General features: G+C 67.2%; 49 protein-coding genes, 1 tRNA gene and 1 pseudogene (2 of these 51 running past the window's edge). 10 read left to right on the forward strand and 41 right to left on the reverse strand.

The window, feature by feature from the left end; genetic code table 11:
- Nucleotides 1–148, forward strand: the 3' end of a protein-coding gene (locus ASC61_RS03965; RefSeq protein WP_056209634.1) for an amidohydrolase family protein. Its footprint begins 704 nt before the window's first position; the window shows 148 of its 852 coding nt (coding positions 705–852); its start codon lies off the left edge, out of view; the stop codon is at nt 146–148.
- On the opposite strand, the gene ASC61_RS03970 is transcribed toward ASC61_RS03965, so the two are convergent.
- The 7 genes from ASC61_RS03970 to ASC61_RS04000 all read right to left on the reverse strand — a co-directional run bounded on the left by ASC61_RS03970 (nt 145) and on the right by ASC61_RS04000 (nt 6,875).
- Nucleotides 145–483 carry an L-rhamnose mutarotase gene (locus ASC61_RS03970; RefSeq protein ID WP_056209637.1) on the reverse strand — a complete coding sequence of 113 codons (339 nt, stop codon included), beginning with the start codon at nt 481–483 and terminating at the stop codon, nt 145–147. The genes ASC61_RS03965 and ASC61_RS03970 overlap by 4 nt on opposite strands.
- Nucleotides 480–1,649 carry a mandelate racemase/muconate lactonizing enzyme family protein gene (locus tag ASC61_RS03975; protein ID WP_056209639.1) on the reverse strand — a complete coding sequence of 390 codons (1,170 nt, stop codon included), beginning with the start codon at nt 1,647–1,649 and terminating at the stop codon, nt 480–482. Before ASC61_RS03975 ends, ASC61_RS03970 begins: the two co-directional genes overlap by 4 nt.
- Complete coding sequence (locus ASC61_RS03980; RefSeq protein WP_056209642.1) at nt 1,646–2,572, reverse strand: carbohydrate ABC transporter permease; 927 nt, start codon at nt 2,570–2,572, stop codon at nt 1,646–1,648. Before ASC61_RS03980 ends, ASC61_RS03975 begins: the two co-directional genes overlap by 4 nt.
- Entirely contained in the window at nt 2,569–3,549 is a 981-nt protein-coding gene (locus ASC61_RS03985) for a carbohydrate ABC transporter permease (protein ID WP_200935387.1), read from the reverse strand. Before ASC61_RS03985 ends, ASC61_RS03980 begins: the two co-directional genes overlap by 4 nt.
- Nucleotides 3,542–4,909, reverse strand: a complete 1,368-nt coding sequence (locus ASC61_RS03990; RefSeq protein WP_056209646.1) for an ABC transporter substrate-binding protein — start codon at nt 4,907–4,909, stop codon at nt 3,542–3,544. The genes ASC61_RS03985 and ASC61_RS03990 overlap by 8 nt, the downstream gene beginning before the upstream one ends.
- A 121-nt stretch (nt 4,910–5,030) precedes the next feature.
- Nucleotides 5,031–5,768 (reverse strand): FadR/GntR family transcriptional regulator, encoded by a 738-nt coding sequence (locus ASC61_RS03995; protein WP_162243637.1) that lies wholly within the window; start codon nt 5,766–5,768, stop codon nt 5,031–5,033.
- Nucleotides 5,769–5,906: 138 nt separating this feature from the next.
- Nucleotides 5,907–6,875 (reverse strand): aldo/keto reductase, encoded by a 969-nt coding sequence (locus tag ASC61_RS04000; RefSeq protein ID WP_056209651.1) that lies wholly within the window; start codon nt 6,873–6,875, stop codon nt 5,907–5,909.
- Nucleotides 6,876–7,025: 150 nt separating this feature from the next.
- Between ASC61_RS04000 and ASC61_RS04005 the strand changes: the two genes are divergently transcribed.
- From ASC61_RS04005 to ASC61_RS04020, 4 genes are read left to right on the forward strand one after another with little or no spacing between them, the layout of a single operon-like run.
- Nucleotides 7,026–8,054, forward strand: a complete 1,029-nt coding sequence (locus tag ASC61_RS04005) for a zinc-dependent alcohol dehydrogenase (protein WP_056209653.1) — start codon at nt 7,026–7,028, stop codon at nt 8,052–8,054.
- Entirely contained in the window at nt 8,051–8,809 is a 759-nt protein-coding gene (locus tag ASC61_RS04010) for an SDR family oxidoreductase (protein WP_056209655.1), read from the forward strand. The genes ASC61_RS04005 and ASC61_RS04010 overlap by 4 nt, the downstream gene beginning before the upstream one ends.
- Nucleotides 8,806–9,435 carry a bifunctional 4-hydroxy-2-oxoglutarate aldolase/2-dehydro-3-deoxy-phosphogluconate aldolase gene (locus tag ASC61_RS04015; RefSeq protein ID WP_056209658.1) on the forward strand — a complete coding sequence of 210 codons (630 nt, stop codon included), beginning with the start codon at nt 8,806–8,808 and terminating at the stop codon, nt 9,433–9,435. The genes ASC61_RS04010 and ASC61_RS04015 overlap by 4 nt, the downstream gene beginning before the upstream one ends.
- On the forward strand, nt 9,432–10,367 hold the full coding sequence (locus tag ASC61_RS04020) for a sugar kinase (protein ID WP_056209661.1): 936 nt from the start codon (nt 9,432–9,434) through the stop codon (nt 10,365–10,367). Before ASC61_RS04015 ends, ASC61_RS04020 begins: the two co-directional genes overlap by 4 nt.
- 69 nt (nt 10,368–10,436) lie before the next feature.
- Here ASC61_RS04020 and ASC61_RS04025 read toward each other — a convergent pair whose 3' ends face one another.
- Both ASC61_RS04025 and ppk2 read right to left on the reverse strand, forming a co-directional pair.
- The gene (locus tag ASC61_RS04025) at nt 10,437–12,494 is read right to left on the reverse strand and encodes a right-handed parallel beta-helix repeat-containing protein (RefSeq protein ID WP_200935388.1); all 2,058 of its coding nucleotides are present in this window, start codon (nt 12,492–12,494) and stop codon (nt 10,437–10,439) included.
- A gap of 149 nt (nt 12,495–12,643) precedes the next feature.
- Nucleotides 12,644–13,549 (reverse strand): polyphosphate kinase 2, encoded by a 906-nt coding sequence (gene ppk2, locus ASC61_RS04030; RefSeq protein WP_056209665.1) that lies wholly within the window; start codon nt 13,547–13,549, stop codon nt 12,644–12,646.
- A 92-nt stretch (nt 13,550–13,641) separates the two neighbouring features.
- Here ppk2 and ASC61_RS04035 point away from each other — a divergent pair, with 92 nt between their 5' ends.
- A complete protein-coding gene (locus ASC61_RS04035; RefSeq protein WP_157439365.1) occupies nt 13,642–14,190 on the forward strand; it encodes a 4'-phosphopantetheinyl transferase family protein in 549 nt (182 codons plus the stop codon).
- Here ASC61_RS04035 and ASC61_RS04040 read toward each other — a convergent pair.
- The 4 genes from ASC61_RS04040 to ASC61_RS04055 all read right to left on the reverse strand — a co-directional run bounded on the left by ASC61_RS04040 (nt 14,162) and on the right by ASC61_RS04055 (nt 27,328).
- On the reverse strand, nt 14,162–15,481 hold the full coding sequence (locus ASC61_RS04040; protein ID WP_056215281.1) for a M1 family metallopeptidase: 1,320 nt from the start codon (nt 15,479–15,481) through the stop codon (nt 14,162–14,164). The two genes, ASC61_RS04035 and ASC61_RS04040, sit on opposite strands and share 29 nt — an antisense overlap.
- On the reverse strand, nt 15,478–19,383 hold the full coding sequence (locus ASC61_RS04045; RefSeq protein ID WP_235503478.1) for a Pls/PosA family non-ribosomal peptide synthetase: 3,906 nt from the start codon (nt 19,381–19,383) through the stop codon (nt 15,478–15,480). Before ASC61_RS04045 ends, ASC61_RS04040 begins: the two co-directional genes overlap by 4 nt.
- Nucleotides 19,384–20,421: 1,038 nt before the next feature.
- Nucleotides 20,422–20,775 (reverse strand): hypothetical protein, encoded by a 354-nt coding sequence (locus ASC61_RS19615; protein WP_157439366.1) that lies wholly within the window; start codon nt 20,773–20,775, stop codon nt 20,422–20,424.
- A gap of 430 nt (nt 20,776–21,205) precedes the next feature.
- Complete coding sequence (locus tag ASC61_RS04055; protein WP_162243638.1) at nt 21,206–27,328, reverse strand: DNRLRE domain-containing protein; 6,123 nt, start codon at nt 27,326–27,328, stop codon at nt 21,206–21,208.
- Nucleotides 27,329–27,713: 385 nt separating this feature from the next.
- On the opposite strand from ASC61_RS04055, the gene ASC61_RS04060 reads away from it, so the two are divergent.
- Complete coding sequence (locus ASC61_RS04060; protein ID WP_056209674.1) at nt 27,714–28,259, forward strand: RNA polymerase sigma factor; 546 nt, start codon at nt 27,714–27,716, stop codon at nt 28,257–28,259.
- Nucleotides 28,256–29,263, forward strand: a complete 1,008-nt coding sequence (locus ASC61_RS19620) for a CU044_5270 family protein (protein WP_157439368.1) — start codon at nt 28,256–28,258, stop codon at nt 29,261–29,263. The genes ASC61_RS04060 and ASC61_RS19620 overlap by 4 nt, the downstream gene beginning before the upstream one ends.
- Nucleotides 29,264–29,695: 432 nt before the next feature.
- Here the strand turns inward: ASC61_RS19620 and ASC61_RS04070 are convergent.
- Nucleotides 29,696–29,777: transfer RNA gene (locus tag ASC61_RS04070), tRNA-Tyr, on the reverse strand.
- Nucleotides 29,778–29,869: 92 nt separating this feature from the next.
- Here ASC61_RS04070 and ASC61_RS04075 point away from each other — a divergent pair.
- Complete coding sequence (locus ASC61_RS04075) at nt 29,870–30,361, forward strand: YajQ family cyclic di-GMP-binding protein (protein WP_056209682.1); 492 nt, start codon at nt 29,870–29,872, stop codon at nt 30,359–30,361.
- 75 nt (nt 30,362–30,436) lie between these two features.
- Here the strand turns inward: ASC61_RS04075 and ASC61_RS04080 are convergent, their stop codons facing one another.
- From ASC61_RS04080 to ASC61_RS04135, 12 genes and pseudogenes are all read right to left on the reverse strand, one after another.
- Nucleotides 30,437–31,843 (reverse strand): NADH-quinone oxidoreductase subunit N, encoded by a 1,407-nt coding sequence (locus ASC61_RS04080; RefSeq protein WP_056209685.1) that lies wholly within the window; start codon nt 31,841–31,843, stop codon nt 30,437–30,439.
- Complete coding sequence (locus ASC61_RS04085) at nt 31,840–33,348, reverse strand: complex I subunit 4 family protein (RefSeq protein ID WP_056209688.1); 1,509 nt, start codon at nt 33,346–33,348, stop codon at nt 31,840–31,842. The genes ASC61_RS04080 and ASC61_RS04085 overlap by 4 nt, the downstream gene beginning before the upstream one ends.
- Nucleotides 33,345–35,027, reverse strand: coding sequence for an NADH-quinone oxidoreductase subunit 5 family protein (locus ASC61_RS04090; protein ID WP_056209690.1), 1,683 nt, complete (start codon nt 35,025–35,027; stop codon nt 33,345–33,347). The genes ASC61_RS04085 and ASC61_RS04090 overlap by 4 nt, the downstream gene beginning before the upstream one ends.
- Nucleotides 35,024–35,323 carry an NADH-quinone oxidoreductase subunit NuoK gene (gene nuoK, locus ASC61_RS04095; protein ID WP_056209700.1) on the reverse strand — a complete coding sequence of 100 codons (300 nt, stop codon included), beginning with the start codon at nt 35,321–35,323 and terminating at the stop codon, nt 35,024–35,026. Before nuoK (ASC61_RS04095) ends, ASC61_RS04090 begins: the two co-directional genes overlap by 4 nt.
- Nucleotides 35,323–35,820, reverse strand: coding sequence for an NADH-quinone oxidoreductase subunit J family protein (locus ASC61_RS04100; protein ID WP_056209703.1), 498 nt, complete (start codon nt 35,818–35,820; stop codon nt 35,323–35,325). Before ASC61_RS04100 ends, nuoK (ASC61_RS04095) begins: the two co-directional genes overlap by 1 nt.
- A 161-nt stretch (nt 35,821–35,981) precedes the next feature.
- Nucleotides 35,982–36,206, reverse strand: a pseudogene (locus ASC61_RS20220) (4Fe-4S binding protein); the annotation flags it as partial.
- A gap of 119 nt (nt 36,207–36,325) precedes the next feature.
- Nucleotides 36,326–37,294 carry a complex I subunit 1/NuoH family protein gene (locus tag ASC61_RS04110; RefSeq protein WP_056209709.1) on the reverse strand — a complete coding sequence of 323 codons (969 nt, stop codon included), beginning with the start codon at nt 37,292–37,294 and terminating at the stop codon, nt 36,326–36,328.
- The gene (locus ASC61_RS04115; RefSeq protein WP_056209712.1) at nt 37,287–37,877 is read right to left on the reverse strand and encodes an NADH-quinone oxidoreductase subunit C; all 591 of its coding nucleotides are present in this window, start codon (nt 37,875–37,877) and stop codon (nt 37,287–37,289) included. The genes ASC61_RS04110 and ASC61_RS04115 overlap by 8 nt, the downstream gene beginning before the upstream one ends.
- Nucleotides 37,874–38,452, reverse strand: a complete 579-nt coding sequence (locus ASC61_RS04120) for an NADH-quinone oxidoreductase subunit B (protein ID WP_327019488.1) — start codon at nt 38,450–38,452, stop codon at nt 37,874–37,876. Before ASC61_RS04120 ends, ASC61_RS04115 begins: the two co-directional genes overlap by 4 nt.
- Nucleotides 38,443–38,808 carry an NADH-quinone oxidoreductase subunit A gene (locus ASC61_RS04125; RefSeq protein WP_056209718.1) on the reverse strand — a complete coding sequence of 122 codons (366 nt, stop codon included), beginning with the start codon at nt 38,806–38,808 and terminating at the stop codon, nt 38,443–38,445. The genes ASC61_RS04120 and ASC61_RS04125 overlap by 10 nt, the downstream gene beginning before the upstream one ends.
- 56 nt (nt 38,809–38,864) lie before the next feature.
- On the reverse strand, nt 38,865–39,572 hold the full coding sequence (locus ASC61_RS04130; RefSeq protein WP_056209721.1) for a YwaF family protein: 708 nt from the start codon (nt 39,570–39,572) through the stop codon (nt 38,865–38,867).
- A gap of 30 nt (nt 39,573–39,602) precedes the next feature.
- Nucleotides 39,603–40,190, reverse strand: a complete 588-nt coding sequence (locus ASC61_RS04135; protein WP_056209724.1) for a class I SAM-dependent methyltransferase — start codon at nt 40,188–40,190, stop codon at nt 39,603–39,605.
- Nucleotides 40,191–40,296: 106 nt separating this feature from the next.
- Between ASC61_RS04135 and rarD the strand changes: the two genes are divergently transcribed.
- Nucleotides 40,297–41,202, forward strand: a complete 906-nt coding sequence (rarD, locus tag ASC61_RS04140) for an EamA family transporter RarD (protein WP_056209727.1) — start codon at nt 40,297–40,299, stop codon at nt 41,200–41,202.
- A gap of 114 nt (nt 41,203–41,316) precedes the next feature.
- Here rarD and ASC61_RS04145 read toward each other — a convergent pair whose 3' ends face one another.
- From ASC61_RS04145 to ASC61_RS04215, 15 genes are all read right to left on the reverse strand, one after another.
- The gene (locus tag ASC61_RS04145; protein WP_056209730.1) at nt 41,317–42,306 is read right to left on the reverse strand and encodes a polyprenyl synthetase family protein; all 990 of its coding nucleotides are present in this window, start codon (nt 42,304–42,306) and stop codon (nt 41,317–41,319) included.
- 21 nt (nt 42,307–42,327) lie between these two features.
- Nucleotides 42,328–43,950, reverse strand: coding sequence for an NADH-quinone oxidoreductase subunit NuoN (nuoN, locus tag ASC61_RS04150; RefSeq protein WP_056209733.1), 1,623 nt, complete (start codon nt 43,948–43,950; stop codon nt 42,328–42,330).
- The gene (locus ASC61_RS04155; protein WP_056209736.1) at nt 43,947–45,494 is read right to left on the reverse strand and encodes an NADH-quinone oxidoreductase subunit M; all 1,548 of its coding nucleotides are present in this window, start codon (nt 45,492–45,494) and stop codon (nt 43,947–43,949) included. The genes nuoN and ASC61_RS04155 overlap by 4 nt, the downstream gene beginning before the upstream one ends.
- Complete coding sequence (gene nuoL / locus ASC61_RS04160; RefSeq protein WP_056209739.1) at nt 45,491–47,368, reverse strand: NADH-quinone oxidoreductase subunit L; 1,878 nt, start codon at nt 47,366–47,368, stop codon at nt 45,491–45,493. The genes ASC61_RS04155 and nuoL overlap by 4 nt, the downstream gene beginning before the upstream one ends.
- A 12-nt stretch (nt 47,369–47,380) precedes the next feature.
- The gene (gene nuoK, locus ASC61_RS04165) at nt 47,381–47,674 is read right to left on the reverse strand and encodes an NADH-quinone oxidoreductase subunit NuoK (protein WP_056209744.1); all 294 of its coding nucleotides are present in this window, start codon (nt 47,672–47,674) and stop codon (nt 47,381–47,383) included.
- Entirely contained in the window at nt 47,671–48,450 is a 780-nt protein-coding gene (locus ASC61_RS04170) for an NADH-quinone oxidoreductase subunit J (RefSeq protein ID WP_082530446.1), read from the reverse strand. The genes nuoK (ASC61_RS04165) and ASC61_RS04170 overlap by 4 nt, the downstream gene beginning before the upstream one ends.
- Nucleotides 48,447–49,043, reverse strand: coding sequence for an NADH-quinone oxidoreductase subunit NuoI (gene nuoI, locus ASC61_RS04175; protein WP_082530447.1), 597 nt, complete (start codon nt 49,041–49,043; stop codon nt 48,447–48,449). Before nuoI ends, ASC61_RS04170 begins: the two co-directional genes overlap by 4 nt.
- The gene (nuoH, locus tag ASC61_RS04180) at nt 49,040–50,269 is read right to left on the reverse strand and encodes an NADH-quinone oxidoreductase subunit NuoH (protein WP_056209747.1); all 1,230 of its coding nucleotides are present in this window, start codon (nt 50,267–50,269) and stop codon (nt 49,040–49,042) included. Before nuoH ends, nuoI begins: the two co-directional genes overlap by 4 nt.
- Nucleotides 50,266–52,683 carry an NADH-quinone oxidoreductase subunit G gene (locus ASC61_RS04185; RefSeq protein ID WP_056209749.1) on the reverse strand — a complete coding sequence of 806 codons (2,418 nt, stop codon included), beginning with the start codon at nt 52,681–52,683 and terminating at the stop codon, nt 50,266–50,268. The genes nuoH and ASC61_RS04185 overlap by 4 nt, the downstream gene beginning before the upstream one ends.
- Nucleotides 52,683–53,999 (reverse strand): NADH-quinone oxidoreductase subunit NuoF, encoded by a 1,317-nt coding sequence (nuoF, locus tag ASC61_RS04190; protein WP_056209752.1) that lies wholly within the window; start codon nt 53,997–53,999, stop codon nt 52,683–52,685. The genes ASC61_RS04185 and nuoF overlap by 1 nt, the downstream gene beginning before the upstream one ends.
- Nucleotides 53,992–54,783 carry an NADH-quinone oxidoreductase subunit NuoE gene (gene nuoE, locus ASC61_RS04195; RefSeq protein ID WP_056209761.1) on the reverse strand — a complete coding sequence of 264 codons (792 nt, stop codon included), beginning with the start codon at nt 54,781–54,783 and terminating at the stop codon, nt 53,992–53,994. Before nuoE ends, nuoF begins: the two co-directional genes overlap by 8 nt.
- On the reverse strand, nt 54,780–56,111 hold the full coding sequence (locus tag ASC61_RS04200) for an NADH-quinone oxidoreductase subunit D (protein WP_056209764.1): 1,332 nt from the start codon (nt 56,109–56,111) through the stop codon (nt 54,780–54,782). The genes nuoE and ASC61_RS04200 overlap by 4 nt, the downstream gene beginning before the upstream one ends.
- Nucleotides 56,108–56,857, reverse strand: coding sequence for an NADH-quinone oxidoreductase subunit C (locus ASC61_RS04205; RefSeq protein WP_056209767.1), 750 nt, complete (start codon nt 56,855–56,857; stop codon nt 56,108–56,110). Before ASC61_RS04205 ends, ASC61_RS04200 begins: the two co-directional genes overlap by 4 nt.
- An 82-nt stretch (nt 56,858–56,939) precedes the next feature.
- Nucleotides 56,940–57,494, reverse strand: coding sequence for a NuoB/complex I 20 kDa subunit family protein (locus ASC61_RS04210; RefSeq protein ID WP_056209769.1), 555 nt, complete (start codon nt 57,492–57,494; stop codon nt 56,940–56,942).
- A gap of 102 nt (nt 57,495–57,596) precedes the next feature.
- Nucleotides 57,597–57,671, reverse strand: partial view of an NADH-quinone oxidoreductase subunit A gene (locus ASC61_RS04215; RefSeq protein ID WP_056209772.1) — the end only. The gene runs 285 nt beyond the window's last position; 75 of the gene's 360 nt are visible here — the last part of the coding sequence; the start codon falls outside the window, past its right edge; its stop codon occupies nt 57,597–57,599.

Genomic DNA, 57,671 nt, shown 5'->3' on the forward strand with positions numbered 1-57,671 from the left:
CAGCGACTGGCCGGTGTCACGGCGCGACGGCGAGCCGTACGAAGCGTGGTTCGACCACGTCGCCACCTCGTACGGGCTGTCGGAGACCGAGCTGGCGCTCGTGCTCCGGGACAACGCCGCCACGACGTACGGCATCGAGCTCGGCTAGCCCTCCGAGAGGCGCCAGGCCAGGGTGAGGTCGCGCCACGGTCCACCGGGTTGCCCCGGCTCGGGGTCCAGCTGGCACGGGTCGGTCAGCCCGAGCCATCGCTGCATGTCGGGGTCGTCGTCCAGCACCCCGAGGTCGGCGGCCAGGTCGTCGCCGACGTACTCGAAGTAGGCGACGAGCGTGTCACCGCGCACGAAGATCGAGTAGTTCTCGATGTGCGCAGCGCGGATCCCGGCCTCCACGCTGTCCCAGACGGCGGAGTGCAGCTCGAGGTAGCGCTCGCGCATGCCGGGTCGCAGCTGCGTCGTCTGGCAGACCCGCAACGGCTCCCTCATGCTCCGAGCCGGCCCGGGTCGCCGGGATCTCCTGGCACCATCCGCAGCCCGGCGCGTTCGGGGCGTACGTGCGGCCCGGCGGGCGTGGCCCAGCCCTGCCCGACCGGCAGCTGCTCGATCATCGCCTCGTCGAGCGTGATGCCCGCGCCGGGCGAGCTGCCCAGCACGATGCCGCCGTCGCCGATCTCCTGGTCGATGTGCACCCCGATGGGCTGCCCGAGGTCCTGGACCTCGGTCGTCAGGTGGTTCGGCATCGTGCTCGCAGCGTGGGCGATGATCGAGGTGAACCCGATCGGGCTGACCGGCAGGTCGTGCGCATGCGCCACCGCCGCGACTCGCAGCGCGTTCGTGATCCCCCATCCGCTGTTGAACTGCACGACGTCGACAGCATCGGCGTCGAACAGCGGGCGGTACTGCTCGAGCCCGGTCAGGTTCTCACCGGTTGCGACCCCCGTCTTGACGCTGCGACGCACCTCCGCCAGCCCGTGGGCGTCCCAGCGACGTACGGGCTCCTCGATCCAGGTCAGGTCGACCTCGGCCTCGATCCGCTGGATGTGGCGCACGGCCTGAGACCGGTGCCACGACTCGTTGGCGTCGAACATCATGGCCGGCTGCGTGGAGTTGCGGGTCAGCACGTCGCGCACGAGACGCAGGCGGCGGATGTCGTCATCGGCGTTGCGGCCACCCTTGAGCTTGGCCTGGGCGAAGCCGGCGTCGGCGAACTGCTGATAGAGCGTGTGCACCTCGTCGTCGGAGAGACCGAACTCGAGGCCGGAGGCATATCCGGGCACGAACCGCGTGCGTCCTCCGAGCATCCTCCACAGGGGCTCGCCCGCCATCTTGGCCTTGAGGTCCCAGAGCGCATCGTCGATCGCGCCGATCGACGCGAAGACACTGCCGGTGTGTCCGGTCTTGAAGACGTAGGACAGCATGCGGTCGTACAGCGCCGTGACGCTGCGCGGGTCCTCGCCCTCGATCGCGGGGAAGACCCGAGCGAGGTCACCACGGCTCGACGGACCGACACTGATGCCTTCGTAGCCCTCGTCGGTCGTGATGATCAGGACGTGCACGTCGGTGCGGGTCCCCACGCTCACGCCGTTGACGTCGCCCACCGGGCGGTGCCACTCGTGCTGGGTGAAGAGCTCGCGGTAGCCGGTGATCTTCATTCCTTGACTCCCCCGGCCGTCATGCCCGCCACGAGGAAGCGCTGCGAGAACAGGAACAGGATCAGGACCGGCAGCATCGACACGATCGTCGCGAGCGCGAGCGTCGGCAGGTGCATCGACTCCGACCCGGCCGCACTCGGGTTGAACGCCGGCGTCGACGACAGCAGCGTCGAGAGCCCGACCTGCATGGGATAGCTGTCGCTCGACGGCAACATGACGAAGGGCAGGAAGTAGTTGTTCCAGTTCTGCACGAAGCTGAAGAACGCCACGAGGGCCACGACCGGCGAGGCCAGCGGCAGCGCGATGCGGATGAAGACCTGCACCTCGCTGCAGCCGTCGAGACGTGCAGCAGCCAGCAGGTTCCGCGGGATGCTCGTCGAGAAGTAGATGTAGGTCAGGTAGACGCCGAAGGGATAGAACGAGAACGGCAGGATCACCGACAGCGGCTGGCCGACCAGGCCGACCTTGTTCATCTCGAGGAACACCGGCAGCACGAGTGCCGTGTTGGGCATCAGCATGACGACGAGCGTGGTCACCATCAAGATCCGCCTGAACCGGAACTCGGTCAGGGCGAGCGCGTAGCCCGCCGGCACCGAGATCACCAGCGTGATGACGAGCGCTGCGATCGAGTAGTAGGCCGAGTTGCGGATCCACTGCACGACGGCACCGGACTGGAAGTCGAACAGCTGCCGCACGTTGGTCGTGAACGTGTCCCACGACCCGATCGCGAACGGCGTACGGACTGCGAGCTCGTGCTCGGTCTTGGTCGTCGCGATCAGCAGCCAGGCGAGCGGGATGATGAAGAACAGCGTCGCCACGACGAGGACGAGTCCGATGATCGACCGGCCACTCCAGCCGGTGAGCCTCGAGGTCACGCGCGCGCGGTCGACGCGGGCGTCGCGGGCTGCCAGTGTCGTACTCATACGTCCTCGGTCTCGAACAGGCCACCCTTGGTGACGAACACGGCGGACAGCACCAGGGCGACGATGAGAAGCAGCACGGAGATCGCCGCGGAGCCGTTGAAGTCGTTCAGGTCGAACGCGTACTGATAGGCGAGCTGGTTGAGCGAGTAGTCGTTGGGGACGACCGCATTGCTCGCCTGCGACAGCAGGGACGGCTCGACGAACAGCTGCGTGCCGGCCGCGAGCGACAGGACCGCCATGTAGGCGATCCACTTGCGCAGCAGCGGCAGCTGGATGTGGATCGCGACCTGGACCGGGTTGGCGCCATCGATGCGGGCGGCCTCCATGATCTCGGTCGAGATGTTGTTGAGCGCGCCGTACATCACGATGATCCAGCCGCCCGCACCCGTCCAGAACGCGATGATGGCGAAGATCAGCGGGAGGTGGCTGGGCTGGATGACGTTGGTGAAGCTGTCCATGCCCATGGCTCGCAGCAGCGGACCCGCGGGGCTGGCCACCGGGTCGAGGACGAACAGCCAGAGCATCACGCTCGAGGCGCCTGCCAAGGCTCCCGGCAGGTAGAAGAACAGGCGGGCGCTGGCACTCAGCCAACGCGCCCGGATGGCGTGCACGACGATCGCCAGGAACACGACCAGCACGAGCAGTGCGGCGAGCCAGATCCCGAGGAAGAACGCGACGTGACGCGCCGCGGAGAAGAACCTGAAGTCGTCGATGACCTTCGAGAAGTTGGCCGTCGGGGTGAAACCGCCGTCGACGTCCGTCACCGACAGGTAGATCGCGTAGAGCGCCGGCATGACGCCGAACGCCAGCATGAACACGGCGTACGGCGCCACGAACACGGCGCCGATCGAGCGTCGGCGGCCCTTGCGGGTCTTGTTCATCCGCACGGCCTCCTTCGGAGCTGGGTGATGTGCCGCGGCCGCCGACCGGCTCGGGGTCTCCGAGCCGGCCGACTGCGTGGTGGTCAGGTCACTCATTGACCTGGTAACCGTTGACCTTCGCCTGGTTCTTGATGGCCGTGGCCCAGGTCCCAAGATTGTCCTCGATCGACTTGCCCGAGGACACCAGCGGCGTGATGGTCTTGGCCCAGATCGCCTCCTGGCTGAAGGACGGGAATCCCCAGCCGTCCCACACGAGGCCGGCCGCTGCGGTCAATCCCGAGAGGTCGGTCGCGTAGTAGCCCGAGGACTCCTGCTTCTTGACCCACTTGTCGGCTGCTGCCGCGTACGCGGGATAACCGGGGCCGAGATCCACCTGGTACGCATCGTCCGTCGTGACGAACTCGGCGAACTTGGCGGCATTGGCGAGGTTCTTGGAGTGGCTCGAGATGAACCACGTGCCGCCACCGACGTTGCCCGCCACGGCGGAGTCACCGTCCCACGCCAGTGGAGCCGAGACACCCAGGCGACCCTTGGGGACGTTGAGCGACTCCTTGTTGTTGAAGATCGCACCGGCGAACCACGCCGGTCCGGGCATCAGCAGGACCTTGCCGGTGTAGGTCTTCACGAAGTCAGGGGTGAAGACGCTCAGCTTGGTCAACGACTTGTCGGCCACCAAGGTGTCGAGCATGGACGCCGCGCGCTTGCACTCCGTGGAGTCGGTCTTGACCGTCACCTTGCGGATGTCGGTCACGTCGTTGGCCTGGCACTTGCTCGACCACATGAACACCTCGGGCGTCCACGTGTCGCCGACCGAGCCGACGATGTAGCCGGGGTGCTCCTTGGCGACCTTCTCGCCGAGCGCCTGGTACTCCTCCCACGTCTTGGGCACGGCATAGCCGAACTTCTTCAACAGCGAGTTGTCGTACCAGAGGACGGTCTGCGCCAGGTCGTTGCGGAGGCAGTAGACACCGCCGTCGACGGTGCACGGGTTGAGCGCGCCCTTGGCGAAGCCCGACAGGGTTCCCGCCGGGATCAGGCCCTTGTCGAGGCGCGCGGCGAACGGCTGCTTGCCGGCAACGCCCTGCGTGGCCCACGACGCGTCGTTGTTCTGCGAGGAGAAGACGACGTCGGGCCAGCCCTTGCCGGCGCGGTCATAGAGCGACATCTTCGTCTTGAACGAGTTGGACCCGTTGGCCGAGCCGTCGTACGTGACGGTCTTGACCTTGATCGACGGGTTCGCCTTCTGGAACGCCTTCACCGCCGGGACACGTGTCGCGTCGACCCACACGGTGATGGTGCTGTTCTTGTCCTGCTTGGCCTCGGAGAATCCGCGACCTCCGTCCGAGCTGTCACTGCCGTTGCTCGAGCATCCCGAGAGGACGGCCACGGCGGTCACGCTCAGGACGCCGAGAAGGCCGATCTGCCGAACCAGGCGGCGGGGTTGGATGCGGTTCATTCAGTTCCTCCACTGTCACAGGTCTGCCGTGGTCGGCAGCGGAGATAGCACATCATACGTGTGATGTTTGCGCAAGGGTTTCGTGTGAACGGGGTCACTTTTCTTGAGGGTCGCGCGGGGATCAGGACTTGCGAGCGGGGTTGCGTCGCTCCCAGGAGTCCACGATGTGCGCGGTCATCGCGCGCTGCGCATCCGCGACGTTGCCCGCGGCAATGGCCTCGTAGACGGCTCGGTGCTCGGCCACTGTGCGGTCGATCGCGTCGGAGGGCGGGTCACCCTCGAACCGCGCGAACGAGCGGGCGCGACTGTAGAGCGTGTAGGCGATGTTGCTTGCCAAGAAGTTCTCCGACATGTCCATCACGGTGCGGTGGAAGACGGCGTCGGCCTCGCTGAACTGGGCATAGTCACCGGTCAACGAGATCATCCGGTCGAGGGCGGCACCGAGCTCCGAGCGACCCTCTTCGCCGGCGCGCTCCGCCGCCTGGGCCGCCATCACGCCTTCCAGCGTGCCGCGCACCAGCGTGAGCTCGTCGAGGGTGTGCAGCTCCTCGTCGTGGGCGATGACCGCGCTCAGCACGATCGGATCGAGGACGTTCCAGCTCGAGTGCGGCCGGACGAGAGTGCCACGGCCCTGCTGAACCGCGACGAGGCCCTTCTCCTCGAGTCGTTTCATCGACTCGCGAACGATCGTGCGGCTCACGCCGAAGTGCTCCGCCAGCGCGGCCTCCGGGGGGAGCGCCTGCTCGGCTTCGTACCGACCGGCGACGATCGAGTCGACGATCGCGCGCATCAGCATGTCCGACGGCCGCTCCCGGGTCTCGGGCGCCTGCAGATCCTTGATCTGGCCTCGACCACTCATGCGCGCTGGCTCCATTTCGTTGGGGCGGTTCCTGATGTGGTGCGAGATCTCATCCGAGCCCACATGACCTCATACGTCCTATCATCTCGCCACTGGTGCCATTGCGTGTGACGGGGCGGGGCACGGCGCGCCGGGAGGTCATCCCCGCACCAGCCCCTCGTCGGTCAGCGCGGCCCAGAACTCCTCCGGAATCGGCACGGTTGCCCGCTCGACCGAGGAGGTCGCATGCGCCACCGTACGGATGCCGAGCACCACCGACGCGACCTCGGGGCGTCGGAGCGCGAACTGGACTGCCGCGGCCGGCAGGTCGACGCCGAAACGTTCGCAGACGGCCTGGATCCGGCGGGCCCTGGAGAGGACCGCCTCGGGTGCCTCCCGGTAGTCGAAGTGCGCACTGTCCGGCACCGAGGACGTGCTGAGGATGCCCGAGTTGTAGACCCCTGCGGCAACCACGGTGACCTCGCGATCGGCTGCCAGCGGCAGGAGGTCGTCGGCGGCCGACTGGTCGAGCAGGGTGTAGCGCCCGGCGACCATCACGATGTCGACATCGGTGCGCCGGACGAACTCGGCGAGCATCGCGGACTGGTTCATACCCGCGCCGATCGCGCCGACGACGCCCTGGTCGCGGAGCTCGACCAACGCCTCGACGCCCGTCGTCGACGCCGCCTCCCAGTGGTCGTCCGGGTCGTGCAGGTAGGCGATGTCGAGTCGGTCGAGTCCAAGCCGCTCGAGGCTGGACTCGACCGACTTCAACACGCCGTCCCGGGTGAAGTCGAAGACCCTCTTGGTCGCCGCCGGGACGACGAAGCCGTCGTCGTCCTGCTGCTCTGTCGTCTCCGGCGAGTCGACGAGCAGCCGTCCGACCTTGCTGGAGATCACGAACTCGTCACGGGGCCGGCGTGCCAGGGCACGGCCGAATCGCTGCTCGGACAGGCCGAGACCGTAGTGCGGCGCGGTGTCGAAGTAGCGGACGCCCGCCGCCCAGGCGGCGTCCACCGCAGCCTCGGACTCCTCGTCTGTCGTCTCCACGAAGAGGTTGCCGAACTGCGCGCCTCCCAGGCCGACCTCGGTGAGCGAACCACCCCGTCGATAGTCGCGTCGCTTCATGACTCCCACGGCTGACTGTCCCACGGCGCTCTCTCATCCCGTTGTGAATTCGGCGTCGACAGCGCCGGCCCGCGACAGTCTAAGGTATGATGTATTACCTATCAACTGGCCTCTCCAGCCACTCGCTCGTGATCGAAGGGAAGAACTCCGTTGCGCGCAGCCCAGTACGTCGGGGACAGGACGGTCCTGACCGAACACCTCGAACCACTCGAACCAGCGAAGGGCCAGGTCCAGATCAAGGTCGCCTACACCGGCCTCTGCGGCACCGACCTGCACATCGTGCACGGCAACATGGACGGCCGGGTCGAGCGACCTCTGGTGTTCGGCCACGAGATGAGCGGCACGGTGTCCGCCACCGGACCAGACGTCACGACGGTCTCCTCCGGTGATCGCGTGACCGTGATGCCGCTGGACTGGGACGGCACGTGCCCGGCATGCGTGGCCGGCCACCGGCACCTGTGCCATCACCTCAACTTCATCGGCATCGACTCCCCCGGCTCGCTCCAGGAGCTCTGGACGGTGCCCGAGCACGTCGTCGTGCCGTTGCCCGACGACGCCTCGCTGCGGCACGCGGCCCTGGTCGAGCCCGTCGCCGTCGCGGTGCACGACGTACGACGGTCTGAGCTCTCGGCCGGAGACAAGGTCGTGGTGCTCGGCGGCGGACCCATCGGCGTGCTCATCGCCACCGTTGCCCGGCATGCCTGTGCTGAGGTGTGCGTGTCGGAGGTCGATCAGACCCGGCTCAAGCAGGCGGCAGCCCTCGGATTCCGTACGCTCGACCCGTCGCAGGACGACGTCCAGGCGGCCGTCACCGAATGGACGGACGGCGCGGGCGCGGACGTCGTGTTCGAGGTCTCCGGTGCGGCGGCAGCTGTCCAGGCAGCCACCGGTCTTGCCAAGGTGCGCGGCACGATCGTCGTGGTCGCGATCCATCCGACACCCCGACCCGTCGACCTCCAGCGCGTCTTCTGGCGGGAGCTGAGGATCCTCGGAGCGCGCGTGTACAAACGCCAGGACTTCGACGAGGCGATCCGTCTGATCGCGGAGGGCGTGATCCCGGCCGACGAGCTGATCACCGACGTGGTGCCGCTCGAGGCCACCGCGAGTGCCTTCACCCGGCTCGAGGCCGGCACCGCGATGAAGATGCTCGTCGCCGTCCAGGAAGGTGCGGCGTCATGACCGGCCCGTTCGACCTCACCGGCCGGCTCGCCGTCGTGACCGGCGCCCGACGCGGCATCGGCCTGGCCTTCGCCGAAGCACTGGCCGCCGCGGGCGCCGACATCATCGGCATCAGCGCCTCGATGGAGCCCGAGGGCAGCGCGGCAGCAGCAGCCGTCGAGCAGCACGGGCGACGCTTCGAGGCCAAGGCTGTCGACTTCTCCGACCGGGCTGCGGTCGAAGCACTGGGTGCCGAGCTCGCGGAGCGGGACGTCGACATCCTGGTCAACAACGCCGGCACGATCGAGCGCGCGCCCGCTGCCGAGCATTCGCTGGAGTCGTGGGACCGGGTCCTCGAGGTGGACCTCTCGAGCCAGTTCGCCCTCAGCCAGGCGGTCGGGCGCGGGATGCTCGACCGCGGCGCAGGCAAGATCATCTTCACGGCGAGCCTCCTGAGCTTCCAGGGCGGCATCAACGTGCCGGGCTACGCCGCAGCGAAGTCGGGGCTCCTCGGCCTGGTCCGCGCCCTGTCCAACGAATGGGCCGGCCGTGGCGTGACCGTCAACGCGATCGCGCCCGGCTACATCGCGACCGACAACACGCAGGCCCTCCAGGACGACGCGGACCGCTCGCGCGCGATCCTCGAGCGGATCCCTGCCGGTCGCTGGGGTCGTCCCGACGACCTGGCCGGCGCCGCGGTGTTCCTCGCGTCTCCGGCATCGGACTACGTGACGGGCATCGTGCTCCCGGTCGACGGTGGCTGGCTGGCGCGATGAACGACGTCATCCAGCAGCTGGCCCGCCTGCGCATGGTTCCCGTCGTCGTCATCGACGACGCCGCCGTGGCGCGACCAATGGCCGAGGCGCTCATGGCTGGTGGCATCACGTGCGCGGAGATCACCCTGCGTACGCCGGCGGGCATCGAGGCGATCCGGGCGGCGGCCCAGGTCGACGGCTTCCTGGTCGGCGCCGGCACGGTCCTCACCGCCCAACAGGTCGACGACTGCGGCGATGCCGGGGCCCGCTTCATCGTCAGTCCCGGACTCGACCGCGACGTCGTCGCCCGAGCCGGCGCCAAGGGGATCACGGCGATCCCGGGCGTCGCCACGGCGACCGAGCTCCAGCAAGCCCTGCAGCTCGGCCTGTCCGTGCTCAAGATCTTCCCGGCAGCCTCCCTCGGCGGACCGGCCTTCCTCAACGCGCTCTCGGGCCCGTTCCCGGACGTACGGTTCGTGCCGAGCGGCGGGATCTCCTTGGAGAGCGCGCCTGGCTACCTCGCTGTGCCGTCCGTCGCGGCGATCAGCGGGAGCTGGCTGACTCCTCAGACGGCCCTGCTCGACCACGACTTCGCGACGATCGAGCGCCTCGCGCGAGCCACGACAGCCGCGCTGGCCGCGGCATGAAGCGCGTCCTCACCCTCGGCGAAGGGCTCGGCATCATCCGTACGGCCGAGACGCTGGCCACTGCGGCTCACCTCGGTGCAGGCGTCGGCGGCGCGGAGCTGAACGTCGCCATCGGGCTGGCTCGTCTGGGCACTGACGTCACCTGGCTCGGCCGCGTCGGAGCCGACGGCCTGGGTCGTCGCGTCATCCGCGAGCTGCGGGCCGAGGGCGTCGACGTGGTCGCGCAGGTCGTCGACCAGCCCACCGGCCTGCTCCTCAAGGAGCGCGACGCGCTGGGCCGCACGGTCATCACCTACCACCGCAGCGGAAGCGCCGGCAGCACGCTCAACGCCGCCGACCTCGCCGGCGTCGACTGGTCCCGCTACGGTGTCCTGCACCTCACGGGCATCACGCCCGCGCTGTCCGACTCGGCCGCATCGGCCGTCAGCGAGGCCGTGCGGCGTGCCAGGAACGCCGGACTGACGATCTCGTTCGACGTGAACCATCGCTCGCGGCTCTGGAGCGCGCAGACCGCGACACCCGTCCACCTCGCGCTCGCTGCCCAGTCGGACGTGCTCTTCGCCGGTCTCGACGAAGCAGCGCTCGTGGTCGGCGATCCGACCTCCGATCCGTGGGACACCGTGAAGGCACTCGCCGAGCTCGGCCCGTCGACCGTGGTGCTCAAGCTCGGCGACCGCGGCGCCCTGGCGCGGTCTGGAACCGAGCGGGCGCGGGCGAGCGCCGTACGCGTCGAGGTCGTCGACACGGTCGGCGCGGGCGATGCCTTCGTCGCCGGGTTCCTGGCCGAGCTGATCCGGGGACGGTCCGTGACGGAGTGCCTCGAGACCGCCGTCGCGGCCGGTGCCGCGGTGTGCCGCGTCCCGGGCGACTGGGAAGGCGCCATCACCCGCGCCGAGCTCGAGGCAGAGGTCACCGACCCCGTCGTGCGCTGAGCAACGACGACGCCGGTGGCACCTCGTCGAGGTGCCACCGGCGTCCTTGCCGCTACTGCTGGGCCGCGCTCACGGAGTCGGGCATCCCGGGAGGCCGGACTGGTTCGCGTTCAGCGAGGTCCGGTACTGCGGCGCGACGCCCGCGGCACAGATCACGTCCCGCGCGCCCTGGGGCCAGTTGGTCCCGCTCACCTTCACGTTGTTGATGAGCTTGTTGTTGTGCGCCGTCGCGTTGGGTGCCGACACGCCACCGGAGTTGTACCAGTTGTTCTGGATGACGTTGTCGCTCGTGTTGTTGCGGAGGCTGTACGCGTTGGTGAACACGAACGAGCCGCCCTGGACCACGTTGTTCTCCCACGTCATCGATCGCGAACCCTCGTCGAGGTAGAGACCGACACCGGAGATGTTGAACAGGTAGTTCTTCGCCACGACCGCCCCGGGGTTGGCCGAGAGGTTGTAGAGCGTGCCGCCGTCCGCGAACCGCGACTTGGTGTCGTGGACGAGGTTGCCCTCCACGCGGGTGTTCTTGAGCGTGGTCGGTGTCGTGTAGAGCGTGTTCCACTTGTAGTAGCCACGATCGACGTAGTCGTTGGACCCGCCCGCGTCGTTGATGCCCCAGCCGAATCCCGTGTCGATGCCGTCGTACGGGACGTGCGAGACCTCGTTGTGCAGGATGCTCGCGTTCGTCACGTACGTGCTGAGGATGCCGCTGTTGTCCTTGTAGTCCACGGCGACCCGGTCGACGGTGTTGTTCTCGAGCCGGATGTCCTGGTTGGTCATCCGCGGGTCACTCGGGTGATGCGCGTCCGGCAGGACCCCACCCACGACGATGCCGTGACCGCTGTCCTCCATGAAGCGGTTGCCGACCACGTCGATGTCGCTGGCGCCGAGGCCGACACCCGTCACCGTCGCGTTGGCGTCGTTGCCGATGCCGAGCGCCGACGAGCCGAGGTTGGTGAACGTGTTCTCCGTGAACGAGACCCGGCTGGCGGCCGAGACCTGCACGGCTGCAGGCTCCTGGTACCAGCTCGTACGGGCGCGCTCGAACATCTCGCAGCCCCGTGAGCAGCTGCTGAACGCGTCAGCGGGACGGTAGTCGTACGCGTCCTTGATGAACGTCCCGTTCTGCTGGTCGGCGTAGCCGTGGGTCGAAGGGCCGAGCCACGAGGTGCCGGAGAACTGGATGCCCTTGAAGGCGAGTCCTTCGACGGGGTTGTCGTGCGTGCCGCCGATGCTGATCAGCGACTGCAGCCGGGGCAGCTCGATGCTCAGGTCGTTGGGGTCGACGCCGTCTGCGGGCTTGTAGTAGAGCGTGCCCTGGTCCGGGTCGATGTACCACTGCCCGGCCTGCGTCAGGAAGCTGAGCGAGTTGTCGAGGTACCAGCTCGGTCCGGCCAGGAACGAGTTCTGGACCGTGTCCCAGCCCCAGGTGTTGTTGTTCCAGGCCGGCTGCGCCATCGTGATCGTGTTCGAGCTGATGCTCTCGACGGGCGAGTAGCGGTTGGTGAAGTCACCCAGCGACTCGAACTCGATCCGTCCCTGGTCTGGCAGCGACGCGAGGTAGCTGAGTGCCGGGTTCTTGATCGTCAGGCCCGTCGCCGTCGGCGTGACGTCCGCGTTGGCGAGACGAATCGCCGCGCGCGGCGCGATCTTGCCGTCGACGTACAGCTGGCGGCTGTCCAGCCCCTCAGGCGTCTTCGCCTCCCAGATGCCACGTCCGGCGTCGGACTTCGACCAGCCGGAGACCTTCGAGGCACCCGTGATGACCGGGTGGGCGCCAGGGGCTGCCGCCCACGTGATCGTGTGGTCGCCACCGCCGTCGTTCGCGTCGAAGCTCAACGGGTCGGACAGGCGGTACGTGCCGGCTGCGAGCTGGACGGTCACGTCGCCGCGCTTGGCGGCCGGCCGCACCACGTGCTGAGCTCGCTCGAGCGAGCACGGCATCGCCTGGCTGCAGTGCCCGCCGTCCTTTCCATCAGGCGATGCGTAGTAGGTCGTCGCCGGGTCGGCCTGGGCGCTGAGTGGCACGAGCGCCGACGCGAGGACGATCCCCGTGCCGAGCGCCGCGAGAGCCGCATACGTGCGACTCCCCCGTGTGCTTCTCCGCGATTCTGACGTCAACTTCATGGTCGATCGCTTTCTCTCATCGTGGGCGTCGATGCCCCCCGGAGAAGATTTATCATACGTATGACCTTTGTCACAAGGATACGTATGATGTTTCTTGCGCACTGTGCTGCGGCACGCCTGCGACCTGCGGGTTTGTCGTCAGAAAGCTGTCAGTCGGTCGCGTCGCGGAACAGCTCTGCCGCGGGTCCGACGATCAGCGGATCGGGCATCGTGACCAGCTCGGGATCCTTGTTGTCGTAGTCGAACTGGGACAGCACGTGGCGCATCGACTCGACCCGTGCGCGCTTCTTGTCGTTGCTCTTGACCACGGTCCACGGCGCCACGGCGGTGTCGGTGCGCGCGAACATCGTCTCCTTGGCGCGGGTGCAGGCGTCCCACTTGTCGAGCGACTGCAGGTCCATCGGCGACAGCTTCCACTGCCGGACCGGATCGACCTGGCGGATCGCAAAGCGCGTACGTTGCTCCGAGGCCGACACCGAGAACCAGAACTTGATCAGGTGCAGCCCGTCGTTGACCAGCATCTTCTCGAACGTCGGCGCATGCCGGATGAACTCGTCGTACTGGTCGTCCGTGCAGAATCCCATGACCCGTTCGACGCCGGCGCGGTTGTACCAGGACCGGTCGAACATCACGATCTCGCCGGCCGCCGGCAGGTGCTGCACGTAGCGCTGGAAGTACCACTGGGTCTCCTCACGCTCGCTCGGCTTCTCGAGCGCGACCACCCGCGCACCGCGCGGGTTGAGGTGCTCGGTGAACCGCTTGATCGTGCCCCCCTTGCCCGCCGCGTCGCGCCCCTCGAACACGATGACGAGCCGCCCGCCGGAGCTCTTGATCCAGTTCTGCAGCTTCAGCAGCTCGATCTGCAGGAGGCGCTTCTGCATGTCGTACTCCTGGACGTCCATGCGGGCCGCGTACGGGTAGCCCTCGCGCCAGGTGTCGATCGGTTGCCCGAGATGGTCGAGCAGGACCGGGTCGTCGTCCTCCAGGTCCACGACCGAGTATTCGCCCAGGCGGTCGATGTCGACGCGGGCCGGCGCCCCGAAGTCAGTGGTCATGCGTGCAACCTAGGCTCCGGCGACGGCCCCGGAGTGGATGTCCGGCGACGACGGAGTGAACAGCGCTCACGTGGCCGTGATAGACCCGACACGTGAGTCATGGAGTCAGCCGGCGGCTCGTCGTGGCGTGGGTCGCGGCGGCCGCCGCCGACGAGCAGCTCGCGCGACTGGCCGAGACGTTCATCGGCACAACCACCGGTGAGGCCCGCATCGTCCGCGCCTGCCGAGCATGCGGCAGCGACCGGCACGGCAAGCCGTACGTCGTCGGGCTCGAGGGCCCGATCCACGTGAACCTGAGCAAGTCCGGTGGGTTCGCCGTGCTCGCGGTCACCGACGCCGGCCCGGTCGGGGTCGACGTCGAGGCCCGGCAGCCGGGAGGCATCCCCGACGTGGCGACGTGGGTGCGCAAGGAGTCGGTCGTCAAGGCGACGGGTCACGGGCTGACGCTCGACCCTGACCTCGTCGAGGTGACGCCCCCCGGTTCCGCGCCTGCGCTCGTCGCCTGGCCGGACACCGAGCCGCTGGGCTCGCCCGTCTGGATGTACGACCTGGAGTGCCCGGTGGGCTACGTCGCCGCTGCCGCCGTGCTGTCGAACGGTGCCCCCGAGCTGCTCATGACTGGGGCAGCTCCGGAAGGCTGACCTCGCGCAGCCATGCGTCGAACAGGCCACCCACCGACGCCCCGCACACCTCACCGGCCAATGCCACGAAGTCGTCGGTCGACACCGAACCATGCGTATGCCGCTCGGTCCAGGCCTGCAGGATCTCGAAGAACCGGGCATCGCCGACCTCCGTGCGGAGGGCGTGCAGGAGCAACGCGCCCCGCTTGTAGACCCGGTCGTCGAACATCAGGTCAGGGCCGGGATCACCCAGCAGGAAGTCCTGGTCGAGACCGTCAAGGCGGTCCCAGTGCAGACGAGCGTGGTCCGTCGCGGGCTCACGGTCCGACTCCTCGGACCACAACCACTCGGCGTAGCAGGCGAAGCCTTCGTGCAGCCAGATGTCGCGCCAGCTCGTGAGGGTCACGCTGTTGCCGAACCACTGGTGGGCGAGCTCGTGGGCGACGAGACGTTCGCTGTCCCAGTCGTCGGTCGCGAAGTTGGAGCCGAAGACGGCCAGGCCCTGCGCCTCCAGCGGGATGTCGAGCTCGTCCGCGGTGATGACCGCGGTGTAGGCGGCGAACGGATAGGGCCCGAACAGTCGCCCGAACGTCGTCAGCATCTCGTCCTGTCGTGCGAACGGTCCGCCACTGATGGCCTTCCTGCCAGCCGGATAGACCGTCCGCACCGGCACGTCCGCGCCCGTCTCCAGCACGTCGTAGCGGCCGATCTGGACCGTCGCGAGGTAGGTCGCCATCGGCGCCTCCTCGACGTGTCGCCACGTGGTGCCGGCCGACCGGCGCCGCTTGCCTTCCAGGACGCCGTTGGCCACGACTCGGTAGTTGGACGGCGCGGTGACCTCGATGACGTACGTCGCCTTGTTGGCCGGCCGGTCGTTGCAGGGAAACCACGACGGGGCACCGTGCGGTTGCGATGCGACGATCACCCCGTCGGCGAGCTCCTCCCAGCCGGCATCGCCGTCGAGACCGGGCATGGGCTGCGGCGACCCGGCGTACGAGACCACCAGCGTGAACGTGCTTCCGGCGACGACGGTGCTGCGAGGGCGTACGACCAGCCGGTGCTTGCGCTGGGTGTATTTCGCGGCGGGTGTCCCGTCGACGCTGACCTTGGAGGCTCGCAGGCGATAGAGGTCCAGCTCGAGCTCGTCGAGGTCGCTCGACGCGACGGCGGTGATCGTCGCGCGGCCCGACAGCCGGTTGGACTCGACGCTGTAGTCGAGCTGGAGGTCGTAGTGCGTGACGTCGTACGACAGGTCACCGTGGTCCGGGACGTAGCGGTCGTCCTGCACTCCAACGGCAGCGGCGCGCGTCACCGCGGTGCCGCGACATCGGCGTCGGCGTCGGCCCACGGCCCGATCGGGTTGCCGATCCACCGGGTCTTCTTCGGGACCGACTCGCCACGCATCACGAGCGACACCGGACCGATCGAGGCGTGCGCGCCGATCGTCGCCGCCGGGAGGATGACGCTGTGGGGTCCGAGCGTCGATCCTGGCTCGAGCGTGACGGTGTCCATGCTGAGTATCCGATCATGGAACAGGTGCGTCTGCACCACGCAGCCCCGGTTGACGGTGCATCCCGCCCCGAGGGTGATGAGGTCGGCCTCGGGCAACCAGTACGTCTCGCACCACACGCCCCGGCCGACGCGCGCTCCCAGCGACCGCAGCCAGAGGTTGAGGACGGGGGTGCCCGACGCGCTTCGCGCCAGCCATGGGGCGCCGAGCACCTCGACGAACGTGTCGGCCAGCTCATTGCGCCAGACGAAGCTGCTCCACAAGGGATGCTCCGCCGACCGGACCTTGCCGACCAACGACCACTTGGCGCCGGCGGCCACGCACGCTGCCACCGCCCCGGCGGCAATGAGCACCACGCCCGACGCCCCGCCTGCGAGGAGCCAGCTCTCAGCGGCAAGGCGCTCCAGCCCCACGACGACCACCAGCCCGAGCAGACCGTTCACGATCAGCGGGACGACGCGCGCCAGCTCGACCAGCGCCCGCCACGTGCGGACCCGGCGCGGCGGTGCGTGGGTCCGGCTGGCGTCGGGGGTGCCAGAGGATCGGCGGAGCTTCTGCGGCGGGCTGCCCAGCCAGGACGTGCCGGCCTTCGCCTCGGACCGACGCGGCGCGGCCGAGAGCACCGCCACCAGGCCACCCTTGGGGACCTTGCGGCCCGGCGCGGTCATCCCCGAGTTGCCGACGAAGGCCCGGCGACCGATCTTGACCTGCTCGATGCGCAGCCAACCGCCGCCGAGCTCGTACATGCCAAGCATCGTGTCGTCGGCGAGGAACGCCCCGTCGTTGACCGACGTCAGCGACGGGAGCATCAGGACCGTGGACGCTTCGACCCCTTGGCCGATCCTGGCGCCGAGCAGCCGTAGCCACGTCGGCGTGACGGTACTGGAGTAGAGCGGGAACAGCCACGTGCGCGCCTCGTCCATCAGCCGTACGACCGACCAGGCCTGCCAGCCGCGGAAGCTGTGCACCGGGTACGTGCCGCTGGTCAGGCCGATCGACTGCAGTCGTACGGCTGCCAGCACGAGCAGGGCCAGCGCGACGAATCCGGTCAGGACCCCGAGCGGCGCCGCGAGCACCAGCCGACCGAACGCCTCGCCGAGGCTGTCGGCCGACCGGACGAAGGGTGCCACGGTGAGCGCTCCTGCAATGACGGCGAGGACGGGCAACAGGGCAACAGCACCGGCGACCATGGCGTACGCCACGGTCCAGCGACGGCGGCGCGGCGCCCGCGTGCTGGTGAACGGCCCTCGCGCGGGGCCCTTGAGTCGCGCCGGCGCGCCGGACCAGTACTCACCCTCGGGGACGGTGTCGAGCACCGCCGAACCCGGTCCGATCTCGGCGCGAGCGCCGATCTGAGAGCCCGGGCCGAGCAGGCTGCGCACGCCGACGCGGGCATCCGCGCCGATCGTGACCGTGCCGATGTGGAGGGTGTCGCCATCAATCCAGTGGCCGCTCAGATCGACCTCCGGCTCGATCGAGGCGCCGTTGCCGATGCGGATCATCCCGGTGACGGGCGGCAAGGAGTGCAGGTCCACGTCCGATCCGACGCGTGCGCCGAGCAACCGCGCGTAGGTCGTCAGCAGCGCTGCACCTGAGAGCGAGCCGGCGCGCAGCTCGTCGGCGAGGTGCTCGGCGAGCCACAGGCGCAGGTGAACTCCACCGCCGCGGGGGTGGGCGCCCGGCGAGACCCCGCGCAGCAACGCACGCGCACCGAGCGCGGCCAGGAGCATGCGGCCCGGAGGCGCGATCAGGAGCAGCCAGCCCAGCGCGATCCACGCCCACGAGACCTGCGGCAGCCACGTCCAGCCGAGCATCGGAGCGGCGACGTGGTTGCCGGCCGCGAGCCACGTCAACCACCGCAGACCACTCAACGTACGCAGTGGGATCGTCAGGAGGACCTGCGCAGCCTGCGTCGCGGTGCGCACCGGACGTACCGGCGAGTTCTGCCGGGCCCGGTCGCTCGACATGGCGTCCAGCGTCGCGGCCAGGGCGGCGACGGAGGGCTGCTCGTACACGTCGGCGACAGTGACCTCGGGGAACTTCTCCCGGAGCCGACCAACCAGTTGCGCCGCGCTGAGGCTGCCACCCCCGAGGACGAAGAAGTCGTCCGCCGGGCTCGTGACGACCGCCCCGAGCAGGGCGAGCCACAGCGTCTTGAGCCACGCGCTCGTGCCCTCGAAGTGACTCTCTTCCGCCGACGCCTCGATGCCGGGCAAGGGCCACGGGAGCGAGTCGCGATCGATCTTGCCCGAGGTGCGCGTGGGCATCGTGTCGAGGCGGGCCAGCCGGGGCACGAGGGCCTCGGGCATCTGGCCGCGGAGCACCGTCAGCGCAGCCGTCAGGTCGAAGCCGGGCTCGGTCGCCACGTAGCCGACGAGGATGCGGTTGCCGGCCTCGGTCGTCCGGATCGCGGCCGCAGCCGCAGCGACGCCGGGCAGCCCGAGCAGGGCGCTGTCGATCTCGCCGAGCTCGATGCGGCGGCCCCCGATCTTGATCTGCTCGTCCGCGCGACCGACGAAGACCAGGCCTTCGCCGTCGTACGCCACCAGGTCGCCGCTGCGATAGGCGCGATCCCAGCCGAGGCTCGGCATCGGAGCGTACTTCTCGGCATCCTTGGCCGGGTCGAGATAGCGCGCCAGGCCCACGCCACCGATGATCAGCTCGCCCGTCTCACCGGGCCGGACGGGTGCGCCGTTCGCGTCGACGACGGCGAGGTCCCAGCCGGCGAGCGGCAGCCCGATACGTACGGGAACACCGGCTTCCAGTGGCGCAGCGCACGCCACCACCGTGGCCTCGGTCGGCCCGTACGTGTTCCAGAGCTCCCGCCCCGGAGCGGCCAGCCGCTCGCCGATCTCGGGCGGGCACGCTTCACCGCCGACGATCAGCAGCCGTACGTCATCGAGCACGCCGGGCGGCCACAGGGCCACAAGAGTCGGGACCGTCGACACCACCGTGATGCTGTTCGCCACCATCCACGGGCCGAGGTCGCTGCCGCTCTTGACGAGGGATCGCGGCGCCGGCACGAGGCACGCGCCGTGCCGCCACGCGAGCCACATCTCCTCGCACGACGCGTCGAACGCCACCGAGAGCCCTGCCATGACCCGGTCGCCCGGTCCCAAGGGCGCGTCACGGAGGAACAGCGCCGCCTCGGCGTCGACGAATGCCGCAGCCGATCGGTGCGAGACCGCGACGCCCTTGGGCGTACCGGTGGACCCCGACGTGAAGATCACCCAGGCGTCGTCAGCCGGCGACGGCTCCTCGTCGATCGACGTGGCGACGCCGGCTCGTCGTGACGTGATGACCAGCTCGTTGCCGACCACGGCGGCGACATCGGCCTCGTCGAACACGGTGCGCGCCCGCGAGTCGGGGTCGTCGACGTCGACCGGGACATACGCAGCACCGGCGACGAGGATCCCCATGATCGCGACGTACAGGTCAAGGGTGCCGGAGTCGACACGCACGCCGACACGGTCGCCGCGGGACACGCCTCGCTCGCGCAGGGCGGAGGCGAACGCATCCGACGCCTCGCAGAACTCCTCGTACGTCAGGACGTTCGAGCCGTTGTCGAGCGCTGAGGCATCGGGATTCGCAAGAGCCGTCTGGCGCAGGATGTCGACCAAGGTCCGTACCGGCGGCGCCTGCGACGACCTCAGGAGCGGCGAAGCGCCCTCGGACACCAGGGGGCGCAGATCTGATGTCGACACTGAACACACCATGGCGCAACGACGTGAACGCCCGGTGAATCGCAAGCCCCCGAACGTTCGCCTGGCGTTGGTTGTCCGCCATCCGGGCCCGCCGTAGATTCGGTGGTGAGCCGGCAGGTGAACACGCCCCCGCCGGTGCACACAAGGTTCAGGCCCCTTCAACCTCCACGGGTGCCCTGAGCGACTGGGCCCCTCGCCGACCACCCGGCTCGAGGGGCTCCGTCATGTCCGGGGTCAGCGGCCCAGCCTCGCTCAGACGTGGACAACGAAGAGCCCCTCACCTGCGTCTCCGCGGGTGAGGGGCTCTCGATCGTGCTGTGGCAGGTGCAGGGTTCGAACCTGCGTAGGCTGAGCCGTCTGATTTACAGGATGCTGCCATTGGGCCGCTGACCTGCCGTTATGCGTTCGCGTCTTCAATTCGCCCGCGTATTGCCCGCGTATCAGCGGCATAAGTCGACGCCAACCGTTACTCGCCGGCCACCTCGAAGGCGCTCGTGCACCTGATCGCGGACGCCTCCAAATCGCGACGGCAGTCCAAATCGCGCTCAGCCACAGCTTGATTTGGTTCGGGCAACGTACGAACTAGTCCCGACAAGGATGCCCACGTTGACTGGGACCCAAAATCAAGGGCTTATAGCTTGACCGCGTCCAAGCTTTGCGCCATACGCCTGCGACCCAGGCTCGCGAGTCCGTAGCTGCTTTTGAGGAATTCATCGCTGGGACGAAATGCCAAGTACGGCTCCGACTGCGACCGCTGATGCAGCCAAGGCGAAGAGCAACCGAGAGCCACCACTTCTTGATCCAGTACTACGAACGTAAGCAAGAACGAGCAGTCCGAACGCAACAAGGCCGTAGCCAACGGCGCCCCGCCAATCTCGAATCGATACGGCAAACGGCACGACTATTGCTGTCGCGACACCGGCCAAAACGAGCGCCAAGGCCGCGGATTTCGCTGCGTTCGGTGATTCGCTCACTCGTGGTGACCCGTTCGTGCAGCAGACCCGGCGTCATATTCGACTTCATCGCAGCACCACCCATTCACATCCCACTGCTTCCGCCGAGGTAGAAGAGAATAGATCTGTACGAATCGGGGACGTCGTCCAATCGAACTGCTACCAGTTCTGCACTTCCGTCGTCGCGCTTGGTCGCCACCACTTTGATTGTCCTGTTGACGAGCGCTGCTGAACTGAATGCCAGCTTGCCGAGTTCAACCCGACCGGCTTTCGGTGCAAGTCCAGGCACGACGGAACTCTTGAGGAGAGCCTCGACCTCACGCAGTTGGTGGGGGAGCAATGCCTTGGACAGGAGGTTCGTGATCCAAAGCCCAAGAAGTGGACCGTATATTGCGGCCGAAAGCAGGCCGACGATCCCTGGGGTGAGCACCAAGGACATCGTCAAACTGACGGCGATGAAGAGTAAACAGAGAACCCATCTCGCCAATGAAGTTCGCTTGAACGCCCTATCGGCAACAGCTTGGGCTTCACCCCAGCGACGTGAATCCACGACACACGATTTCGTCGAGCCATCGTCTGGCATCTCAATTCCACTCCCATATTCGCATTGCCACAGGCCCCAAGTGGGCCTGCGCCTCACTTGTCATCCTGCGAATCCGCACGGCGAATCTTCTCATCGCGGGAAATCCGCCGGAATGATCCGATAGTTCCGAGGATTCCCATGCTCGCGACGATCAGGAACGAAGCCGCCCGAAACACAATCGGCACATCGGGCAAGGCAACGAGAACCAAGAGCGCAAAACTCAGTATCATTTTCGCAACGGAACGCGATAGCGGCGTCTGACTCTGCCACCACGACCTTATACTCATCAGCCATCTCCTAAATGATTCTCGAACGCGTTGTACCCGAGAGCCTCCGTCACTTCTCCGCCCACGCAAGTCGTGAGGCCGCCCACGACTGCGCCCGGCACAGCGCCGACGCCGTCGAAGAAGACACCAATCGAAGCACCGGTCTCAACTCCGGTCTGGAGTGCCGCAAGGCAACCACCGACAATCACGAGCGCTTTGGCAGGTGCCGACTTTAGGACCTTCGCCGCACCTCCGAGCGTGCCCTTCACGGCGCCCTTGAGGTGGGACAAGACGCCTCCAGACTTGGACGACTTCTTCGCTGCCTTCTTCTTGGTCGACTTCTTCTTGGCGGCCTTCTTGGCAGGGGCCTTCTTGGCCGGAGGACCCGCGTATTTCTTGGCGCCTTTGATGATCCTGCCGGTGTGGGTGTATTTGTAGGCGACTGGGCTGTCGTAGTCACCGCCGCAGCCCCCGCCGCACCATGGTTGTTGGCCACTGGTGTCGTAATCGTTGATTGGGTCTGGCGGGTAGGTGTAGGCGTTGTCGTTGGCGCCTGGGACCGGGTCTCGTGAGAGGAACTGCCCATCGGTTGGGTTGTAGAGCCTCGCGCCCATGAGCACAACACCACCGACGGTGTCGTGTGATCTCTGTTTGCTGCCCAACCATGTGTAGTCCTGGTTGAGTGCAGGCGTCGCGGACTTGGCGTTGCCGTACTCGTCAGATTCTGAATAGTTCTGCAGACCTGCGAAGGCGCCTGTCGTGTTGGGCAGTGTCGCCACGACGTCCCCGTGGAGATTTGTCATCTGGACCTGGGACGAGCCGTCCGACGACTGGGTCAGGCCGAGCCCGCCACCAGGCGTCATGACGTTTCGTGTCCAACTCGACACGAAGCCGGATGACGCATCTGCACGCTGCTGCTGGTCGATCCATGATGGTGAGTCGGACCCGTCGGCATAGTGGTTCGTGGTCTTTCGCAGCTCGACACCATCGGTCTTGGAACTCATCGTTGAGAGGCGATCAAGCGGGTCGAGGCCGTAGGACTTCAGCTGGGTCTGCCCCGTGCTCGCGGGAGACTTCTGACTGATGTCGGCGACCATGTCGTTGGCGAAGTAGTCGACTGTCGCCGGATCGCCCGCGGAGTGATCGGTGTCGCTTGACGGCACGGTGCGGGTTCGGCCGAATGCGTCGTAGGTATATCCCGCGTTGGTGATCCGGTCGTCAGCATCGAAGGTCGAGGTCTTCGTTGTGGGCGAGGCTGCGCTGCAGGCGCCGCCGGAAGCCGGCCCTGACGTCTCCAGCTTCGTCCGATCAGAATCTAGGCTGAAGGTGTACTTGCGTGTCGTGCACTGGCCCCAAATGCTGTCTTGAACCTGGGTGAGCCGTCCTCGGTCGTCATAGGTGTTGCTGTCCCAAGACAGTGGAGATCCTGAGGTGCGAGTCCTACCGTCGATGTCATCGATCTGGAGGAAGGCGAGAATTGATGTGCCGCCCTCAGAGTACGCGAGACTTGTTTCATCTCCAGCGAGGTCGTACGTGCTGTCGGCCGTGATCCCGTTGGGATATTTCAGCTGGGTTTGGTTGCCGCCAGCATCGTAGGCTGCCGTGAATTCGTCTGGCCCCGTACCGAGACCCGCGTCGAGTTTGGTGATGAGTCCTCGACGCTCGGCCTTGCCGGTGGAGTCGGTGCCGTCCCACGTGTACGTGTACGTGCCTTTCCCGTCGTTCATGGTCTTGACTCGGCCAGCGGTGTCGTACGTCGTGGAGGCCGTGTTACCTGCACCGTCTGCCTGCGTTGTCGGCCGACCCCATGTGTCGTACGTGGCTGCCGCCGTTGCCGCACCCGTCGATTCAGACAGCATCTGCCCGCTCGTCTTTGAGTACGTGTATGTGTCGTCTGGAATCGACTTGTCGCCCGCTGGCCCTCCGGTCACCGTGGTGCTGTCCTCGACGTCCCGGCCGGCTGGGTCATAGGTCGAGATTGTGGAGCGCGTCATGGATCCAGACGTCTCGTCCACGCGAGTCGGGTTGAGTAGGTAGTCAAAACCAGTGGTCGTGGACGTTGGCGCCGCACCGCTGCTTCCGGCTGGCCCGTCCGTGCAGATCTCACCCGCCCATTCGGGCTTGTTCCGACACGTGGCGACGCTGCTAGATGCGTCGGCCGTGTAGTAGCTGGTGACGGTCGACTTGTCGTCAGTTCCGGCTCCGTCAACGGTCGAGACTCCTTGCGGGGTCCGCGTTTCGATCACTCGGCCTTGTGTGTCGTACCGAACCATCTGAGTCGACCACCCGGATCCGAGACTAGTCGAGATTCGGGTCGGGACCTGAAGCGTCCATCCGTCGCCATCTGTGGGTACAACCTTGTCGTACCGGTATCGGATGTTGTGGGGGTCATGCTCTGCGCCAGACACTCCACCGCCGCCGGTGTTGTCGGTGACGGCTGAGTGGATCTCAACCAGAACACTCGGACTCGGATCGTCTGGGTCAGTGCCGGTCCCCGGTCGACCGGGGACCGGCACTCCATAGGTCGCGGCTTGGTCGTCATAGATGAATTGAGTCATCTGCCGGCCGTACAGCAGCGATCCGTCTTCGAGTTCGACCTCTCTGTTCGGTTCCCATATCCGGTCGACCCGACTTCCGTCGCTGCTGTAGTCGGTTCGAGTACCGAGCATCCAGGCAATGGTTTGAGGACTCCAGCCATAACTGAGGCCAGCGTCACGGTTGGCGGCGTCTAGCGTCCAGTCGACGTTGCCGTCGTCGTTGTATCCCATCGAATCGATGAGCCACTTGCCCGCACCATACGACGCGGAGTTGGTCGTGCGGCCGTCAGCGGTGAAGTAGGTGATGTCGGCATAGGTCATGTCGGTTGTGTTCGGTGCGTCTGGTCCGAATACAGCAGTCCCCTTGTAGGGCGGAACCGGCTGTCCCCAAGTTCCAACGGCAGCCGCACTAACATCGGGAAGACCAGTTCCAGATGTCGGCTCCCCGTACACGACACTCCATGTGGCATCGCTTCCACCAACAGCAGAATCCTGTGCACGGGTCACGCTGACCAAGCTCGCGTCGCTGGCAAGGTGGAAGTTCCACGGCTTCTGAGCCGGCGGTGTCATCGATTGCAGGTAGGTGCTCCCGTTGAGAGTTTGATAGCCGTAGTCCGTCTCAACATGATTGCCAGAATCGTCCAAGCGTGGATCCCATTCAGATGTCAGTGAACCGTTGGAGTCGTAGCCATACCTCTGCACCGGGACGGAGACCATCCCTGCACCAGTGCCGGGGAGGCCATCTGCTCCGGGTTTCGGGTTCCAGGCCTTGAGGTCAACCTCCGAAAGGCGTTGGTGACCAGCGATCGTGGCATACGTCATCAGCAGAGCACGGCAGCCCTTGTCCTGAGTTGTCGCGCTGCAGTTGACCCCGGGTATTCCGGCGTATATGCCATCAACGTACGCGTCGGAACCGTAGTCGAAGGTGGTGGCGGGGAGAGTTGGCGAACTGACAACGCTCTTGACTCGCCACACGTTTGGCGCCAAGAAGTCCCACGTCGTCACGACCCCTGAGTCTTCGGTCAGGACAAGCGTCTTGGGAGTTGTCGGCTTGATCTCCAGTCGTTGATTGTAGTTCGCAGCGTCGCCTTGCCCCTTGTAGATGTCGGCCTTTTGCGCTGTGTGGCCACCGGTCTTTGCCACATACGTTGCAGTGGTGCCATCAGGGTCGACGAGCGAGATCGTGCCGTTGACTCCAGTCTTGTCGACCACTTGGGACGCAGCGGACCCGTTGCTCGGGCCCTGAAAACCAGCAGCCCAACCGCCACCGAAGACGTCCGCTGACGCCGTCACCGCCGATCCTAGGGACTGATAGCTGCGCGTGATGCTCAATGTGTCGTCGTACCCGGGGATACTGACGTCATCTTGGGTGAGTTGGTACTCCCCAGTCTTCAACGACACCTCTAGCGGTCCCACCGTGCTGGTGGGGAAGGATCCGCCGAACGCGTGCTGAACCAGGCCGACCTGCGTCGTCGCAGTGCATCGTTGCGTCGGGGCTGTTGTGTAGTTGAAGCAGACTTGGACCTGGATCAGGGAAGGTGCATTCATGCCGGGCTCGGCGGCAGCATTCCAATTCAGGTCTCCTGTGGTTGACATCGCTCCCGAAGAAGTGGTTAGACCACCCCAAGTCACGATTCCTTGCTTCACCTGAGTGGCGTTGGTCCAAGCTGTCGTGCCAGTAGGGCGCCATTGGACCAACGCACTGTATGCCCCAGCCTTCGCGGTAGCGTTGAGCACAAAGTCACCTGTAGACCGGTCCTGGCTTCCGGGGCTCGTCAGAGCACCGTTGCCAGTACCTATGCTGAACGACGCAGTCGACGTGTTTCCAGCGCCGTCCTTTGCAGTCACCGCGACGTCGAAGACGCCGTTCGCTGGCACGGAGAAGGATTTCGACGTCGTGCCGGTCGAGAGATCGGGAAGAGTAACGGCCGCCCCGTTGAACGTCGCGTCGAGGCTATCGGTGTCACTGGAGGCGGTGACTGTGCAGGTCGATGTCGATGCTGGCGCAGTGTCATACCAGGTGCCGTCACTTAGACTCGTGCAGCTGATAGTCGGGGCGGTCGGTGCCGTGGTGTCGACCTTGACGGTGATCGGGTCTGACCAGTCGGAGCTCAAGGTGCTGTCGGATGTTTGCCATTGGGCCGTGTATGTCCCGTCGGCCAGGGCCGGTGGCGTGCGATAGACGGCGGAGCCTGAGTTGACGTTGCCGAGGTCCTTGCTCTCAACGACGGTTGATCCCTGGAGAAGCTTGAACTTCACGTCGACCTGTCCCCCGTCCGGGTCGGCCACGTCCGCGGTGAACTTCGGTGACGCTGCTGAGGTGACGAGCGTGCTCCCGTCAGTGATGGCGGGGCTGACGGCAGAGTTCGATGGCGTCGTCGGGTACGAATTGTAGTTGACGGTAAGTTTGGGTGATTTCGAGAATGTCCCGTTGTCGCCGGAGCGGAATTTGCGCCACCCCGTCGCCGCGGTTTCGTCGTTGGCCGCGATCCTGACGCCGAGGTTCGTCGCCCCGCCAGCCCAGTCTTTGACCATTTGTGTGGCGTCGAACGAGACGGTGCCCTCGGTGGAACATCCTGTGGCGCCGAAGGACTGGGAGGACTGGCTGGCGCCGGTTGCGGTAACCGCTGGCTGGGTGGCCCATGTGACTGTTCCTGTGTACCAGCCACCGGTGATTCGAGACATCGTCAGCGGCGACCCGGCACAGGCGCCCGTCTCGAAGTTCGACAGGTCAACTTGCGCCGAGTTCACAGCGAACTTCGGCATCTTGGACATGTTCGACGTGTCGAAGTACAGGTATGAGCGAGCCACAGTCGCGCCGGAGTCATTCGATCCGGTATGCAGTTCGGGGGAAACGATCTGACTGGTGGTGTCGCCGGCGCTTTGCACCCAGGTGTCTGAGGTGACGCTCACGACGAACGTCGGGTCGATCGTGACCGGGTACTGGGTGCTTGGGTCGGTCAGGTAGGACATGTCGGGTTTCAGCACCAAAGTTGTGTCGGCGCCCGTGCCCTCGATGGTGGTGTCGACCTTCTTGACCTGACCGTTGCCGTCCTTGTTCGCATCAGACCCGTCCCACATCAGTGGGCTGGGGGCCGAGGCGACCTTGTCTTTGCCGTCGGAGATCTGGATTCCGCCATCGTCTGTGACGGCTGCCTTCGCGCCGTCCAGGCCGAGCGGGAAGGTGAACTGCAGCGGGTCGTCGCTCGCTTTGGGGGCCTTGCCCAGAATGACGGAGTAGCTGAATCCGTTGGGGCGGGACTGGACTTGCAGATCACCGTTGTCAGCTGCGTCCGGGTAGGTCAGGGTGCTGCCGTCGACGGTCGGGGCTGGCAACTTGTCGGGCCAGCCGACCTTGAGGTCATCGCCTTGGTCTGTCTTCACCGTTGCGATGGTGCTGTCGCCACCGTCTGAGAAGGACAGATCGAGTGCCGACGCCGCAGGGGCGTAGCTGCCGTCCTGCTTCGAGAGGTCCGAGTCCAGTGGGACCCACTTTCCGTCGTCATCCTGAGTTCGGATCGGTCCGGAGTAGGACTCGACCGACCATGACCCGTCCGGTTCGGCGAAGGTCGAGGAATCGGGGGTTCGCGCCGAGAGATCCTCCACGCGCGACTTCTGCGCCTGCGCCGTGGACATCGCGGAAACCGGATCGGGTCGTGAATCCACCGGTTTGGTCTCCGAGGTCGCCGACGCGAGGGTGGTCGCAGCTTGAGCGGGACTACTCAGGCCCGCGAAGACAAGGGCGGCCGAGACACCCATCGTCAGCAGCAGTGCGCCGGCCCTTGAGACGTTGACGCCACGACTGGTTACAGGCAACCGGACAATCCCCACGACATATTCCCTTCGGCTGTATCAAACCGTCGGGCGAAGTCATCCGACACCTACCTATTCCGCGGTCTGCGGGAAATTCACATCACCATGCAACTATTTTTATCCAATTCACGAGATCGTCCCGGTTCTCTCAGACCGCCCGGCAGTACTGTTCCCGTTTGTGAACAAGAGCGAGTTCGAGGGGCTGTACACGCAGATGAGCGTCCTCGTGTTCGGCATCGCGGCCCGCCGGCTGTCACCCGAGCAGGCCAAAGACGTGGTCGCTGACACCTTCACCGTCGTCTGGAAGCGACGCGATTCATGCCCGGATGACGCCGCAGAATGGCCCGCGTGGACGGTAGGGATAGCGAAGAACAAGATTCGCAAAGAGGTCGATCGTGTCCGCCGAAAGCATCACGACAACAGGTTCGTCTCCGAAATGCCGGGCAAATCGATGCGCGCCCTGGTCCCCGATGTCGCTGATCGGGTCGCCGAGGCAGCGCTCGGCCGCTGGATATGGAATCAATTACGAGCCGAGGACCGGCAACTAGCCAACTACGCCTTCGTACAAGGAATGAGTCACGTCGACGCAGCCGGCGCATTGGGCATCTCCATCACCAACTACACAACCCGCGTCAGCCGGCTGCGGCAACGCATCGCGCTCCTGATGAGCCACGGAGAGTCCTCATCCTCCGAGCTCGAGACGAGCGGAGGTGCGCCATCATGAAGCCACAAGACGACTCACTCGCGGAAATCAGGCGCGCCTACGCCGACGCCTTGGCGACACCTGAAGACTTCGGAATGACGCTCGAACCGGCGGCCACATTCAGTGCGCGCATGATCGCCAACGAATCGCGCGCCCGCACCCGCAAACGCCGGATCGCCGCGGTGGCGGCGAGCGGTGTCGCCGCGGCAAGTGTCCTCACCTTCGGAGCACTGCAGCCGTGGCGCACCGCCTCCGCCGAAGCCTCCGTACCCCAACCGCTCAGTTTCGAGCATGGACTCGATTCCAATCGGAGCGCGACAGAAGCTCTGCAGTCACTGTCTCTTGCCGCTGCGGGCGGCGAGAATGCTCCGTCGGGTTCGGAGCAGCACGTCGTCATGGCCAGGTGGCCGGCACGCCCGGGCGCTGATGCTGACGCGACGGATGAAGAGCCGATTTCCGACCTCTATGAGAGGGTCACTCGTCAGGACGGCTCGGTCTCAGTACATCGAGTCGGGTCGATTTCGCTCGACCAGAAACATGAGGATGATCTCGCCCTCGCCAGCACTGATTTGCCGAAGCCAACTGGGGGTGAGCCAGCCGTAAAGGGCGCAGTCGATCCAGACTTTGCGCGCAATCTCCCGTCAGATCCGGACAAAATGCGAGCAGCGCTTCTGGCGGAATCTTCGTGTCCCGACTCCGAACCGACAACCGCGGATACTCGCTGCATCTTGGAGGTGCTCACTGCGATGCATTCAAACTACGTCGTCCCAGCCGCGGCGGCGGCCACCGAATGGGCGATGCTGGCCAAAGAGAAGGGCACCACGTACCTGGGCCGAGTTCGAGAACGAGCCGGCCGAGACGCAGTCGCGATCTCGGTGCACACAGGTCCAGCGCAGGGCGACCGCGTAGTCCTCATCGCGGACCCCGACGACGGTCGCTTGCTTGGCATCGAGGAACTCAACCAGGACTCCGACAGCATCGCAGTCCAGAAGGTCTCAATCTTCCTCCGGTCGAGCATGGGTTGAAGCCGACAAATTTTCCCGCAACATCCCGCAGCTTCCCCGGGGCTGTCCGGGAGTCTCTGGCTCTGGCCGAGTTGCGACAGGTCTCTCTCGAGCGAGACCAAACGAACCGTCATCGGGATATGGCTGCGTATTCCACATCAAAGCTCACGCCGATGGAAGGGCGAGCACCCGGCAGGGCCGCTGATCGAATACTCCGGCGCTCGACTGTCTCGACGGCATGCATGCAGGTAGACGCGGTCGCTGCATCGCGGCCCAGAAATTTCCCCGCGTATTCCCCGCGCGCGCCGATTTCGGTCAGCCTCGAGTTGCGTTTCCGCAGGCCAGGGTGTTCCGGAGCTCCCAGAGGGCGTTCCACGATCAGACGCCATAGAACCGGGCAACGAAGAGCCCGTGACCGGCGTTTCCGCTGGTCACGGGCTACTTTTCGTGCTGTGGCAGGTGCAGGGTTCGAACCTGCGTAGGCTGAGCCGTCTGATTTACAGTCAGATCCCTTTGGCCACTCGGGCAACCTGCCGGGGGTGTTGCCGGGGCAACGACAAGCAAGACTATCGCAGCCGATTAGGGTGAGAGAAATCAGATCCCCGCGGCGCACCACCAGGAGCACTCATGGCCGACTCTTCCTTCGACATCGTCAACAAGATCGACCGCCAGGAGGTCGACAACGCGCTGAACCAGACGGTCAAGGAGATCAACCAGCGCTATGACTTCAAGAACACGGGCGCCTCGATCGACTGGAGTGGCGAGTTCGGCATCGAGGTCAAGGCCAACGCCGACGAGCGAGCCCTCGCAGTCCTGGACGTGTTCAAGGACAAGCTGATCAAGCGCGGCATCTCGCTCAAGACCCTCGAGGAGGGTGAGCCCCGCCAGTCCGGCAAGGAAGTGCGGATCTCCTCGACGATCACCGAGGGCATCAGCCAGGACCAGGCCAAGAAGGTCTCCAAGCTCATCCGCGACGAGGGACCCAAGGGCGTCAAGGTCCAGATCCAGGGCGACGAGCTCCGGGTCAGCAGCAAGAAGCGGGACGACCTGCAGGAGGTCATCGCGCTGGTCAAGGGCGCCGACCTCGACTTCGCGGTGCAGTTCGTCAACTACCGCTAGGCGAACCGCTGAGACTGACGTTTCTGCTGGGTCGACACGGCGATTCGCGACAGAAACGTCAGGCCCAGCGGGAAACTAGGGCAGGTTCGACAGCAGGAGGTCGGGCCAGGCACTCAGCGCGACGAGGCCCGCGGTGCCGATCAGCACGGCGGCCTTGGAGATGCGGATCGAGACCGGCGGCGACGGGCTGCGGTAGGGATCGTCGATCGCGGGCCGGTCGACGAGCACCGCGACGAACCGCAGGTAGTAGGCGAGCCCGAGCATCACGTTGACCGCCATCACGACGGCGAGCCAGACGTGGTCGCCCTCGACGACGGGGCGGATGACGACGTACTTGGTGACGAGCCCGATGACGGCCGGTGGGAACCCGGCGAGGGTCAGCGCCGCCAGGACAAGAGGGACGCCGGTCGGCGGGTCCGTGCGCGCAAGACCCTTGAGCTCGCTGTAGTCCAGGCTGCCGCGCAGCCGCAGCACGACGGCGAGGGCGGCGAACGCGACGAGGTTGGCGAGGGCGTAGACCGCGAGGTACTGCACCGGCGCGCTCACACCGTCGGTCGTCAGCAGCGCCGCGGCGGGCGCGATCAGGAACCCGGCCTGCGCGACCGACGACCACGCCAGCATCCCGACGGCGTTGGTCTGGCGCAGCGCGCCGAGGTTGCCGACGGTCATCGTCACCGCCGCGACGATCGCCATGAGCGGCTGCCAGGTGTCGTACGTACGAGGCAACGCCTCCGCGAGCAGGGTCAGCACGGCGCCGAGCGACGCGGCCTTGGACACCGACGACAGGAAGCCGGCAACCATGACGGGAGCGCCGAGATAGGTGTCGGGGATCCACACGTGGAACGGCACCGCGCCGAGCTTGAACAGCAGCCCGACGATCGTGAGCACGACCGCGACGGCAACGACACTGTCGGGCATGTCGGTGTCACGCAGACCGGTGGCGAGACCGTCGTAGTCCAGCGTCCCGGCGACGCCATAGAGCAGCGAGACACCCATCAGCGTGATCGCGGTCGACACCACGGACGCGAGGAAGAACGTCCACGCCGAGCGGATCGCACGACTGTCGCCCTGACGGAGCCCGACGAGCGCGATCGACGGGAGCGACAGCAGCTCGAGCGCGACGATCAACGTCACCAGGTCACGCGCGGCGACCATCATCAGCGCTCCGCTGGCGGCGGCGAGGACGAGGAAGTGGTACTCCCCCGGCGGCATCGCGTTCTCGAAGTTCATGACGTTGGAGGCCACCACGACGATCAGCGTGCCGGCCAGCACGATCAGGGAGAGCGCGAATGTCGACGGCACGATGTCGTCCCGCAGCCGGAGCAGCTCGATACCGCCCCAGAGCAGGGCGACACTGGACGGCAGGCCCGAGCCGAGCCATGTGCGACGGGGATAGAACGCGTCGACCAGCAATGCCACGAGCGCACCGATCGCGACGATGACGGCCGGGCCGGCGACGCTCCACTCGATGGGGATGTTCACGGCGCCACCGACTGACCGTTGAGAGTGGCCGGGAAGTCGTAGAGCCCGACGATCAGCCCCGGCGCGAGGCCGAGCCCGACGATCGAGGCCACGAGTGCGACCGCGACGACCGCCTCACGCGCGCTGAGGTCGCGGTCGGCCCCCTGCGCGACCGGCTCGCCCTGCGCGAGCAGGCGGATCGCCCTGACGAAGTACGCCGTGGTGAGCGCGACGCCGAGCACCGCGAACCCGACGGCGGTCCAGGCGAACGGTTTGTCGAGGACGTCGCCGACCTCGTACGCGGCGCGCAGCGACAGCACCTCGCCCCAGAACCCGGCGAGGCCAGGCAACCCGAGGCTGGCGACCGCGGCGAACACGAACGCCACGGCGAGCCACGGCGTACGCGCATAGAGCCCGCGACCGATCGTCCGCATCGACGCGGTGCCGAACCGGTCCTTGAGCGATCCGGACAGGAAGAACAGCAGTCCCGTGACGAGGCCATGAGCCACTGATCCAAATACTGCGGCAGCAACACCGACGGCGCTTTGCGTCGAGATCGCGAGCGCCACGAAACCCATGTGGCCGATGCTCGAGTAGGCGATGAGGCGCTTGAGGTCGTCCTGGGCATAGCAGGCGAGCGCCGACCAGACGATGCCGACGACACCGGCTCCCGCGATGTAGGGAGCCACGTCGGCGAACGAGTTGGCGAGCAGGCCGGAGGCGATGATCAGCCCATACGTGCCGAGCTTGAGGAACACCGCTGCGAGCAGCACCGAGCCGACCGTCGGCGCCTTGCTGTGCGCGTCGGGCAGCCAGGTGTGGAGCGGCACGAGCGGGGTCTTGACCGCGAAACCGAGGACGATCAGCACCGCTGCGACAAGCGGCGCACCCTCGATACGGGTGAACTGCAGCGAGTCGTTGTCACGCGCCACCAAAACGATGCCGACCAGCAGCAGCGCCGAGCCGGTGACGGTGAACAACAGGAACCGCGTTGCCGCGCTACGAGCAGCGCGCCGAGGGTCCGAGCCTGAAACGTTCTTGGAGCTCGACCCATCATCGAGGTGACTCGACGAACCAACGTCTGGACTCCCCCACCACGCGATGACGAACCACATCGGGATCAGCGCGAGCTCGAAGAACACGAAGAACAGCAGGAAGTCGAGCGAGGAGAAGACCCCGAGCGACGACGCACTGATGATCAGCACGAGCCCGACCAGGGCCGGCGCGGTGTCGTCGGCGATCAGCCACACGCAGCAGAGCAGGCCGATGAACGCCGTCATCAGCAGGAACGGCCACGAGATCGCCGTCGCGCCGAGGTGCAGGCGCGCCCCGAGCAGGTCGATCCACTCGACGTCGACCTCGCCGGAGATCGTGTCCTTGCCCTCCCAGACGAGCGCGAACAGGATGAGCGACGCCGTCATCGCGACCGCGCCGAGCCAGGCAGCCGTACGTCCGGACACCAGCGTGCGGAGGAACAGCAGGGCGAGCCCGACGACGAACGGGATCGTGAGCGCTGCGGTGATCACGTCCAGATCACCGCCGCTGCGGTGATGACGATGACGCCGCCGGCGATGACCGTGGCGTAGCGCTGGACGTTGCCGGACTGCACGAGTCCGAGCACCCGCGAGGTCACCTGCGCGGCGCTCGCCGACCCGTAGGAGTAGGCATCGATGCCGTCGCGGTCCACGTCGAAGACCGCCCGGGCTGACGAACGGAGGCCGGCCGGGATCCAACGGGAGTAGGGGCGATCGAGGGCGAGCTCGGCGACCAACCAGGGCGCCGCGAGGTCCAGCGAACGGCCGCGGCGCCACAGCGTCAGCACCGCGCCGATGCCGGCCAGGGCGACCGCCGTCGAGAGCAGGCCGATGCCGAGGTGGAACGGCTGGCCGATCGACAGCGCGAACGTCGCGACGGTGAGGACGATGAGCGGTCCGGTCATCGCACGCGGCGCCTCGTGCGCCTCGGCGCGGTCGGCCGGAGCCGGCGCGAGGAACGCCAGCAGCCAGAGCCTCGTGGCGTACGCCGCGGTGAGGAACGACGTCAGCAGCGCGACGCAGAAGACGGCGACGGCGACCCCGCCGGGCAGCGGACCTTCGGAGCGTCCGTGCTCAAGAGCGTGCAGCACCGAGTCCTTGGTGAAGAATCCGACGGTCGGGATGACGCCGGCGAGGGCGGCGAAGCCGATCGTCATGGTCCAGAACGTCACCGGCATGCGCAGGCGCAGTCCGCCCATCGCCGACAGGGCGCTCGATCCCACGGCGTGCATGACGCAGCCGCAGCCGAGGAAGAGCAACGCCTTGAACGCTCCGTGCGACAGCAGGTGGTCGGTGCCGGCGTCACGATCGCCGGCCGAGAGCGCCGCGAACATGAACGCGAGCTGGCTGACGGTCGACCACGCGAGCGCCCGCTTGAGGTCGGTCTGCACCAGCGCGAAGAGCGCGCCGAGCAGCATCGTGACCGCCGAGATGACCGCGAGCAGCGTCATGACGAGCTCGGACGGCTCGAGGATCGGCAGCAGCCGGGCGACGAGGTAGACGCCGGCGGCGACCATCGTCGCGGCGTGGATCAGGGCAGTGATCGGCGTCGGACCGGGCATCGCGTCGGGCAGCCAGGTGTGCAGGGGGAACTGCGCCGACTTGCCGACCACCGCGACGAGCAGCAGCAGCCCGATCGCGGTCGAGTTCCTGGGCTCCTGCGTGAGCACCTCGCTGAGGCGATAGGTCCCGTACGTCTGGCCGATCGCCAGGATCCCGACGAGCAGCCCGAGGTCGGCGATGCGAGTCATGAGGAACGCCTTGGCGGCGCCCGACCGGGCTATCGGTGTCTGCCACTCGTGCCCGATGAGGAGGTAGGAGCACAGCCCCATGACCTCCCAACCGATCAGCAGGACGAACAGGTCATCGGCGACCACGACGGCGATCATGCCGAGCAGGAACAGCACGATCACCAGGGCGTACGAGCGATAGCGCGGGTGATGGCCGAGGTAGGCCGTGGAGTAGATCTGCACCAGCAGGCCGACGCCGACGGCGAGCAGGAGGACCTGGGCGGCGAGGCTGTCGACGTGCGTCGCGAGCGAGACGGCGAGCAGGTCGTTGCCCTCGACCCAGACCTTGGTCGAGGGGTCGCCGCCGAGGTGCGGGATCGCCCACACAGCGACCGCCACGGCGAGCGCGGCGGTCACGACGACGTAGAGCCAGCGGTTCACTTCACACCGACTTCGTCGACGTCGACCGTGCGCACAGCCCGGAACAGCGCGAGGACGATCGCGAGTCCGAGGCCGATCTCGGCGGCCGCCAGCGTGATGGTGAACAGCGTGAGCACCTGTCCGGTGTGGATTCGGTCGGCGAACCACGCGTCGAACGCCACGAGGTTGAGGTTGACCGCGTTGAGCATGAGCTCGACGCCGAGCAGCATCAGGACGGCGTTGCGTCGGGCGAGGACGCCGTAGAGCCCGATGCCGAACAGCGCGGCCGACAGCACCAGCGGATAGAGCAGGGGCATCAGCGTTCGGTTCCCGACCGGGAGATGACGATCGCGCCGACCAATGCCGCGAGCAGGACCCCGCTGAGGATCTCGAACGGGAGCACCCAGTCGTTGAACAGGGCATCGCCGAGCGACCGGGCGGTGCCGATGCGGCGCCCTTCGATGCGCTCGCCATGGAATCCGCTGACAACCGTCGCACCGAGACCGACGGCGGCGACGAGGCCGAGGACCGCGGCCGTCCACCGGTTGCCGGTGACCTCGGCGGAGATCGTCGACTGCTGGCGCGTCAGCATCAGGGCGAAGATCACCAGCACGACGACCGAGCCGACGTACACGAGCACCTGCACCCAGGCGACGAACTCGGCGGTCATCAGCACGAAGCAGCCGGCGACCGCCCCGAGCGTCACGACCAGCCACAGCGCCGAGTGCACGAGCTGGCTCGTCGTCATGGCCAGCAGCGCCGATCCGACGGCGAGGGCGGCGAACAGCAGGAAGACGACCTCGGTGGCGCTCACTCGGGATCCTCCGCGGCGGCCTCGTAGGCGGCGAGCTCCTTGGACGGCTCGGCGCCAGGATCGAGCGCCTGGGGCGCGGGCACGGTCCACATCCACTCGCGCAGCCGGTTCATGTCGTGCGTGAGGTCGACGATGTCGCCCTCGGCATACGCGAACTCCGGCGACCAGTGCAGGGCGTCGAACGGGCAGACCTCGATGCAGATAGTGCAGTACATGCAGAGCGAGTAGTCGATGTCGAACGTGTCGAGCACGTTCTGGCTGCGGTCGCGGCCACCCTCGGTCGTCGCCGGGATGGTCTCCTTGTGCGAGTCGATCGTGATGCACCACGAGGGGCACTCGCGGGCGCACAGCATGCACGACGTGCAGTTCTCCTCCTGCAGCGCGATGACGCCGCGGCTGCGGGGCGGCAGGTCGGGCTGCACGTCGGGATAGTGCGCCGTGACGGATCGCCGGGTCAGGTTCTTGAACGTGACCTTGAGGCCTTGCAGCAGCCCCTTGCCGTACGTCATGCGACCACCAGCACCGTCGTCAGGGTGATCTGCGCGAGGGCGACCGGCACGAGCACCTTCCAGGCCAGCGCGTTGACCTGGTCCTCACGGAGCCGGGGATAGGCGACGCGCGCCCAGATGACGAGGAACGCCACCGCCATGACCTTGACCAGCGTCCAGAGCCAGCCGATGTGGTCCGAGAACGGCCCGGCCCACCCGCCGAGGAACAGCACCGTCGTCAGGGCCGAGAGCACCAGGATCCCGGCGTACTCGGCGAGCAGGAACATCGCGAAGCGCATGCCGCCGTACTCGGTCAGCGGTCCCATGACGAGCTCCGCGTCGGCCAGCGGCGCATCGAACGGCGGGCGCTGCAGCTCGGCCAGCCCCGCGATGAAGAACACGATGAGTCCCGGGAGCTGGGTGATCAGCCACCACGGCTCCCACTCCTGCGCGATGCCGACCAGCGACAGCGTCCCGGCGGCCATCGCGACGCTGGCGGCGGCGAGCACCATCGGCAGCTCGTACGACATGAGCTGGGCCGCGACGCGCATGCCGCCGATGTAGGAGTACTTGTTGCCGCTGCCGAGGCCACCCATCAGCGTGCCGAGCACGCCGACGCTCATCGCCGCGAGCACGAAGAACAGGCCGAGGTCGAGGTCCTGGCCGATCAGGTTGCCCTGCCCGAAGAACGGGCCGAGGGGGATCGCGAGGAGGGCGACGAGGTAGGGCGCCAGCGCGACAGCCGGCGCGAGCTCGAACACCCTGCGGTCTGCGGCAACCGGGGTGATGCTCTCCTTCTGGACGAACTTCACGCCGTCGGCGACGAGCTGTGCCCAGCCGTGGAAGCCACCGGCTGCCATCGGCCCGACCCGGCTCTGCATGTGCGCCATGGCCTTGTGCTCCATCTGGCCGATGACCAGTGGCAGCACCATGAACACCGCGAGCACGAGGACGCAGCGCAGGATCACGTCGATGACGTCAGGCATCGCCGTCCCCCTCGGTCGTTGAGCTTGTCGAAGGGACGTCCGAATCAACCACTTTCCCCGGGCCCCAGTCCTCGGGATCGGGTACGCCCGGCGGCTTGATCCGGCGGCGGCTCGGCGAATGGGTCGACTCGGCGTCGCTCTCCCCCGGCTCCTTGGCGCCGGGCCAGGGCTTGGCGACGCGCGAGGCCAGCACGAACTCCTTGCGCAGCGGATGACCCTCGAAGCCGTCCGGCAGCAGCAACGGCTCGAGGTCGAGGCCGAAGTCGATGCCGAACATCTCGTGCGTCTCGCGCTCGTGCCACGAGGCACCGGCGTAGACGTCGGCGATCGAGGCCACCGCAGCAGCGTCACGGTCGACGTAGGTGACCAGGAGCAGATGGTCCAGGCCCCCGCCCCCGGAGCTTGTCGAAGGGACCCGGGCCACGTGCAGCACGAGCCGGAACCCCTCGGGGTGCTCGTCGACCGCGGACAGCCAGTCGAAGTAGGTGTAGCCGTCGCGCTTGAGCTGTGCCGCGGCGTCGTGCCACTCGGCTGCCTCGACGACACGGTGCGGCGGGCCGAAGCCGTTGTCCTCAAGCGTCACTCGGGCGCCTCCATGCGAGGTGACAGCAGTGAGGTGGCCGGGCGCTGGTAGCGATCGGCCAGGTTCTCTCCGGCGATCTTGTCCTGAAGCGTGACGATGCCGTTGAGCAACGCTTCAGGACGCGGCGGGCACCCCGGTACGTACACGTCGACGGGGATGATCTGGTCGACGCCCTTGGTGACGCAGTAGGAGTCCCAGTAGGGCCCCCCGGAGTTGGCGCACGAGCCGAAGCTGATGACGTACTTGGGCTCGGGCATCTGGTCGTAGAGCCGCTTGATCGCAGGTGCCATCTTGTCGGTCACGGTGCCCGACACGACCATCAGATCGGCCTGACGCGGACCTGGCGCGAACGGGATGACGCCGAGCCGGATGAAGTCGTGGCGCGACATCGACGTCGCGATGAACTCGATCGCACAGCAGGCAAGCCCGAAGTTGAAGACCCAGAGGGAGTACTTGCGACCCCAGTTGAGCAGATAGCGCGCGGGCTTGGGGGCGTACGCCGACCCGGCTCCGAGCGTCGGCGGAGCAAGGGTCGGCATCGGCAGGTCGATCTGCCCGGGACGGTCTAGGTCCACGACAGCACCCCCTTGCGCCAGGCGTAGGCGAGGCCCACGACGAGGATGCCGATGAAGATGCCCATCTCGGCCGCGGCGGCCCGGCCGATGTCCTCGAGCACGACCGCCCACGGGAAGAGGAACACTGCGTCGACCGCGAAGATCACGTAGAGGAATGCGTAGACGTAGTAGCGGACGGTCGACTGCGCCCAGCCCGCACCAACCGGGTCGACCCCCGACTCATACGTCAGCTGCTTCTCGCGGGCGGCGACGCGCGGACGCATCAGGCGGTTGACCCCGAGCATCCCCGCGGCCAGCACGATGCCGGCGAGGATGATGACGCCGACCGCCGTGTAGTCGTCGAGGTAGGCGTCCATGGGAACACTCTAGGGAAGAACCGTCCCGCGTTGTCCGACCCCGCCGATTGGGCCGCTCACGCCGTCTCCGCCCGCGCGACCTCCTCGCGCGTCCACGGCCAGGTGAGCAGCGCCCACACCACCGCGACGATCGCGATCTCGAGCACGACGAACAGCGGCCATGGGCCGAGGTAGTCCAGCAGCGAAGCGTTCTTGGGCAGCCGGTTGAGGTAGCCGTAGTTGGTGCCGGCGACGACGTTGAAGAGGTACGCGCTGAGGGCCCAGGCCAGCGTGATCGCAACGGTCTGCCGGTACGTGTGCCACGTGGGCAGGATCCGCAGGCCGAGCACCAGGAACAGCGAGGCCCAGACGATCAGGAGGTGCATGCCCCAGAACATCAGGAACCGTGCCTCGGGGAAGTCCGACGCGAGGTCAGGCGTCAGCATCCCCTGGGTCGTGAGCGTGATGCCCCACAGATAGGTGATCGTCGCGGTGAGCCGGCTACGGGTCCACAGCGCGTGCACGGCGAACATCCACGCAAGGTCGCAGAGCTGGAACGGCAGGGAGGTCTGCAGGTTCCACTCGTCGGGCGTGAGCTGCAGGATCTGCAGCGGCACCGTGACCCCGAGGATCGCGCCGGCGAACGTACGCCTGACCGTCTGCTCCGCCGTGCCATCCATTCGGCGACCGGCCACGACGATCAGCACCGCGCCGACCACGAAGATCGCCAGCACCGTCAGGTGCGACGGCCCGTACGTCTCGAAGCGGTCGGCGGCTGCCAGCATGCGATGACGCTAGCCGATCGGCAACCGGGCTCAGGGCACCCGCAGGAACGTGACGGCGAACCCGGCGTCGTCGGTGAACGGCTCCAGGTCCCACGTCGCGAACCGTTGCTCGAGCTCGAGCCCGGCCGTGGCGGCGTCGGCGTCGAGCTGTCCGACGCCGTAGCCGCGATCGAGCGCGAAGCCCAGCACGATCCGGCCGCCCGTGCGTACGTGGGCGCGCAGGCCGCGCAACACCTCGACCTCGGTGTCCGGCGCCACGAACACCATGACGTTGCCGGCCACGACGGCGACGTCGAACGGCTCCTCGTCGAGGTCCAGGGCGGCCAGGTCGCCGACCAGCCAACGCGGACCTGGATGGTCCTCCTGCGCGGCAGCGATCAGGACCGGATCCGCGTCGACCCCGACGACGGTGTGGCCGCGATCGTGCAGGATCGCGCCCACGCGACCGGGACCGCAACCCGCGTCGAGGATGCGTGAGCCCGGCGCCGCGATCGCATCGATCAGGCGGGCCTCACCGCCGAGGTCGGCACCTTTGGCCGCCATCGTGCGGAAGCGCTCGACGTACCACTGCGAGTGCCCGTCCTTCGTGTCGGTGAACCACCGCGGAGTGCTGCTCATGTCGTCATGGTGCCCCGACGGTCAGACTTCGGCGAATTCCGGCCAACCTTTCGCTGCGGTGTCGGCGTCGGGACGAGGTGGGCGCGCTCGGGCGTACCCTCGTCTCGTGAACGACTCCAAGAGCGGCGTGGGCCTCGGAGTCGCCGCCTATCTGTGCTGGGGATTCTTCCCGCTGTACTGGCCGCTGCTCGACCCGGCGAGTTCCCTCGAGATCCTGGCGCACCGGTTCGTGTGGTCGATGGTCTTCGTGCTCGTCTCGATCACGGCGATGGGCAAGTGGTCGACGTTCCTCGCGATCGCGCGCGACCGGCGGCTCATGATCATCCTGACGTTCGCGTCGATCACGATCGCGCTCAACTGGGGCGGCTTCATCTACGGCGTCACCAACGGGCACGTCGTGGAGACCTCGCTGGGCTACTTCATCAACCCGCTCGTCACGGTGCTGCTCGGCGTGTTCGTGCTCAAGGAGACGCTGCGGCCGGCGCAGTGGGGTGCCATCGGCATCGGCGTCCTCGCGGTCGTCGTGCTGTCGATCGGATACGGCCGACTGCCGTGGATCGCCCTGCTCGTGGCGCTCTCGTTCGCGGCGTACGGGTTCCTCAAGAAGAAGGCCAACCTCGGCGCGTTCGAGGGCCTCGGCATGGAGACCGCGATCCTGTTCCCCGTCGCCGTGGCGTTCCTGGTCGCGTTGCAGTTCCGCGGTGACCTGACGTTCGGGCACGACGGCCCCGGCAACGCCGCACTGCTGGTGGGCACGGGTGTCGTCACCGCGATCCCGCTGCTGCTGTTCGGCGCTGCCGCCACGCGCCTGACCCTGACGACGATCGGGATCCTGCAGTACCTCGGCCCGATCATCCAGTTCATCACCGGCCTGACGATCTTCGACGAGACCATGACGACCGAGCGGTGGATCGGTTTCGTCCTGGTCTGGATCGCCCTCGTCATCTTCACCGTCGACGCCATCACGAGCCGCCGACGCCGGATGGTCCCGACCGAAGCCGCCCCGATCTGAGCTCGGCCAGCCGGCGGCTGCGGTTTACCAAGAGGTCAGGGCATGGGGCCACTCCTCAGGGTGCACAACCCCGGTGAGGTGGCAGTTTGCCCTGACCTCTTGGTAAACCGCGCGTCAGCCGAGGCGGGTCGCGACGGTGTCGCAGAGGGCTTGCAGGGCGGCGCGGGCCGGTACGTCGGGCAGCTTGGCGAGCAGGGCGCTCGCGGCATCGGCCTCGGCCTGGACGTAGGTGCGGGCCTCGGTCATCGCCGGGTGCACACGCAGCAGCCGGATGGCCTCGTCGAGCTCGGCGTCGTCGGTCAGCGGCTTGGCCAGCAGCGATCGCAACCGCTCGCTCTCCGCGTCGGTCGATCGCAGCGCGATCAGGGTCGGCAGCGTCGGGACGCCCTCACGCAGGTCGGTGCCGGGCGTCTTGCCCGAGTCGCCGGTCTCGCTGGCGATGTCGATGATGTCGTCGCTGAGCTGGAACGCCGCACCGATCCGCTCGCCGAACTCGCTGAGCGTCTCCTGCACGTCGACCGAGGCGCCGGCCATCTTGGCGCCGAACAGGGCAGCCGTGGCGATCAACGATCCGGTCTTGTCGGCGACGACCGACAGGTAGTGCGCCAGCGCGTCGTCGTCCTCTGACGGGCCGAGCGTCTCGCGGATCTGGCCCTGCACGAGCCGGGAGAACGTACGTGCCTGGATGCGCACGGCCTCAGGCCCGAGGTCGGACACGAGGTCGGAGGCCTGGGCGAACAGGTAGTCGCCGACCAGGATCGCGACCGAGTTGTCCCAGCGGGCGTTGGCGCTCGGGGCGCCGCGGCGCTTGTCGGCCTCGTCCATGACGTCGTCGTGATAGAGCGTGGCGAGATGCGTCAGCTCGACGACGACCGCGGAGCGTACGACGTCAGGGTTGGCCGACTCGCCGAACTCCGCGCTGAGCATGACCAGGAGGGGGCGGAACCGCTTGCCGCCGGCATTGAGCAGGTGGGCGGCGGCCTCCGCGACGAACTTCTCCGGGCTGTCGACGGCGGCAGCGAGCTGCACCTCGACCTGCTCGACCCCCGCCTGGACGCGCGCCTCCAGGGTCGGGTCGGTGAACGAGACACCCAGACGGGACACGCGGAGCTCCTAGGGAATGGATCAGCGCACGAAGGCGCCTGCATGCTGCGCAAGATCCAGCAGCGGTCCCGGAATGATACCGAGTCCCAGGGTGGCGATCACAGCCACGGCAAGCACTGTCGTCGTGAGGACGCTCGGCACCGCGACCGTGGGGCCCTCGCCGACGGGCTCGGTGAAGAACATCAGCACGATGACCCGCACGTAGAAGTAGGCCGCCAGGGCGCTGACCAGCACGCCGATCACGACCAGCCACCAGAAGCCACCCGACCACGCCGCGCTGAACACGGTCCACTTGCCGATGAACCCACCCGTGAGCGGGATGCCGGCGAACGACAGCATGAACAGCGCGAACGAGCCGGCGAGCACCGGCGACGTCTTGCCGAGACCGGCCCACTTCGACAGGTGCGTGGTCTCGCCACCGGAGTCGCGTACGAGGGTCACGACCGCGAACGCACCGATCGACGAGACGCCGTAGACCGTCAGGTAGAACAGGATGCTCGAGGTCGAGGTGATCCGCGACGAGTCCTTGGCCCCGGCGTACGCGCCGACGAAGCCGACGAGCAGGAATCCCGCGTGGGCGATCGAGGAGTAGGCCAGCATGCGCTTGACGTCGGTCTGCGAGATCGAGACGACGGCGCCGAGGAACATCGTGATGATCGCGACCGCGACGATGATCGGCCGCCAGTCCCACGACGAGCCGCCGAACGCCACGAAGAACACGCGGAGCAGCGCGAGGAACGCCGCGGCCTTGGTGCCTGCGGCCATGAACGCCGTGACCGGCGTCGGGGCGCCTTGATAGACGTCGGGCGTCCACGTGTGGAACGGCACCGCACCGATCTTGAACAGCAGGCCGACCGCCATCAGCGCGGTGGCAGCCAACAGCATGTTCTCGCCGCCCGTGCGGTTGGTCACCGCGACGTCGATGTCGGAGAGCCGGAAGCTGCCGGCATAGCCGTACGTGAGGGCGATGCCGTAGAGGAAGAACACCGACGAGAACGCACCCAGCAGGAAGTACTTGAGCGCGGCCTCCTGGCTCATGAGCCGGCGGCGACGGGCCAGGCCGCACAGCAGGTAGAGCGGCAGGCTCAGGACCTCGAGCGCGACGAACATCGTCAGCAGGTCGTTGGACGTCGCGAACAGCATCATGCCGACGAGGGCGAACAGCGCGAGCGGGAAGACCTCGGTGTGCTCGACGCGATGCTTGATCGCCTCGGCCTCGGACGCAGAGCCCGGCGCGTCGGCGGCCCGGCCGGTGAAGCCACTGAGCCCACCCTCGAGGCGTCGCTCGGCGAACAGCAGCATGCTCAGGAAGCCGAAGATCAGCAGGATCCCCCAGGCGAACACGCCGGGTCCGTCGACCGCCAGCGCGCCTTCGGCGGCGACCTGGCCCCGGGCGAGACGGGATCCGTCGAGCTTGTCGAGGTCGGTGAAGACCCAGATCGTGTCGGCGAACGCCGCGACGATGCCGACGACGGCGAGACCGGCCTGCACCAGGAAGCGCGAGCTGCGGGGCCAGAAGGCCTCGACGATGACGCCGAGGACGGCGACGCCGGCGATGATGAAGACCGGAGCCAGGAGCGAGTACTCGATGTCCGGCGCGGAGATCGGGGGCAGGTCGGTCGCGGATGAGAACGTGGCGATCATCCGTGTCCTCCTTCCTGCGTGGCTGATTCATCGATCTGGACGGGTGTCTTGGGCGCCGGGTCACCCTTGCCGACGTGGCTGATCACCTCGTCGATCGCGGGGTTGATGACGTTGAGCAGCGGCTGCGGGAAGAAGCCGAGGCCGACGATCAGGATGATCGCTGGGGTCAACGACGCCATCTCGCGGTGGTCGAGGTCGCTCACGCCCTCGTTGCCGGCCTTGAGCGGTCCGGTCATGACGCGTTGGTACATGATCAGGATGTAGAGCGCCGCGAGCACGATGCCGAGCGTGGCGAACGCCGCCGCCGGGATGGATCTCGTGAACGTGCCGGCGAGCACGAGGAACTCCGAGATGAACGGCGCGAGACCCGGCAAGGACAGGCTGGACAGACCAGCCACGAGCAGGACGCCGGACATGATCGGGGCGATCTTCTGCACGCCGCCGAAGTCGGAGATCCGCGCCGAGCCGCGTCTGGCGATCATCATGCCGGTGACGAGGAACAGCGCGGCGGTCGAGAGGCCGTGGTTGAACATGTAGAGCGTCGAGCCGGCCAGCGACGTCGTCGTGAACGCGAAGATGCCGAGGATGATGAAGCCGAAGTGCGACACCGAGGTGAAGGCGATGAGCCGGCGGATGTCGTCCTGGCCGATCGCGAGCAGCGCGCCGTAGAGGATGCTGATGACCGCGAGCACGATGACGACGGGGCTGGCCCAGTCGGACGCACCCGGGAACAGCCCGAGGCACCAGCGGATCATGCCGAACGTGCCGATCTTGTCGATCACGCTGACCATCAGCACCGAGGTGCCCGGGGTTGCCTGACCGGCGGCGTCCGGCAGCCACGTGTGCAGGGGCCACAGCGGCGCCTTGATCGCGAACGCGGCCATGAACCCGAGGAACAGCAGCCGTTCGGTGTTGGTGCTGAAGTCGAGGTTCTGCAGGTCGCTGAGCAGGAACGACGCGTCGCCCTGGCGCGCACTGATGACGTACAGGCCGACGATCGAGGCCAGCATCAGCAGTCCGCCGACGAGGTTGTAGATCAGGAACTTGACCGCGGCGTACGACCGGTTGGGCCCGCCGAACGAGCCGATCAGGAAGTAGAGCGGGATGAGCGTCGCCTCGAACAGGACGTAGAAGAGGAACGCGTCAGTCGCGGCGAACGCGCCGATCGCGAGGCCCTCGACCGCCAGCATCCAGGCGAAGTACGCATTCGTGCTCTTGGGATCGGGCAGCCGGTCGCCGAACGCCGCGAGGATCACGATCGGCGTGAGGATCGTGGTCAGCAGGATCAGCGTGATGCCGATGCCGTTGACGCCGAGCGAGTAGTAGGCCCCGAAGACCTTGATCCACTCGTGCTTCTCGGTCAGCTGGTATCCGCCGGCGTCCTGGTCGAACTTGGCCATGACGACGAGCGACAGGACGAGCGTGATGAGCGAGACGCCGAGCGCGACGTACTTGGCCCGGTGGTGCGGAGCGGGCTCACGCGGCAGGAGCGCGAGGAGCACCGCTCCCGCGATCGGAGTCGCGGCGAGGATCGACAGGATCATGCGAGGGTCACCGCCAGGAGGGCAAGGACGAGGACGGCAACGCCGCCGAACATCGTGAGAGCGTACGAACGGACGTAGCCGGTCTGCGGCTTGCGCAGGAACTGTGAGGTGTCACCGAGCCGGTCGGCGACGCCGGTGACGAAGCCGTCGACCCCCTTGCCGTCGAACCACACCAGGAACCGGGTGAGGTGACGTGTCGGGCGTACGACGATCGCGTCGTTGAGCTCGTTGCCGTAGAGCTCGTGGCGACCCGCGCGCGCGAAGATCGACACCGAGCTGTCGGCGGGCGTCTCGACGGCGATGGGCTCGCGGCGGTAGAAGGCCACCGCAGCCACGACGCCGATCGCGACGACGACCGTGATGATGAGCGTCAGGACGATCGCCGGGACTGCGAGCTCTTCGTGCTCCGCGTGCCCCGTGATCGGCTCGAGCCACTCGGTGATCCAGTTGCTCACCAGCAGCACGCCACCGAGGGCGGACAGCACCGCGAGGCCGATCAGCGGCCAGGTCATGACTCTGGGCGACTCGTGCGGATGCACGCCCTCGCGCCAGCGCTTCTCCGACAGGAACGTCATGATCATCAGGCGGGTCATGTAGAACGCCGTGACTCCGGCGCCCAGCAGAGCGCCGAGCCCGACCCAGAAGTTCTCGCCGAACGCCGCCTCGATGATCTTGTCCTTGGACCAGAAGCCCGCGAACGGCGGCACACCGATGATCGCAAGGTAGCCGAGGCCGAACGTGGCGAACGTGATCGGCATGAACGTGCGCAGGCCGCCGTAGTGCCGCATCTCGACGTCGTCGTCCATGCCGTGCATGACTGATCCGGCACCGAGGAACATGTTGGCCTTGAAGAACCCGTGCGTGATGAGGTGGAAGATCGCGAACGCGTAGCCGGCCGGGCCGAGGCCGGCGGCCAGCATCATGTAGCCGATCTGGCTCATCGTGGAGCCCGCGAGCGCCTTCTTGATGTCGTCCTTGGCACAGCCGATCCAGGCGCCCGCGAGCAGCGTCACCAGACCGACGACGATGACCGCCGTACGTGCCGCCTCCGACGCGTCGAAGATGCCGTGGGAGCGTACGACGAGGTAGACGCCGGCGGTGACCATCGTGGCGGCGTGGATCAGGGCCGAGACCGGGGTCGGACCCTCCATCGCGTCCAGCAGCCAGCTCTGCAGCGGGACCTGGGCGGACTTGCCGCACGCCCCGAGCAGCAGGAGCAGGCCGAGCGCCGTGGCGACCGAGCCGGAGGCGCCGGTGATGGCGCCGTTGACCGCGTGGATCGACGAGGTGCCGAACTCGGAGAACATCAGCATGATGCCGGTCGCCATGCCCAGGTCACCGACGCGGTTGACGACGAACGCCTTCTTGGCGGCCGCCGCGGCCGAGTCCTTGTGCTGCCAGAACCCGATCAGCAGGTAGGACGCCAGGCCGACGCCCTCCCAGCCGAGGAACAGCACGAGGTAGTCCGACGCGAGCACGAGCGTCAGCATCGCGGCGATGAAGATGTTGAGGAACGCGAAGAACCGGCGGCGCCGCTCGTCGTGCGCCATGTAACCGATCGAGTAGACGTGGATCAGCGTGCCGACACCCGTGATCAGCAGGACGAAAAGGCCCGACAGCTGGTCGAACGTGAAGCCCATGTCGACGTGGAACGAGCCGGCGTCGATCCAGGTGAAGAGCTTGGTCGACTGGGACCGGTCCTCGCCGTCCTTGCCGAGCAAGGAGGCGAACAGCACGACACCGAACAGGAAGGACAGCGCCGAGGCGGCCGTGCCGATGAGGTGACCGAAGCGGTCGCCCTCCTTGCCCCACACGAGCAGGCCGAGACCGCTCGCCAGCGGGATGGCGATCAACAGCCATTGGAGATCGAACATCGTGGTGTCCTCCTACGACTTCAAGAGGCTCGCCTCGTCGACCGAAGCCGAGCGACGCGCGCGATAGATGGACACGATGATCGACAGTCCGACGACGACCTCGGCGGCCGCGACGACCATGACGAAGAAGGCTGCCACCTGCCCGTCGAGGTTGCCGTTCTGCCGCGAGAAGCTCACGAACGCGAGGTTGGTCGCGTTGAGCATGAGCTCGATGCACATGAAGACCACGATCGCGTTGCGGCGGACGAGGACGCCCACCGAGCCGATCGTGAACAGGATGAGCGACAGCGTGATGTACTCGTTCACTTCTCGCCTCCGAACGACTCGTCGCGGGGCTGCTCGTCGCCGACCTGCTCGACGAGCCTGTCGATGTCGTCCTCGAAGCCCTGACGCACCTGGCCGCGGCCCACGATGCTGTCGGAGACCGAGCTCTCGAGCGGGGAACCGTCAGGCAGCAGGGCGGGGGTGTCGACGGCGTTGTGCCGGGCGAACACGCCGGGCGCCGGCAACGGGCCGGGGTGCCGGCCGGACTCGGCGTACTCACGCATGCGGCGGGCGGCGATGTCAGCCTGCGAGTGGCGTACGGTCAGGCGCTCCTTGTGGGCCAGCACCATGGCAGCCAGGGCGGCGGTGATCAGCAGGGCGCTGGTGAACTCGAACGCGAGGACGTACTTGCCGAACAGCAGCTCGCTGAGCCCGTACGGATTGCCGTTGCCGTTGGCAGCCTTGAGCCCGACGACGGCACCCGAGACGGTCTGGCCGATCGCGAGCACGACGGTGATGCCGAAGATCAGGCCGATGATGCCGGCAGCAAGGCGCTGGCCGCCGATCGTCTCCTTGACCGCGTCGGAGGAGTCGACGCCGACGAGCATCAGGACGAACAGGAACAGCATCATGATCGCGCCGGTGTAGACGATGATCTGCACCGCGAACAGGAACGGCGCACCCTGCGCGGCGTAGAGCACCGCGAGGCTGATCATCACGACCGCCAGGCAGAGGGCGGCGTGGACCGCCTTGCGGGCGAAGACGAGACCCAGCGCGGCGATCACCATGATCGGCGCGAGGAACCAGAACGCGGTCACACGGCCCCCCCGGGTTCACGCGGAGCACCGGCCGGGTTGACGTCGGCGTTGAGCGACGAGTCGATCGGGAAGATCGGCAGCGACTTGCCTCGGTAGTAGTCCTGGTGGTCGTCGCTGATCATCATCTCGTGCGGTGGCTCGACCATGCCGGGCAGCAGCGGGGCGAGCAGGTCGCTCTTCTCGTAGATGAGGTCCGCGCGGTTGTTGTCGGCGAGCTCGTACTCGTTGGTCATCGTCAGCGCACGCGTCGGGCACGCCTCGATGCAGAGGCCGCAGAGGATGCAGCGCAGGTAGTTGATCTGGTAGACGCGGCCGTAGCGCTCGCCGGGGCTGTGCCGGTCGCCCTCGGTGTTGGAGGCACCCTCGACGTAGATCGCGTCGGCGGGACAGGCCCAGGCGCACAGCTCGCAGCCGATGCACTTCTCGAGACCGTCGGGCCAGCGGTTGAGCTGGTGCCGGCCGTGGAAGCGAGGCGCCGTCGGGACCTTCTCGAACGGGTACTGCTGCGTGACGGTCTTGCGGAACATCGTCCGGAACGTCACGCCGAATCCGGCGATCGGGTCCCAGAGCGTCTCTTTAATCGGATTGCTCATCGTTCGTTCCTCGTGGGGGGCTCGGTGATGGGCGGTACGGGGTAGCCGCCGGCGAAGGCGTCGACCTCGTCGGGCTCCGGCTCGGGCTCGGATTCCTTCTTCTCGGGGATCAGGAACGTCAGGACGATGAGGACGCCCGCGGCGATCGCGACCCACAGCAGGACCTTCGGATCGCCGAGCATGTCCTCGCTCTTGAGCTTGCGGATGAATGCGACCGCGACGATCCACGCCAGGGCGACCGGGATGAGGACCTTCCAGCCGAAGCTCATGAACTGGTCGTAGCGCATGCGCGGCAGCGTGCCACGGAGCCAGACGAAGATGAAGATGAAGAACAGCGTCTTGCCGAAGAACCAGATCAGCGGCCAGTAGCCCTCGTTGGCGCCTTCCCAGATGTGGGAGATGCCGAACGGTGCACGCCAGCCGCCGAGGAACATCGTGGTTGCCAGCGCGGAGACCGTGACCATGTTGACGTACTCGGCGAGGAAGAACAGCGCGAACTTGAGCGAGGAGTACTCGGTGTGGAAGCCGCCGACGAGCTCGCCCTCGGCCTCGGGGAGGTCGAACGGTGCGCGGTTGGTCTCACCGATCATCGCGATGACGTAGATGACGAACGACGGGAACAGCGGCACGAAGTACCACATGCTGTGCTGCGCGGACACGATCTCCGACGTCGACATCGAGCCGGCGTACATGAAGACCGAGACCAGCGACAGGCCCATCGCGACCTCGTACGAGATCATCTGGGCGCTCGAGCGCAGACCGCCCAGCAGGGCGTAGATCGAGCCCGACGACCAGCCCGCGAGGACGATGCCGTAGACCCCGATCGAGGTCACCGCGAGGATGTAGAGCACCGCGACCGGCAGGTCGGTGAGCTGCAGCATCGTCTTCTGGTCGGTGAACGGGATCGTGACCTCGGGGCCGAACGGGATGACCGCCCAGGCGAGGAACGCCGGGATCGTGGCGAGGATCGGTGCGAGGACGTAGACGACCTTGTCAGCCGCCTTGACGACCAGATCCTCCTTGAACGCGAGCTTGACGCCGTCGGCGAGGCTCTGCAGCAGGCCGAACGGGCCGTGCACGTTGGGGCCGATGCGGTGCTGCATCTTGGCGACGACGCGGCGCTCGAACCAGATGTTGAACAACGTGTAGACGACCAGCACGACGAAGATCAGCACGGACTTGAGCAGGACGACCCAGAACGGGTCGTGCCCGAACAGCGGGTTCATGAGGCTCCCTTCCCGTCGCTTGAGCCTGTCGACAGCGTCACGTGGTCGGCGTAGCCCACGCCCAGGGCCGCGCGAAGGCTGGCGCCGGAGTTGGCCGGCGCCCAGACGACACCGTCGGGCAGCTCGGCGACCTCGGTCGGGAAGCTGACGATGCCGGCGTCGGTCGACAGCGTCGCCATGCCGCCGGGGTCGACGTCGAACGCCTTGAGCGTGGCCTCGCTGGCGCGGAGGACCGCCGGGCGGGCGGTTGCCTTGAGCTCGAGCTGGCCGTCCTGGTTGCGGCCGTCGTCAATCATGAGGCGCCACGTGTCGAGCACGACGGCCCGCTTGGGTGCGGCCGTCGTGTCGGGCTCGACGGTCGGCGCCGGGATGCGTGCGCCGTCCCACGGACCGAGCTCCACCATGGCAGCACGCGCTTGGGCGACGGTGCGGAAGCCGAGCGGCTGGCCGAGCTCCTCGGCGAGTCCCGCGAGGATGCGGATGTCGGTGAGCGAGTTGGGCTCGTGGAGCACGGCGTCGAACGTACGGACGCGACCCTCCCAGTTGACGAAGCTGCCGGGCTTCTCGACGACCGGGGCGACCGGCAGGACGACGTCGGCGACCTCGGTGACCTCGCTCTCGCGCACCTCGAGGCTCACGATGAACTCGGCCTTGGCGAGCGCCCTGCGCGCCGCGGCCGGGTCGGGCAGGTCGGTGATCTCGACGCCGCCGATCACCAGCGCGTGGACCACGCCGAGCCGGGTCTCCTCGAGGATCTCGGTCGTGTTGCGACCACGTCGGGCCGGGACCGTGCGGACGCCCCACGCGGCGGCGAGGTCCGTACGCGCCTCGACGTCGTCGAGCGGACGGCCACCGGGCAGCAGGTCGGGCAGGCAGCCGGCCTCGAGCGCACCGCGCTCACCGGCTCGTCGCGGAACCCACGCGATGCGGGCGCCAGCCTTGTCGGCGGCGGCCACGAGGGCGCTGAAGCCACCGGGGACCGAGGCGAGCCGCTCACCGGCGAGGAGGATCGCGTCCTGGTCGAGCTCGAGCGCTGCGAGGGCAGCCGGTTCGTGGCCCGGGACGGTCTGGACGAGCTCGCCGTTCATCTTGCGCAGGCCCCGGGTCGCGTGGCTTGCGATCGCGACGACCTTGACGCCCGAGCGGGACGCCTTGCGGAGACGCAGGAAGATGCTGCCGTTCTCGTCCTCCGGCTCAAGCGCGACGAGGACCACGGTCGACGCCTTCTCGAGGTCGGCGAACGTGACGTCGAGCGACGTCGTGGCGATCCGGGAGGCGAGGAACTGGGCCTCCTCCTCCGAGTGCGCCCGGGCACGGAAGTCGATGTCGTTGGTGCGCAGCACGGTGCGGGCGAACTTGCTGTAGGCGAACGCGTCCTCGGCCGTCAGGCGACCGCCGGGCAGGACACCGACCTTGCCCTCGGCAGCGGCGAGGCCCTTGGCGGCAGCCGCCAGGGCAGCCGGCCACGAGGCGGGCTCGAGCTGCTCGGTCTCGGGATTGCGTACGAGCGGGGTCGTGATGCGGTCGCCGACCGTGGCGTAGGTGAACGCGAAGCGGTCCTTGTCGGTGATCCACTCCTCGTTGACCTCCGGGTCGTCACCCGCGAGCCGGCGCATGACGCGGCCACGGCGGTGGTCGACGCGGATCGCGGAACCGCTCGAGTCGTGCTCGGCGATCGACGGGGTCGACACCAGGTCGAAGGGGCGGGCGCGGAAACGGTAGTCGGCGCTGGTCAGGGCGCCGACGGGGCAGATCTGGATCGTGTTGCCGGAGAAGTAGGAGTTGAAGGGCTCCTCCTCGTAGATGCCGACCTGCTGCTGCGAGCCGCGCTCGACCAGTGCGATGAAGGGATCGCCGGCGATCTGCTCGGAGAACCGGGTGCAGCGCGCGCACAGGACGCAGCGCTCGCGGTCGAGCAGTACCTGCTCGGAGACCTTGATGGGCTTGGGGAACGTGCGCTTGACCTCGGTGAAGCGCGTCTCGCCCTGGCCGTGCGTCATCGACTGGTTCTGCAGCGGGCACTCGCCGCCCTTGTCGCACACGGGGCAGTCGAGCGGGTGGTTGATCAGCAGGAACTCCATGTTGCCGCGCTGTGCCTTCTCGGCGACGGGCGACGTGACCTGCGTCTTGACGACCATGCCGGCCGCGACCTCGATCGTGCAGGACGCCTGCGGCTTGGGGAAGCCACGACCGTTGCCGGCATCGGTGATCTCGACGAGGCACTGGCGGCACGCGCCGACCGGGTCGAGCAGCGGGTGGTCGCAGAAGCGCGGGATCTCGGTGCCGATGAGCTCGGCGGCGCGGATCACGAGAGTGCCCTTGGGGACGCTGACCTCGACGTCGTCGATCGTCAGGGTGACGAGCTCGACCGGCGCAGTGCCGGTTGAGCCTGTCGAAACCTCGTCGACTGTCATCACTTGCCTCCGACGGTCTGGGGGGCGAACAGGGTCGAGGCGGCCGGCGGGAACAGCTCGCGCGACGGCGTGTGCAGGCCAGACTCGAACTCGCTGCGGAAGTGCTGGATCGCCGAGGTGATCGGGCTCGTCGCACCGTCGCCGAGGGCACAGAACGAACGGCCGAGGATGTTCTCGCAGAGGTCGAGGAGCAGCTCGATGTCGCCGTCCTTGCCCTGCCCCTCATCGAGGCGCTGCAGGGTCTGGACGAGCCACCACGTGCCCTCACGGCACGGGGTGCACTTGCCGCACGACTCGTGCTTGTAGAACTCGGTCCACCGGAGCACGCAGCGTACGACCGAGGTCGTCTGGTCGAAGACCTGGAGCGCCTTGGTGCCCAGCATCGAGCCGGCAGCGCCGACGCCCTCGTAGTCGAGGGGGATGTCGAGGTGCTCGGCGGTCAGGATCGGGGTCGACGAGCCGCCGGGGGTCCAGAACTTGAGCTCGCTGCCGGGGCGCATGCCGCCGCCGAGGTCGAGCAGCTCGCGCAGCGTGATGCCGAGCGGCGCCTCGTACTGGCCGGGGCGGGCGACGTGTCCCGAGAGCGAGTAGAGCGTGTAGCCCTTGGACTTCTCGGTGCCCATCGAGCCGAACCAGTCGATGCCGTTCTTGACGATCGACGGCACCGAGGCGATCGACTCGACGTTGTTGACGACGGTCGGCGAGGCGTAGAGGCCCTCGACGGCGGGGAACGGCGGACGGAGGCGGGGCTGGCCGCGGCGACCCTCGAGCGAGTCGAGGAGCGCGGTCTCCTCGCCGCAGATGTAGGCACCGGCACCGGCGTGGATGATCAGCTCGACATCGATGCCCGAGCCGAGGATGTCGGTGCCGAGGTAGCCCGCCTCCTTGGCCTCACGTGCCGCGGCGCGCAGGCGGCGTACGACGTGCAGGACCTCGCCGCGTACGTAGATGAACGCGGTCTTGGCGCGTATCGCGTGGGCCGCGATGATGACGCCCTCGATCAGCGTGTGGGGCGTCGCCATCATGAGCGGGATGTCCTTGCAGGTGCCCGGCTCGGACTCGTCGGCGTTGACCACGAGGTACTTGGGCTTCGGGTTGTCCTGCGGGATGAAGCTCCACTTCATGCCGGTCGGGAAGCCGGCACCACCACGACCGCGAAGACCGGAGTCCTTGACCATCGAGATGACGTCGTCCGGCGCCATCTTGAGCGCGGTCTCGAGCGCGGAGTAGCCACCGGCCCGCTCGTAGGCCTCGAGGGTCCACGCGCGATCGGTGCCCCAGTCGGCGCTGAGCACGGGTGTGAGGGTGTCAGTCATCCTCGCCCTCCTTGGCAGTGTCTGCGGGCGATTCCTCGACCTTGGTCTCGGTCTCGGCGCGCTGGGTGTCGGCCTGTTCCGCAGCGCCGGTCTTGGTGTCGGACGTCGCGTCGCCGGAACCGGACGAGGCCTGCTTGGCCTCGTCGACCGACGGTGCCGACCAGCCGCGCTCGGCGGCGATCTCGAGGCCGGCCAGCGACGGTCCGGCGGCTGCGGGCCCCTCGTCGACGAGCCCGTCCTCGAACCCGGCGAGCACCCGCTCGGCCTCGCGCCACGACGTGATCGTCGCGCCGCGCGTGGCCTGGACCGTCTCGCCGGCGCGCAGCTTGTCGACGAGCTCGACCGCGGAGTCGGGGGTCTGGTTGTCGAAGAACTCCCAGTTGACCATCATCACGGGAGCGAAGTCGCACGCGGCATTGCACTCGATGTGCTCGAGGGTGACCTTGCCGTCCTCGGTCGTCTCGTCGTTGCCGACGTCGAGGTGGCCCTTGAGCCGCTCGAAGATCAGGTCGCCACCCATCACCGCGCACAGGGTGTTGGTGCAGACGCCGACGTGGTGCTCGCCCATCGGACGCCGCTTGTACATCGTGTAGAACGTCGCGACGCCCGAGACCTCGGCGGCGCTGATGCCGAGGATGTCGGCGCAGACCTCGATGCCCTCGTTGGTGACGTTGCCCTCGACGGACTGGATCAGGTGCAGCATCGGCAGCAGCGCCGACCGCGACTGGGGATAACGACCGGCAAGCTCGCGGAGCTCGTCCTTCGTGAGATCCGTCAGGGTCATCGATCAACGCCTCCCATGACGGGGTCGATGCTGGCGATCGCGACGATCACGTCGGACAGCATGCCGCCCTCGCTCATGACCGAGGTGCCCTGCAGGTTGACGAACGACGGATCGCGGAAGTGCGCCCGGTAGGGCCGGGTGCCGCCGTCGGAGACGACGTGGCAGCCGATCTCGCCGCGCGGCGCCTCGACGCTCGCGTAGGCCTGACCGGCCGGCACGCGGAAGCCCTCCGTGACGATCTTGAAGTGGTGGATCAGCGCTTCCATCGACTCGCCCATGATGTGCTTGATGTGCTCGGCAGAGTTGCCCTGGCCGTCAGATCCGACGCTGAGCTGCGAGGGCCAGGCGATCTTCTTGTCGGCGACCATGACGGGCTGGCCCTCCATCGCGGCGAGCCGCTCGGTGGCCTGCTCGACGATCTTGAGCGACTCCCACATCTCGTCGAGGCGTACGCGGAACCGGCCGTAGGCGTCCGGCTCGTCGCGGGTCACGACGTCGAAGTCGTACGTCTCGTAGCCCCAGTAGGGCTGCTTCTTGCGCAGGTCCCAGTCGTAGCCCGTCGCGCGGAGGATCGGGCCCGTGAGGCCGAGGGCGAGGCAGCCCGAGAGGTCGAGGTGCCCGACGCCCTTGAGCCGGCCCTTGAAGATCGGGTTGGCGTTGCACAGTGCGGCGTACTCGGGCAGCCGCTTCTTGAGCAGCCGGACCGTGGAGCGGAGTTTCTCGATGCCACCCGCGGGCATGTCCTGCGCGACACCGCCGGGGCGGATGAACGCGTGGTTCATGCGCAGGCCGGTGATCATCTCGAACAGGTCGAGGATCAGCTCGCGGTCACGGAACCCGCAGGTCATGACCGTGAGGGCGCCGATCTCCATGCCCCCCGTGGCGAGCGCGACGAGGTGCGACGACACGCGGTTGAGCTCGAGCAGCAGGACGCGCATGACCTGCGCCTTCTCGGGCGCCTCGATGCCGAGCAGCTTCTCGACCGCCATGACGTACGCCGCCTCGTTGGAGAACGGCGCGACGTAGTCCATGCGGGTGCAGAAGGTGACGCCCTGCGTCCAGGTGCGGTACTCCATGTTCTTCTCGATGCCGGTGTGCAGGTAGCCGACGCCGGCACGGGCATCGCGTACGGTCTCGCCGTCGATCTCGAGGATCAGGCGGAGCACGCCGTGCGTCGACGGGTGCTGCGGACCCATGTTGATGACGAGGTGGTCGCCCTCGACGGCCGAGGCGTCGATCGTGTCCCAGTCCTGGCCGGTGACGGTGAAGACCGGACCCTCGGCCGAGTCGGTCGTGCTGGCGTACGGGTCGCTGACGGTCTCGGTCATGAGTAGCTCCTCCGCTGGTCGGGCGGGGCGATCGTGCCGCCCTTGTACTCGACGGGGATGCCGCCCAACGGATAGTCCTTGCGCTGGGGGTGGCCGGGCCAGTCGTCGGGCATGAGGATGCGGGCCAGGGCCGGGTGGCCGTCGAAGATGATGCCGAACATGTCCCAGGTCTCCCGCTCCTGCCAGTCCGCAGTCGGGTAGATGCTGACGACGCTCGGGATGTGCGGGTCGTCGTCGGGCGCCACGACCTCGAGGCGGATTCGACGGTTGTGGGTCATCGAGAGCAGGTGGTAGGCCACGTGCAGCTCGCGCCCGGTCTCGTGCGGGAAGTGCACGCCGGAGACGCTGGAGCAGAACTCGAAGCGCAGCACCGGGTCGTTGCGCAGGTGCGTCACGGTCTCGAGCAGCTTGTGCCGGCGGATGAAGAACGTGATCTCGCCGCGGTCGACGACGACCTTCTCGATGGCCTCGTCGAGCTCAGTGATCGTGGCGAGCTGGTCGGCGACCTCGTCGTACCAGCCGCCGTAGGGTCGCTGGCTCGCGCCGGGCATCATGACCGGCCTGGTCAGGCCGCCGAAGCCGGACGTGTCACCCGTGCCGTGGATGCCGAAGGCTCCTTCGCGCACCTCGACGATCTCGAGCTCGACGGCGTCGCTCTTGACGAGCTCGGCCTGCGTCTCGTGCGAGCCGTCCTGGGTCTTGGTGCCCTGGTCCCGCTCGTCCTTGTTGCCCTTGGCGTCGACCATCACGCAACCGCCGTGGAAAAAGACAAAGAGTGCGACGGCAGCGCGATGTGCACTGGATTGTCCACTCGCTGGCGCTCGTTCATCAACGCATCAGACCCTTCATGGCCGAGGTCGGCGTGGCGAGGAGGGCGACCTTCTCGTCTTCCTTGATCTCGTTGAGGCGGTTGACGCCGAGCTTCTCGTGCTGGATCTGGTCGTGCAGCTTGAGGATCGCGTCGATCAGCATCTCCGGCCGCGGCGGGCAGCCGGGGAGGTACATGTCGACCGGGACGATGTGGTCGACGCCCTGCACGATCGCGTAGTTGTTGAACATGCCGCCCGAGCTCGCGCAGACGCCCATCGCGAGGACGTACTTGGGGCCGGCCATCTGGTCGTAGATCTGGCGGACGACGGGGGCCATCTTGTTGCTGACGCGGCCGGCGACGATCATCAGGTCAGCCTGGCGCGGCGACGGCCGGAAGACCTCCATGCCGAAGCGGGCCGAGTCGAAGCGCGGGGCGCCGAACGTCATCATCTCGATCGCGCAGCACGCGAGTCCGAACGTCGCGGGCCAGAACGAGGCCTTGCGCATGTAGCCGGCGAGTCCCTCGACAGTCGAGAGCAGAACACCTGACGGCAGTTTTTCTTCAATTCCCACGTCGGCCGCTCCTCGTTTGGTCGTGCGCCCACGTCGTCAGTCGGGGACCGCGCCCGACGCGGGGCCCCTGACGTGCTGTGCTGAATTGGTCCTTCGCTTCGCTCAGTCCCATTCCAAGCCTCCACGGCGCCATACGTAGGCATAGGCGATGAACACCGTCAGCATGAAGATGAACAT

It is taken from the genome of Aeromicrobium sp. Root344 (genome assembly GCF_001425755.1).
Lineage (GTDB): Bacteria > Actinomycetota > Actinomycetes > Propionibacteriales > Nocardioidaceae > Aeromicrobium.

What these genes read in the sequence shown, in the direction of transcription:
- ASC61_RS03970 (WP_056209637.1), bottom strand. Translation starts at nt 483, where the DNA reads ATGAGGGAGCCGTTGCGGGTCTGCCAGACGACGCAGCTGCGACCCGGC.
- ASC61_RS03975 (WP_056209639.1), bottom strand. Translation starts at nt 1,649, where the DNA reads ATGAAGATCACCGGCTACCGCGAGCTCTTCACCCAGCACGAGTGGCAC.
- ASC61_RS03980 (WP_056209642.1), bottom strand. Translation starts at nt 2,572, where the DNA reads ATGAGTACGACACTGGCAGCCCGCGACGCCCGCGTCGACCGCGCGCGC.
- ASC61_RS03985 (WP_200935387.1), bottom strand. Translation starts at nt 3,549, where the DNA reads ATGAGTGACCTGACCACCACGCAGTCGGCCGGCTCGGAGACCCCGAGC.
- ASC61_RS03990 (WP_056209646.1), bottom strand. Translation starts at nt 4,909, where the DNA reads ATGAACCGCATCCAACCCCGCCGCCTGGTTCGGCAGATCGGCCTTCTC.
- ASC61_RS03995 (WP_162243637.1), bottom strand. Translation starts at nt 5,768, where the DNA reads ATGAGTGGTCGAGGCCAGATCAAGGATCTGCAGGCGCCCGAGACCCGG.
- ASC61_RS04000 (WP_056209651.1), bottom strand. Translation starts at nt 6,875, where the DNA reads ATGAAGCGACGCGACTATCGACGGGGTGGTTCGCTCACCGAGGTCGGC.
- ASC61_RS04010 (WP_056209655.1), top strand. Translation starts at nt 8,051, where the DNA reads ATGACCGGCCCGTTCGACCTCACCGGCCGGCTCGCCGTCGTGACCGGC.
- ASC61_RS04015 (WP_056209658.1), top strand. Translation starts at nt 8,806, where the DNA reads ATGAACGACGTCATCCAGCAGCTGGCCCGCCTGCGCATGGTTCCCGTC.
- ASC61_RS04020 (WP_056209661.1), top strand. Translation starts at nt 9,432, where the DNA reads ATGAAGCGCGTCCTCACCCTCGGCGAAGGGCTCGGCATCATCCGTACG.
- ASC61_RS04025 (WP_200935388.1), bottom strand. Translation starts at nt 12,494, where the DNA reads ATGAAGTTGACGTCAGAATCGCGGAGAAGCACACGGGGGAGTCGCACG.
- ppk2 (WP_056209665.1), bottom strand. Translation starts at nt 13,549, where the DNA reads ATGACCACTGACTTCGGGGCGCCGGCCCGCGTCGACATCGACCGCCTG.
- ASC61_RS19615 (WP_157439366.1), bottom strand. Translation starts at nt 20,775, where the DNA reads ATGTCCTTGGTGCTCACCCCAGGGATCGTCGGCCTGCTTTCGGCCGCA.
- ASC61_RS19620 (WP_157439368.1), top strand. Translation starts at nt 28,256, where the DNA reads ATGAAGCCACAAGACGACTCACTCGCGGAAATCAGGCGCGCCTACGCC.
- ASC61_RS04075 (WP_056209682.1), top strand. Translation starts at nt 29,870, where the DNA reads ATGGCCGACTCTTCCTTCGACATCGTCAACAAGATCGACCGCCAGGAG.
- nuoK (WP_056209700.1), bottom strand. Translation starts at nt 35,323, where the DNA reads ATGCCCCTGCTCTATCCGCTGGTGCTGTCGGCCGCGCTGTTCGGCATC.
- ASC61_RS04110 (WP_056209709.1), bottom strand. Translation starts at nt 37,294, where the DNA reads ATGCCTGACGTCATCGACGTGATCCTGCGCTGCGTCCTCGTGCTCGCG.
- ASC61_RS04125 (WP_056209718.1), bottom strand. Translation starts at nt 38,808, where the DNA reads ATGGACGCCTACCTCGACGACTACACGGCGGTCGGCGTCATCATCCTC.
- ASC61_RS04130 (WP_056209721.1), bottom strand. Translation starts at nt 39,572, where the DNA reads ATGCTGGCAGCCGCCGACCGCTTCGAGACGTACGGGCCGTCGCACCTG.
- ASC61_RS04135 (WP_056209724.1), bottom strand. Translation starts at nt 40,190, where the DNA reads ATGAGCAGCACTCCGCGGTGGTTCACCGACACGAAGGACGGGCACTCG.
- nuoN (WP_056209733.1), bottom strand. Translation starts at nt 43,950, where the DNA reads ATGATCGCCACGTTCTCATCCGCGACCGACCTGCCCCCGATCTCCGCG.
- ASC61_RS04155 (WP_056209736.1), bottom strand. Translation starts at nt 45,494, where the DNA reads ATGATCCTGTCGATCCTCGCCGCGACTCCGATCGCGGGAGCGGTGCTC.
- nuoL (WP_056209739.1), bottom strand. Translation starts at nt 47,368, where the DNA reads ATGTTCGATCTCCAATGGCTGTTGATCGCCATCCCGCTGGCGAGCGGT.
- nuoI (WP_082530447.1), bottom strand. Translation starts at nt 49,043, where the DNA reads ATGAGCAATCCGATTAAAGAGACGCTCTGGGACCCGATCGCCGGATTC.
- nuoH (WP_056209747.1), bottom strand. Translation starts at nt 50,269, where the DNA reads ATGAACCCGCTGTTCGGGCACGACCCGTTCTGGGTCGTCCTGCTCAAG.
- ASC61_RS04185 (WP_056209749.1), bottom strand. Translation starts at nt 52,683, where the DNA reads ATGACAGTCGACGAGGTTTCGACAGGCTCAACCGGCACTGCGCCGGTC.
- nuoF (WP_056209752.1), bottom strand. Translation starts at nt 53,999, where the DNA reads ATGACTGACACCCTCACACCCGTGCTCAGCGCCGACTGGGGCACCGAT.
- nuoE (WP_056209761.1), bottom strand. Translation starts at nt 54,783, where the DNA reads ATGACCCTGACGGATCTCACGAAGGACGAGCTCCGCGAGCTTGCCGGT.
- ASC61_RS04200 (WP_056209764.1), bottom strand. Translation starts at nt 56,111, where the DNA reads ATGACCGAGACCGTCAGCGACCCGTACGCCAGCACGACCGACTCGGCC.
- ASC61_RS04205 (WP_056209767.1), bottom strand. Translation starts at nt 56,857, where the DNA reads ATGGTCGACGCCAAGGGCAACAAGGACGAGCGGGACCAGGGCACCAAG.